The 57671-nt window shown below is 62.9% G+C and carries 46 protein-coding genes, 1 tRNA gene and 1 pseudogene (2 of these 48 cut by a window edge); 21 read left to right on the forward strand and 27 right to left on the reverse strand.

Going from position 1 to position 57671, the window contains the following annotated elements:
• The 4 genes from CQ14_RS24230 to CQ14_RS24245 all read right to left on the reverse strand — a co-directional run.
• On the reverse strand, window positions 1–1038 hold the 5' portion of the coding sequence (locus CQ14_RS24230; RefSeq protein WP_057860357.1) for a CaiB/BaiF CoA transferase family protein. Its footprint begins 69 nt before the window's first position; the window shows 1038 of its 1107 coding nt (coding positions 1–1038); it begins with the start codon at window positions 1036–1038; the stop codon falls past the left edge of the window.
• A 141-nt stretch (window positions 1039–1179) separates the two neighbouring features.
• Window positions 1180–1980: an FAD binding domain-containing protein gene (locus CQ14_RS24235; protein WP_057860358.1), complete on the reverse strand. Its 801-nt coding sequence runs from the start codon at window positions 1978–1980 to the stop codon at window positions 1180–1182.
• 15 nt (window positions 1981–1995) lie between these two features.
• Entirely contained in the window at window positions 1996–4335 is a 2340-nt protein-coding gene (locus CQ14_RS24240; protein ID WP_057860359.1) for a xanthine dehydrogenase family protein molybdopterin-binding subunit, read from the reverse strand.
• An 85-nt stretch (window positions 4336–4420) separates the two neighbouring features.
• Window positions 4421–4906 carry a (2Fe-2S)-binding protein gene (locus tag CQ14_RS24245; RefSeq protein ID WP_057860360.1) on the reverse strand — a complete coding sequence of 162 codons (486 nt, stop codon included), beginning with the start codon at window positions 4904–4906 and terminating at the stop codon, window positions 4421–4423.
• Between the two features lie 514 nt (window positions 4907–5420).
• On the opposite strand from CQ14_RS24245, the gene CQ14_RS24250 reads away from it, so the two are divergent.
• On the forward strand, window positions 5421–7391 hold the full coding sequence (locus tag CQ14_RS24250) for a methyl-accepting chemotaxis protein (protein ID WP_057860361.1): 1971 nt from the start codon (window positions 5421–5423) through the stop codon (window positions 7389–7391).
• Window positions 7392–7570: 179 nt separating this feature from the next.
• On the opposite strand, the gene CQ14_RS24255 is transcribed toward CQ14_RS24250, so the two are convergent.
• Window positions 7571–7939 carry a DUF3175 domain-containing protein gene (locus CQ14_RS24255; RefSeq protein WP_057860530.1) on the reverse strand — a complete coding sequence of 123 codons (369 nt, stop codon included), beginning with the start codon at window positions 7937–7939 and terminating at the stop codon, window positions 7571–7573.
• 337 nt (window positions 7940–8276) lie between these two features.
• On the opposite strand from CQ14_RS24255, the gene CQ14_RS24260 reads away from it, so the two are divergent.
• From CQ14_RS24260 to CQ14_RS24270, 3 genes are all read left to right on the forward strand, one after another.
• Complete coding sequence (locus CQ14_RS24260; protein WP_057860531.1) at window positions 8277–9779, forward strand: MFS transporter; 1503 nt, start codon at window positions 8277–8279, stop codon at window positions 9777–9779.
• 6 nt (window positions 9780–9785) lie between these two features.
• Window positions 9786–10622, forward strand: a complete 837-nt coding sequence (otsB, locus tag CQ14_RS24265) for a trehalose-phosphatase (protein WP_057860362.1) — start codon at window positions 9786–9788, stop codon at window positions 10620–10622.
• Between the two features lie 196 nt (window positions 10623–10818).
• A complete protein-coding gene (locus tag CQ14_RS24270; RefSeq protein ID WP_057860363.1) occupies window positions 10819–12279 on the forward strand; it encodes a trehalose-6-phosphate synthase in 1461 nt (486 codons plus the stop codon).
• Between the two features lie 164 nt (window positions 12280–12443).
• On the opposite strand, the gene CQ14_RS24275 is transcribed toward CQ14_RS24270, so the two are convergent.
• Window positions 12444–12788: a hypothetical protein gene (locus CQ14_RS24275; RefSeq protein WP_082650018.1), complete on the reverse strand. Its 345-nt coding sequence runs from the start codon at window positions 12786–12788 to the stop codon at window positions 12444–12446.
• Window positions 12789–12987: 199 nt separating this feature from the next.
• Between CQ14_RS24275 and CQ14_RS24280 the strand changes: the two genes are divergently transcribed.
• Together CQ14_RS24280 and CQ14_RS24285 are read left to right on the forward strand one after the other, a co-directional pair.
• Window positions 12988–13077 (forward strand) — tRNA-Ser (locus tag CQ14_RS24280).
• A 327-nt stretch (window positions 13078–13404) separates the two neighbouring features.
• Window positions 13405–14097, forward strand: coding sequence for a DUF805 domain-containing protein (locus CQ14_RS24285; RefSeq protein ID WP_156435359.1), 693 nt, complete (start codon window positions 13405–13407; stop codon window positions 14095–14097).
• Window positions 14098–14166: 69 nt separating this feature from the next.
• Here CQ14_RS24285 and CQ14_RS24290 read toward each other — a convergent pair whose 3' ends face one another.
• The 4 genes from CQ14_RS24290 to CQ14_RS24305 all read right to left on the reverse strand — a co-directional run bounded on the left by CQ14_RS24290 (window position 14167) and on the right by CQ14_RS24305 (window position 17878).
• The gene (locus CQ14_RS24290) at window positions 14167–15267 is read right to left on the reverse strand and encodes a L,D-transpeptidase family protein (protein WP_057860532.1); all 1101 of its coding nucleotides are present in this window, start codon (window positions 15265–15267) and stop codon (window positions 14167–14169) included.
• 43 nt (window positions 15268–15310) lie between these two features.
• The gene (locus CQ14_RS24295; RefSeq protein ID WP_057860366.1) at window positions 15311–15988 is read right to left on the reverse strand and encodes a nitroreductase; all 678 of its coding nucleotides are present in this window, start codon (window positions 15986–15988) and stop codon (window positions 15311–15313) included.
• A gap of 327 nt (window positions 15989–16315) precedes the next feature.
• Window positions 16316–16951 carry a 2-dehydro-3-deoxy-6-phosphogalactonate aldolase gene (locus tag CQ14_RS24300; protein ID WP_057860367.1) on the reverse strand — a complete coding sequence of 212 codons (636 nt, stop codon included), beginning with the start codon at window positions 16949–16951 and terminating at the stop codon, window positions 16316–16318.
• 12 nt (window positions 16952–16963) lie between these two features.
• Window positions 16964–17878: a 2-dehydro-3-deoxygalactonokinase gene (locus tag CQ14_RS24305; protein WP_057860368.1), complete on the reverse strand. Its 915-nt coding sequence runs from the start codon at window positions 17876–17878 to the stop codon at window positions 16964–16966.
• A gap of 292 nt (window positions 17879–18170) precedes the next feature.
• On the opposite strand from CQ14_RS24305, the gene CQ14_RS24310 reads away from it, so the two are divergent.
• Complete coding sequence (locus tag CQ14_RS24310; RefSeq protein WP_199805603.1) at window positions 18171–19163, forward strand: Bug family tripartite tricarboxylate transporter substrate binding protein; 993 nt, start codon at window positions 18171–18173, stop codon at window positions 19161–19163.
• Window positions 19164–19210: 47 nt separating this feature from the next.
• On the opposite strand, the gene CQ14_RS24315 is transcribed toward CQ14_RS24310, so the two are convergent.
• Window positions 19211–21802: a VCBS domain-containing protein gene (locus tag CQ14_RS24315; RefSeq protein ID WP_057860370.1), complete on the reverse strand. Its 2592-nt coding sequence runs from the start codon at window positions 21800–21802 to the stop codon at window positions 19211–19213.
• Window positions 21803–22004: 202 nt separating this feature from the next.
• Window positions 22005–25877 carry a VCBS domain-containing protein gene (locus CQ14_RS24320; protein ID WP_430650212.1) on the reverse strand — a complete coding sequence of 1291 codons (3873 nt, stop codon included), beginning with the start codon at window positions 25875–25877 and terminating at the stop codon, window positions 22005–22007.
• Between the two features lie 380 nt (window positions 25878–26257).
• Here CQ14_RS24320 and CQ14_RS24325 point away from each other — a divergent pair, with 380 nt between their 5' ends.
• Window positions 26258–26914: a FecR family protein gene (locus tag CQ14_RS24325; RefSeq protein WP_057860533.1), complete on the forward strand. Its 657-nt coding sequence runs from the start codon at window positions 26258–26260 to the stop codon at window positions 26912–26914.
• Between the two features lie 112 nt (window positions 26915–27026).
• On the forward strand, window positions 27027–27881 hold the full coding sequence (locus CQ14_RS24330; RefSeq protein ID WP_057860372.1) for a tetratricopeptide repeat protein: 855 nt from the start codon (window positions 27027–27029) through the stop codon (window positions 27879–27881).
• Window positions 27882–27938: 57 nt separating this feature from the next.
• Here CQ14_RS24330 and CQ14_RS24335 read toward each other — a convergent pair whose 3' ends face one another.
• Window positions 27939–28919: a Bug family tripartite tricarboxylate transporter substrate binding protein gene (locus CQ14_RS24335; protein ID WP_057860373.1), complete on the reverse strand. Its 981-nt coding sequence runs from the start codon at window positions 28917–28919 to the stop codon at window positions 27939–27941.
• Between the two features lie 236 nt (window positions 28920–29155).
• On the reverse strand, window positions 29156–30223 hold the full coding sequence (locus tag CQ14_RS24340; RefSeq protein ID WP_156435361.1) for a glycosyltransferase family 87 protein: 1068 nt from the start codon (window positions 30221–30223) through the stop codon (window positions 29156–29158).
• Window positions 30224–30664: 441 nt separating this feature from the next.
• Here CQ14_RS24340 and CQ14_RS46670 point away from each other — a divergent pair, with 441 nt between their 5' ends.
• From CQ14_RS46670 to CQ14_RS46675, 4 genes and pseudogenes are all read left to right on the forward strand, one after another.
• The gene (locus CQ14_RS46670) at window positions 30665–30961 is read left to right on the forward strand and encodes a hypothetical protein (protein ID WP_245320475.1); all 297 of its coding nucleotides are present in this window, start codon (window positions 30665–30667) and stop codon (window positions 30959–30961) included.
• Window positions 30962–31009: 48 nt separating this feature from the next.
• A complete protein-coding gene (locus tag CQ14_RS24345; RefSeq protein ID WP_245320476.1) occupies window positions 31010–31924 on the forward strand; it encodes a S1C family serine protease in 915 nt (304 codons plus the stop codon).
• Window positions 31925–32240: 316 nt separating this feature from the next.
• On the forward strand, window positions 32241–32877 hold a 637-nt coding region (locus tag CQ14_RS24350; protein ID WP_245320477.1), incomplete at its 3' end, for an LpxL/LpxP family acyltransferase.
• A 54-nt stretch (window positions 32878–32931) separates the two neighbouring features.
• Window positions 32932–33175: pseudogene (locus CQ14_RS46675) on the forward strand (LpxL/LpxP family acyltransferase); the annotation flags it as partial.
• Here CQ14_RS46675 and CQ14_RS24355 read toward each other — a convergent pair.
• Both CQ14_RS24355 and CQ14_RS24360 read right to left on the reverse strand, forming a co-directional pair.
• A complete protein-coding gene (locus CQ14_RS24355; RefSeq protein WP_057860374.1) occupies window positions 33155–34765 on the reverse strand; it encodes a B12-binding domain-containing radical SAM protein in 1611 nt (536 codons plus the stop codon). The pseudogene CQ14_RS46675 and the gene CQ14_RS24355 sit on opposite strands and share 21 nt — an antisense overlap.
• 438 nt (window positions 34766–35203) lie before the next feature.
• The gene (locus tag CQ14_RS24360) at window positions 35204–35512 is read right to left on the reverse strand and encodes a hypothetical protein (RefSeq protein ID WP_057860375.1); all 309 of its coding nucleotides are present in this window, start codon (window positions 35510–35512) and stop codon (window positions 35204–35206) included.
• A gap of 257 nt (window positions 35513–35769) precedes the next feature.
• Between CQ14_RS24360 and CQ14_RS24365 the strand changes: the two genes are divergently transcribed.
• Window positions 35770–35967, forward strand: a complete 198-nt coding sequence (locus CQ14_RS24365) for a hypothetical protein (protein WP_057860376.1) — start codon at window positions 35770–35772, stop codon at window positions 35965–35967.
• Window positions 35968–35986: 19 nt separating this feature from the next.
• Window positions 35987–36256, forward strand: coding sequence for a hypothetical protein (locus CQ14_RS24370; RefSeq protein WP_057860377.1), 270 nt, complete (start codon window positions 35987–35989; stop codon window positions 36254–36256).
• Window positions 36257–36400: 144 nt separating this feature from the next.
• Here CQ14_RS24370 and CQ14_RS24375 read toward each other — a convergent pair whose 3' ends face one another.
• Window positions 36401–37015, reverse strand: coding sequence for a hypothetical protein (locus CQ14_RS24375; RefSeq protein ID WP_245320478.1), 615 nt, complete (start codon window positions 37013–37015; stop codon window positions 36401–36403).
• Between the two features lie 28 nt (window positions 37016–37043).
• Entirely contained in the window at window positions 37044–37508 is a 465-nt protein-coding gene (locus tag CQ14_RS24380) for an Lrp/AsnC family transcriptional regulator (RefSeq protein ID WP_057860378.1), read from the reverse strand.
• A gap of 162 nt (window positions 37509–37670) precedes the next feature.
• Between CQ14_RS24380 and CQ14_RS24385 the strand changes: the two genes are divergently transcribed.
• Window positions 37671–38684, forward strand: coding sequence for a 1-aminocyclopropane-1-carboxylate deaminase (locus CQ14_RS24385; protein ID WP_057860379.1), 1014 nt, complete (start codon window positions 37671–37673; stop codon window positions 38682–38684).
• 4 nt (window positions 38685–38688) lie between these two features.
• On the opposite strand, the gene recQ is transcribed toward CQ14_RS24385, so the two are convergent.
• Complete coding sequence (gene recQ / locus CQ14_RS24390; protein WP_057860380.1) at window positions 38689–40545, reverse strand: DNA helicase RecQ; 1857 nt, start codon at window positions 40543–40545, stop codon at window positions 38689–38691.
• Window positions 40546–40773: 228 nt separating this feature from the next.
• On the opposite strand from recQ, the gene CQ14_RS24395 reads away from it, so the two are divergent.
• The 3 genes from CQ14_RS24395 to CQ14_RS24405 are packed head-to-tail and all read left to right on the forward strand — an operon-like array spanning window position 40774 to window position 44860.
• Window positions 40774–42138: a cytochrome c gene (locus tag CQ14_RS24395; RefSeq protein ID WP_057860381.1), complete on the forward strand. Its 1365-nt coding sequence runs from the start codon at window positions 40774–40776 to the stop codon at window positions 42136–42138.
• Entirely contained in the window at window positions 42135–42632 is a 498-nt protein-coding gene (locus CQ14_RS24400) for a (2Fe-2S)-binding protein (protein ID WP_057860382.1), read from the forward strand. The genes CQ14_RS24395 and CQ14_RS24400 overlap by 4 nt, the downstream gene beginning before the upstream one ends.
• Window positions 42629–44860 carry a xanthine dehydrogenase family protein molybdopterin-binding subunit gene (locus CQ14_RS24405; RefSeq protein WP_057860383.1) on the forward strand — a complete coding sequence of 744 codons (2232 nt, stop codon included), beginning with the start codon at window positions 42629–42631 and terminating at the stop codon, window positions 44858–44860. Before CQ14_RS24400 ends, CQ14_RS24405 begins: the two co-directional genes overlap by 4 nt.
• A gap of 6 nt (window positions 44861–44866) precedes the next feature.
• Here the strand turns inward: CQ14_RS24405 and CQ14_RS24410 are convergent, their stop codons facing one another.
• The 3 genes from CQ14_RS24410 to CQ14_RS24420 form a co-directional block, all read right to left on the reverse strand.
• The gene (locus CQ14_RS24410; protein ID WP_057860384.1) at window positions 44867–46243 is read right to left on the reverse strand and encodes a vWA domain-containing protein; all 1377 of its coding nucleotides are present in this window, start codon (window positions 46241–46243) and stop codon (window positions 44867–44869) included.
• A 7-nt stretch (window positions 46244–46250) separates the two neighbouring features.
• Window positions 46251–47198 carry an AAA family ATPase gene (locus CQ14_RS24415; protein ID WP_057860385.1) on the reverse strand — a complete coding sequence of 316 codons (948 nt, stop codon included), beginning with the start codon at window positions 47196–47198 and terminating at the stop codon, window positions 46251–46253.
• Window positions 47199–47307: 109 nt separating this feature from the next.
• Window positions 47308–47943 (reverse strand): HAD-IA family hydrolase, encoded by a 636-nt coding sequence (locus CQ14_RS24420; protein WP_057860386.1) that lies wholly within the window; start codon window positions 47941–47943, stop codon window positions 47308–47310.
• A gap of 106 nt (window positions 47944–48049) precedes the next feature.
• Between CQ14_RS24420 and CQ14_RS24425 the strand changes: the two genes are divergently transcribed.
• Window positions 48050–48811, forward strand: a complete 762-nt coding sequence (locus tag CQ14_RS24425; protein WP_057860387.1) for a S1 family peptidase — start codon at window positions 48050–48052, stop codon at window positions 48809–48811.
• Window positions 48812–48928: 117 nt separating this feature from the next.
• Here CQ14_RS24425 and CQ14_RS24430 read toward each other — a convergent pair whose 3' ends face one another.
• From CQ14_RS24430 to CQ14_RS24440, 3 genes are all read right to left on the reverse strand, one after another.
• The gene (locus CQ14_RS24430; RefSeq protein WP_057860388.1) at window positions 48929–51151 is read right to left on the reverse strand and encodes an acetate--CoA ligase family protein; all 2223 of its coding nucleotides are present in this window, start codon (window positions 51149–51151) and stop codon (window positions 48929–48931) included.
• Between the two features lie 186 nt (window positions 51152–51337).
• Complete coding sequence (locus CQ14_RS24435) at window positions 51338–51916, reverse strand: class GN sortase (RefSeq protein ID WP_057860535.1); 579 nt, start codon at window positions 51914–51916, stop codon at window positions 51338–51340.
• Between the two features lie 251 nt (window positions 51917–52167).
• On the reverse strand, window positions 52168–54378 hold the full coding sequence (locus CQ14_RS24440; protein ID WP_430650213.1) for a marine proteobacterial sortase target protein: 2211 nt from the start codon (window positions 54376–54378) through the stop codon (window positions 52168–52170).
• Window positions 54379–54629: 251 nt separating this feature from the next.
• Here CQ14_RS24440 and CQ14_RS24445 point away from each other — a divergent pair, with 251 nt between their 5' ends.
• Window positions 54630–55394: a helix-turn-helix domain-containing protein gene (locus tag CQ14_RS24445; RefSeq protein ID WP_057860390.1), complete on the forward strand. Its 765-nt coding sequence runs from the start codon at window positions 54630–54632 to the stop codon at window positions 55392–55394.
• On the opposite strand, the gene CQ14_RS24450 is transcribed toward CQ14_RS24445, so the two are convergent.
• Together CQ14_RS24450 and CQ14_RS24455 are read right to left on the reverse strand one after the other, a co-directional pair.
• Complete coding sequence (locus CQ14_RS24450; RefSeq protein ID WP_057860391.1) at window positions 55395–56942, reverse strand: acyl-CoA synthetase; 1548 nt, start codon at window positions 56940–56942, stop codon at window positions 55395–55397.
• Between the two features lie 82 nt (window positions 56943–57024).
• On the reverse strand, window positions 57025–57671 hold the 3' portion of the coding sequence (locus CQ14_RS24455) for an ABC transporter substrate-binding protein (RefSeq protein ID WP_245320488.1). It continues 505 nt past the right edge of the window; 647 of the gene's 1152 nt are visible here — the last part of the coding sequence; the start codon falls outside the window, past its right edge; it ends in the stop codon at window positions 57025–57027.

Below are 57671 nucleotides of genomic sequence, written 5' to 3' on the forward strand. Positions count from 1 at the left end.
CCGCGAGAATCGCGGCGCCGGCGCCGGCTGCGTCACGCCGTGGCGTTCGACAAAGATGTTGCGCGCGGCGTTGTGCGGATGTTTTGGCGCTTCGGCCATGGTCAGGATCGGCGCGAAGCAGATGTCGGTGCCTTCCATGATCTTGCACCAGTCCTCGCGGCTCTTGCTCTTGAACACCTTTGTCAGCTTGTCCTTCAGGCCGGGCCAGGCCTTGCGGTCCATCTGGGCGTCGAAATCGGCGTCGGTGAGGGCGGCATGCTGGCGCAGCAGCGCGTAGAACTGCGGTTCGATCGAGCCGATCGAAATGAAGTTGCCGCAGGAGCATTCATAGATGCCGTAGAAATGCGCGCCGCCGTCGAGAAAATTCTGTTCGCGGCCTTCGACCCAGCGGCCGATCGCGGTCATGTCGAAGAACATCGACATCAGCGAGGCCGCGCCATCGCACATCGCGGCATCCACCACCTGGCCCTTGCCGGATTTCGATGCTTCCAGCAGCGCGGCGAGCACGCCGACCACGAGGTAGAGCGCGCCGCCGCCGAAATCGCCGACCAGGTTGAGCGGCGGCACGGGCTTTTCCTTGGTGCCGATCGCCGCAAGCGCGCCGGTGACCGAGATGTAATTGATGTCATGGCCGGCGGCGTGCGCCAGCGGGCCTTCCTGGCCCCAGCCGGTCATGCGGCCGAACACGAGGCGCGGGTTGCGCGCCATCACCACATCGGGCCCAAGCCCCAGCCGCTCCATCACGCCGGGCCGAAAACCTTCGATCAGCGCGTCGGCATTGGCGAGAAGGTCGAGCACCTGCGCGACCGCGGCTTTGTCCTTCAAATCGAGCTCGACGACCTTGCGGCCGCGGCCCGCCACCGATTTCAAATTCTTCTTCGCGCCGACGCGATCGAGCGTCACGACTTCCGCGCCCATGTCGGCCAGCATCATGCAGGCGAACGGACCCGGGCCGATGCCGGCGAATTCGACGATGCGGAAGCCGGCGAGCGGGCCGGAGGTGCGGGCGGCGGATTGGGCGGATGGTTTGTCGAGCACGGTGCTTCCTCGAATAATCTTTTAATTAGCTGATTAGCTAAATTGTCTCGCCTTCCTGGCCGAGTGGCAAGCAAATCTTGGCCCAAAAGCAGTGCGGCGCGCATCGCTGCGCGCCGCATGCATGGCTCAAGGAGGGATAGATCAGCCGGCTGCTTGCACCGCACGCTGCGCCATCACCTTGATCAGGTTGGCGCGGTAATCGGCTGTGCCGTGGATGTCGTTCAGAAGCCCGTCTGCCGAAATCTTGACGCTGTCGATTGCACCGGCCGACCAGTTCGCCTTCAGCGCCGCCTCGATCGCGCCGACACGCATGACGCCGCTTTGCGATGCACCGGTCGCGGCGACGCGAACGTCGCCTGCCGGAGTCTTGGCAACGAACACGCCGGTCAGCGCGAAACGCGACGCCGGATGGTTGAACTTGGCGTATCCCGCTTTGGCCTGAACCGGGAACGACACCGCGGTGATGATTTCGCCGTCCTCGAGCGCCGTGGAGAACAGGCCCTTGAAGAAATCATCCGCCGATATCGAGCGCTTGTTGGTCTTCACGGTGGCACCGAGCGCCAGCACCGCCGCCGGATAGTCCGCCGCCGGATCGTTGTTGGCGAGCGAGCCGCCGATGGTGCCGCGATGGCGCACGGCCGGATCGCCGATCAGCGAGGCGAGGTAGGCCAGCGCCGGGATTGCCTTTCGCACCGTTTCGCTCGAAGCGACGTCGTAATGGGTCGTCGCCGCCTTGACGACTATTCCGTCACCGGTTGCTTCGACGCCGATCAGTTCCTTGATCTTGCCGAGATCGATGACGTCGGACGGCGAGGCCAAACGCTGCTTCATGACGGGGATCAGCGTATGGCCGCCGGCCAGATACTTCGCATCGGAGCCCTTGGCGAACAGGCTTGCGGCTTCGTCGATCGAGGAGGGGCGGTGATAGGTTGTCTGGTGCATGATGTTTCCTCCTCGTTAGCCGTGGATCGCATGCCAGACGCGATCGGGCGTCGCGGGCATTTCGAGCTTGTTATTGCCGATCGCGTCCGTGATGGCGTTGATCACGGCGGCGGAAGCGCCGATCGCGCCGGCCTCCCCGCAGCCCTTGACGCCGAGCGGATTGCCTGGACACAGCGTTGTCGTGTGCGAGAGCTTGAACGATGGCAGATCGTCCGCACGCGGCATGGTGTAGTCCATGAACGAGGCCGTCAGGAGCTGGCCGGATGCGTCATACACCACGCCCTCCAGCAGCGCCTGGCCGATGCCCTGGGCGAGGCCGCCATGGACCTGGCCTTCGACGATCATGGGATTGATCAGCCGCCCGAAATCGTCCGCCGCCACGAAGTTGACGAAGGAGCTCTTGCCGGTAGCGGCGTCGACTTCCATTTCGCAGATATAGGCGCCGGCCGGGAAGGTGAAGTTGGTCGGGTCGTAGAACGCGCCTTCCTTCAAGCCCGGCTCCATGCCGTCGGGCAGATTATGTGCGGTGTAGGCCGCGAGCGCGACCATCGGCAGCGCCAGCGACTTGTCGGTGCCGGCGACCTTGAACTCGCCGTTCTCGATGACGATGTCGTTTTCCGATGCTTCGAGCTGATGCGCCGCAATCTTCTTGGCCTTGGCCTCGACCTTCTCCATCGCCTTCAGGATCGCGGTGAGGCCGACGGCCGCCGACCGCGAACCATAGGTGCCCATGCCGAACTGCACCTTGTCGGTGTCGCCATGGACGATCGAGACCTGGCTGATGGGAACGCCGAGCCGGTCGGCGATGAGCTGGCAGAACGTCGTCTCGTGGCCCTGGCCGTGGCTGTGCGATCCCGTGAGGATTTCGATGGTGCCGACCGGGTTGACGCGCACTTCCGCTGACTCCCACAGACCCACGCCGGCGCCCAGGCTGCCAACAGCCTTTGACGGCGCGATGCCGCAGGCTTCGATGTAGCAGGAGACGCCGATGCCGCGCAGCTTGCCTTCGGATTTCGCTTTTGCCTTGCGGGCTGCGAAGCCGGCATAGTCGATCGCCTTCATCGCCGCATCCAGCGAAGCGCCGAAATCGCCGATGTCATAGGCCATGATGACGGGCGTCTGGTGCGGGAATTGCGTGATGAAGTTCTTGCGGCGCAACTCCGCCGGATCGACCTTCAATTGCCGCGCCGCGGTTTCCATCAGCCGTTCCACGACGAAGCTTGCCTCGGGCCGGCCCGCGCCGCGATAGGCGTCGACAGGCACGGTGTTGGTGTAGACGCTGATCACTTCGGCGAAGATGTTCGGGATGTTGTATTGGCCCGACAGCAGCGTCGCATAGAGATAGGTCGGCACCGACGAAGAGAACAACGACATGTATCCGCCGAGATTGGCGTAGGTTTTGACGCGCAATCCGGTGACCTTGTTGTCCTTGTCGAACGCCATCTCCGCCTTGGTGAGGTGGTCGCGGCCGTGGGCGTCGGTCAGGAATGCCTCGGTGCGGTCGCCGGTCCACTTCACCGGACGCCCGACCTTCTTGGAGGCCCACAGCGCCACCATTTCCTCGGGGTAAATGAAGATTTTTGAGCCGAAGCCGCCGCCGACGTCGGGGGCGACCACGCGCAGCTTGTGCTCCTGCGCGATGTTGTAGAACGCCGACAGCACGAGGCGGGCGACATGCGGGTTCTGCGAGGTCGTGTAGAGCGTAAAATGCTCTTCCGGCTCGTTATATTCCGCGATCGCCGCGCGCGGCTCCATCGCATTCGGCACCAGGCGGTTGTTGGTGATGTCGAGCGAGACGACATTGGCCGCCGATTTGAAGGCCGCATCGGTTGCGCCTTCATCGCCGATGACCCAGTCGTAGATCACGTTGCCCGGCGCTTCCGGGTGCAATTGCGGCGCGCCCGGTTTGATCGCGGCGCGGATATCAGGAACGGCGGGTAATTCCTCGTAATTGACCACCACGGCTTCCGCCGCATCGCGGGCCTGGTTCTTGGTCTCGGCGATCACGACGGCGACGGCCTGGCCGACAAAGCGCACGGTCTCCGGCGCCATCGCCGGCCACGCGCCCATCTTCATGCCGGTGCCGTCCTTCGACGTAATGGCCCAGCCGCAGATCAAATTGCCGATCTTGTCGTCGACGATCTGCTGGCCGGTCAGCACGCCGATCACGCCCGGCATGTCCTTCGCCGCCGACGTATCGACGCTTTTGATCTTCGCATGCGCATGCGGGCTGCGGATGAAGTGTGCGTGGGTCATGCCCACCAGCTTGATGTCGTCGACGTAACGTCCCTTGCCGGTAATGAAACGGCGGTCTTCCTTGCGCACGACGCTTGCGCCAATGCCTTCAACGCCCATGTTCTGTCCTCCCAACCGGAGTTATTTGTTTTCCGCCATTTCCATCGAAACGCGGTCTTGAATTCGAAAATTGCTGGCCGGCGGCTTATTCAGCCGCCTGCGCGACCTTCATGCGCCCGGCCGCATCGAGCACCGCCTTGACGATGTTGTGGTAGCCGGTGCAGCGGCAGATGTTGCCTTCCAGCTCGTGTCGGACGGTCGCCTCGTCGAGGTTGCCGCTGTGGCGGTGCACAATATCGATCGCCGACATGATCATGCCCGGGGTGCAGTAACCGCACTGCAGGCCGTGATTGTCGCGGAACGCCGCCTGCATCGGGTGCAGTTCGTCGCCCTTGGCGATGCCCTCGATGGTGGTGACGCTGGAGCCGGCGGCCTGGCCCGCCAGCACGGTGCACGATTTGACCGCCCGGCCGTCAATATGGACGACGCAGGCGCCGCACTGGCTGGTATCGCAGCCGACATGGGTGCCGGTCAGGTTCAGATGGTCGCGGAGGAGATGGACGAGGAGCGTCCGGTCCTCGACGTCGGCCGACACGGCTTTGCCGTTCACGGTCAATTTGACTATAGACACGCGTGGTACCTCCCGATGTTTTATAATTATTCCAATTAGAAACAGCGGCGAGGGAACTTGCAACTAGGATTTTGATGGGCGGTGTCATTGTGATGACATTCGTCGCGCGTGCACGTGCGGCGACGCTGGCGAATCTTTTCTTACCCTCCCCTGGAGGGGGAGGGTCGACGCCAAGCGGCGGGGTGGGGTGACGGTCTCTCCACATCCAACAGTGCCCGAGATCACCCCACCCCGTTTCGAATTTCGCTTCGCTCATGCGAACCGACCCCCGAGCGAACTTCGCTCGTCCGGACCCCTCCAGGGGAGGGTAAGGCACAAGCCCCGCCCCCACCCGTTGCAACTTTTGCCCGGATTTACCCACCCTTATCCATTCTGCCTTAACTTTGCGCACCGGATCGGGGGCGGGGGCCTCCGATGCCTGTTTTTCAGAACGAAAACGGGGGGTGACGTGCGATTTCCGAAACGTAGCGGCTCGTCTCTTAGGATCCCAACCCTGCGGTTCCGCGCCAAGATCATGCTCGGCTTTGCCGTCGTGCTGGCGATTTCGGCGGCCAGCATGGGGTTTGCCTATCTCGGATTCGAACGTGTTTCTGCCGGCGTGGAGTCCTACCGGCGCAGCGTGCAGGAGGCAGACCTGTCGCGCGACATCGACCGCGAACTGATCTCCTATCGCTCGCTTGCGCGTTATTTCGTGGCGACAGGCAAGGAAGAGGATGGCAAGGCGGCGCTGGCAGCCGAGGCCGGCCTGAAGGATGCGATCATCGCCTCGATGAAGGGGACCACCAACCCGACCCGGCTCGAACAGGTCGCCAAGCTCGAACGCGAGTTCCGCACCTTCACCAAGATTTTCGCCGACATCCTCAAGGTCAAGGACGAGAGCGCGCGCGTCGCGCAAAACCAACTGACGCGCAATGGCCAGTCACTCTATTACAAGCTCGATGATCTCCCCAGCAACGCCGATGAATCCGAGCTTCAGGCGGCCACCTTCAGCGCGAAAAAGGTAGCCGATGAGTTTCAGGCCGTGGTGGGGCTCGCCAATACGTTTGTCATCAACTCGGACAAGACGGTCGCCTCCAGTGCACTCGCGCGCCTGAAGTTTCTCGGCAATTCGTTGAAGGCGATCCCCGCGAACAACGACAAGATTCGCCAGGGCGTCCAGGAGATCTCGGCTCTGCTGGAAGAATACCAGAAGGCGCTCGCCAAGCTGGTCGACAATGCCAAGGAGATCGACGAGCTGACCCAGGAGATGGCTGACTCGGCCGCCGCCATCAACAAGGGCTCGCTGGCGATGAAGTCGGACCTGTTGGCCGATCAGAAGCGGCTCGAGGCCGAGTCGAACGCGACCATTGACGAGACCGAGCGGTTGATCCTGATCCTCGCCGCCGGCGGCTTCCTGCTCGGCTGCGTCTGGGCGTTCCTGCTCGGCACCGGCATTTCCCGGCCGATGATTGCGATGTGCAAGGCGATGCGCGAGCTTGCCGCCGGCAATTTCGAAGTCGTGCTGCCCGGTCTCGGCCGGAAGGACGAACTCGGCGAGATGGCGAGCGCGGTCGAGGAGTTCAAGGTGCAGGCGGTCGCCCGCGCCGAGCGCGACGCCGCCACCCAGGAAGCGCAGAACAAGGCGGCGAGCGCCGCGCGCCGCGCCGAGCTCATCCGCTTCGCCGACGAATTCGAAGCCGCGGTCGGCGCCATCGTCTCCAACGTGTCGTCCTCGGCCGTGCAGCTCGAATCCGCCGCCGGCAAGTTGACGCGGACGGCGGAAACCACCCAGAGCCTGTCGAGCCAGGTTGCGAGCACATCGGAAGAGGCTTCCAGCAACATGCAGTCGGTGGCGTCAGCGACCGAGGAGTTGTCGGCCTCCGTCGACGAGATCGGGCGTCGCGTCAAGGAATCCAGCCAGATTGCGGAAGCAGCCGTCCGTCAGGCCGAGCAGACCGACGGACGGATCGGAAAGCTGTCGCGCGCCGCGCAGGAGATCGGCGACGTCGTCAAGCTGATCACGGCGATCGCCGAGCAGACCAACCTGCTGGCGCTGAACGCCACCATCGAGGCGGCCCGCGCCGGGGATGCCGGCCGCGGCTTCGCCGTGGTCGCCTCCGAAGTCAAATCGCTCGCCAGCCAGACCGCGAAGGCGACCGACGAGATTTCCAATCACATCACCGGCATGCAGGGCGCGACGCAGGAATCGGTCGCCGCGATCAAGGAGATCGGCGGCACAATCGGCCGCATCTCCGACATCGCCGCGACGATTGCGAGCGCCGTCGAGCAGCAAAGCTCGGCGACGCAGGAAATCGCGCGCAGCGTCCAGAACGTGGCGCAAGGCACGCAGGAGGCGGCCACCAACGTCATGCACGTCAACCGCGGCGCGACCGAAACCGGCTCGGCCTCCGAGGAAGTGCTGAACTCGGCGCGAACGTTGTCGAGTGAAAGCACGCGGCTGCGCGAAGAGCTCGATCGCTTCATGGAAAATATCAGGGCGGCGTGAGCGACGGTCCTGTCTATCGTTCCGGCAAGGCGCATCCCATCCAAGGCTGTCATCGTCCGGCTTGACCGGACGATCCAGTATTCCAGAGCCGGCTGTGGTTAACTGAGAAGCCGCGGCGTACTGGATACCCCGCTTTCGCGGGGTATGACGATTGGGATGTTATGGCAAGAAGCCCGCCCTTACTCCCTCCCGAACTGATGCTTCAATTCCACCTTCGCGCGCTCGAGCCGCGCGCGCTGCGTTTTCGGCAACGTCTTGCCGGCGCGGTTGATGTAGAAGGTCAGCATCGACAGCGCCGAACGATAGGCGCCGCTCTTCCGGCGTGTACTATGCTCGGCCGAACGCTTGAGCGATGCCGCGATCTTCTTCGCGCTGGTCTGTTTGAACACGCCGCGCTTCAGGTCAAGCGCGTCGCTTTCCTGTGTCACGCGCTGCGACCATCGCTTTGGCGACGATTTTTTCGGCGATGATTTTTTCGCGCCTGTCGTGCGGCTGTGCTTTCGGGCCGCGGTCTTTTGTGGGCGCGAGGTTTTCCGACGTTCGGCCATGATCGGATCCATTGTTGTTTTGCCGAAGAACGGTCGGTCGGTGGTTCTGTTCCTTTCATTCGCAGCCGTCATTGCGAGCGTAGCGAAGCAATCCATCCACCCACGCGCCGAGACATGGATTGCTTCGCTTCGCTCGCAATGACGGCTGAAAGGCCGCAGCAAGTATTTTGCACGCCCAACACACCATGACAGCTATGCATTTTCGCGGCGCGAAAATCGTCGGAACCCCTGCCAACCGAGGGCGTTATCTCGGTGGCGGGCAGCATGTTTGCCGCAATTGAGCGAGAAAACCTTGGGGCTGGGGCGTTCCGGGGTGTTTTTTCATTGGTCCAATCTGATGGGTCCGACAGCAATACGACACGGTGCGGCTGTGTGTGAGAGTGTCACCATCTCCGCACCGGCGGTGCAGGACAATGACCGCGTCGTCGAGACCAGTATACCTGCGCGACTCGATTGCTTGCAGTGGGGCGGTTTCCATACCCGCGTCGTGGCCGCGCTTGGCATCACCTGGATTCTGGACGGGCTGGAAGTCACGCTGGCCGGCGCTCTGTCGGGCGCGCTGAAGGAAAGCCCGACGTTGCAATTCTCGAACTTCGATGTCGGCCTTGCCAACAGCGCCTATCTCGCCGGCGCCGTGCTCGGCGCACTCGGCTTCGGCTGGCTGACGGACCGGATCGGGCGCAAGAAACTGTTCTTCATCACGCTCGCGCTCTATCTCACCGCCACCGCCGCCACCGCGCTGTCGTGGAACGTCGCAAGTTACGCGCTGTTTCGCTTCCTGACCGGCGCGGGCATCGGCGGCGAATATACCGCGATCAACTCGACCATCCAGGAACTGGTGCCGGCGCGCTATCGCGGCTGGACCGATCTCGTGATCAACGGCAGCTTCTGGATCGGTGCCGCGATCGGCGCGGTGGCTGCCATCGTGCTGCTCGATCCCAAACTGCTCGCGCCCGATCTCGGCTGGCGGCTGGCATATTTCATCGGCGCAGCCCTTGGCCTGATTGTGTTCGTGATGCGGATGTGGATTCCGGAAAGCCCGCGCTGGCTGATGATCCACGGCCGTCCCGAGGAGGCGCACGCGATCGTCGACGACATCGAGAAAGCGTCGACGCGGCATCCGGATCATCCGGCCGATGAAATATTCCCCAAGATCAGGCTGAAGATGCGCAGCCACACGCCGTTGCGAGAGGTGGCGCATACGCTGCTCACGACCTATCGGCAGCGCTCGATGGTCGGTCTGGTGCTGATGGCCTCGCAGGCGTTCTTCTATAACGCGATCTTCTTCACTTTCGCGCTGGTGCTGACCGACTTCTTCGGCATCCCGGCCAACCATGTCGGCTGGTACATCCTGCCCTTTGCTGCAGGCAATTTCCTCGGGCCGCTGCTGCTCGGTCGCCTGTTCGATACGCTCGGCCGGCGCGCGATGATCGTGACGACCTACGGCGTTTCGGGAATCTTGCTTGCGCTGTCGGGCTATCTGTTCTCGATCGGCGTTCTGACTGCGCAGACCCAGACCATCGCCTGGATGGTGATCTTCTTCTTTGCCTCGCCGGCGGCGAGCGCGGCCTATCTCACCGTCAGCGAGACGTTTCCGCTGGAGGTGCGCGCGCTGGCGATTGCGCTGTTCTATGCGATCGGAACGGGCATCGGCGGCGTGGCAGGGCCTGCGCTTTTCGGCGCGCTGATCGATACCGGATCGCGCAACAGTGTCTTCGCCGGCTACCTGTTCGGGTCGGCCTTGATGATCGTGGCCGCGCTCGTTGCGTGGCGATATGCCGTGGCGGCCGAGCGCAAGTCGCTCGAATCTGTCGCACGGCCGCTCGCTTTTGTGGAGTAGGATGAGATGAACGAGGATCTGCTGGAAATGCCGTTGGAAGAAGATATCGTCCGCGAAGACGAAGCTGCGCCGGAAACCGTGCCGGTGCCGCGCTCGCTGGTGCCGCATCTGAGCGAGACTGCCGTTCTGCTCGACATCGACGGCACGCTGCTCGATCTGATGCCGACGCCGCGCGAAGTCTGGGTGCCGCCGGGGCTGGTGAAGACGCTGAACCGCCTGCTGGTGCGAACCAATGGCGCGCTCGCGCTGGTCAGCGGACGCTCGCTCAACGACATCGATCTGATTTTCGCGCCGGATCAGTTTCCGGCTGTCGGCGGCCATGGCGCCGAGATGCGGATCGAGGCCGACAGCGAGTCGGTGGACGCCCATGCGCCGCCGCTAGACAAGGAATTGAAGCGCCGGCTGGCCGCTATCGCAAAACTTAGCCCGGGAATATTGCTGGAAGACAAGGGCTATTCGCTGGCACTGCATTACCGCCTCGCGCCGCACGCCGAGAAGGCGATCTATGCCGCGGTTTCGCTGATCAGGGCGGATCTGCCCAACGCGCCGATCGAGGTGCTGCCCGGCAAATGCGTTTGCGAGATCAAGCATTCCGGCTTCACCAAGGCGAGCGGCGTGCGCGAATTGATGACGCGCGAGCCGTTCAAGGGCCGCCGTCCGTTCTTCATCGGCGACGATGTCACCGACGAAACGGTATTTGCGATCATGCCTGATCTCGATGGCCTTGCCTTCTCGGTCGGTCGTCGCGCCAAGGGCGTTGCGGGACACTTCGATGCGCCGAGCGACGTGCGTGAGTTCCTCGCGCACTTGCTTGACGATGAAAGGGACGCAGCGCTGCCATAATGTTTTTCGTCTCGTCGGCTTTCGAACATAGATTCTCGCGCTTCACGCCGAGGTTCACGACAAAATTTATTTTTCGTGAGTTCCGGTGAGTTCCTGCACGTCGCAGCCCGAATTTGGTTTCAATTCGTTGAAAGGGTGATCAGGAACCATATTGATGAACGGTTGTTAACCGCGGCGTACCAACGGGAGGGGACCTTTGAACCTCGTCGTCGTTTCTAACCGCGTTTCGCGCGGAAAACCCAACGAACCCATGACGGGGGGACTCGCCGCGGCGTTGTTGCCGATCGTTGAGAAGTCGGGTGCCATCTGGGTTGGTTCCTCGGGGCGGGTCCGCGACGGGAACCAGAAGGAACCCTTTGCCGAAGTCGAGGCGCTGGGCGCCGGCGCGCTGGCGATGCTGGATCTGCCGGCTGCGCATTACGGCGGCTATTACGAAGGCTTTGCCAACTCCGCGTTATGGCCGGCGCTGCATTCGCGCGCCGATCTGATTCGCGCCTCGCAGGAGGACTATCTCAGCTATCGCGAAGTGAACGCCTTCATGGCGCGTGCGCTGCTGCGATTCCGCAAAACCGATTCCGCGTTCTGGGTGCAGGATTACCATTTCCTGGCGCTCGGCGCCGAACTGCGCGATCTCGGCGTCACCGAGCCGATCGGCTTCTTCCTCCACACGCCGTGGCCGGCGCGTTCGGTGATATCAGGCGTGCCGCATCATCGCGAACTGATCGAGGCGATGCTGGCCTATGATCTGATCGGTTTCCAGACCGAGGAAGATTGCGAGAACTTCGTGTCCTACGCGCAGTCCGATCTCGGCCTCGTCGTGCATGACGGCGTGATCATCTCGCGCTACGGAAGGACGCGCGCCGCGGTATTTCCGATCGGCATCGATCCGAAGCAGTTCGCCCAGTTGGCGATGAAGGCATCGACCCATCCGGATGTCTCGCGGCTGCGGCGCAGCCTGAACGGCGAGAAGCTCGCGATCGGCGTCGACCGTCTCGACTATTCCAAGGGCCTGATCAACCGCATCAAGGCGTTCGACCGGATGTGGACGCTGCATCCGCAGCTTTCGCGCACCGTCTCGCTGCTGCAGATCGCGACGCCTTCGCGCGGCGCAATCGAGGCCTATGGCAATCTGCAGAGCGAGGTCGCCAGGCTCGTCACCGACGTCAACGGCCAGCATGGCGAGGTCGACTGGACGCCGATCCGATATCTCAACAAGGGCTACGGCCAGGCCGTGCTTGCGGGCCTCTATCGCACTGCGCAGGTCGGCGTGGTGACGCCGCTGCAGGACGGCATGAACCTCGTCGCCAAGGAATATGTCGCCGCGCAAAACCCGGTCGACCCCGGCGTGCTCGTGCTGTCGAAATTCGCCGGCGCCGCCAACGAACTCGACACGGCATTGCTGGTCAATCCGCACGACATCGACAGCATGGCGCGCACCATTGCCATCGCGTTGTCGATGCCGCTCACCGAACGGCGGATGCGCTGGGAAGCGATGATGGCGAAGCTGCGCGGCCATACGATCCAGCAATGGTTCGCCGACTTCACCGACGCGCTGCACGACTGCCAGCTCGACAAGAGCGAGTTGGCGCCTGTGATGACGGAGCCAGCGCTATGGCCGCTTCGCTCCGCCACCAATGGCAACGCGCGGTATCATTAGTGCGGCTGCAGTTTACTCCTGCGCTATGTTCCTCATCCTGAGGAGCCGCGTAGCGGCGTCTCGAAGGATGCAGGCCCGTGGCCTCATGGTTCGAGACGCGCTACGCGCTCCTCACCATGAGGGTTCCAAGTCAGTGTGCTCGGCAAAACCTAGGCCGGCCCGGCCTAATAACAATACGACACGCCATCCAGCACCGGGCAACGCGCCTTGCTCGGCGCGCTCGGATTCTCCATCGGTACGTAGCCGCCCTTGCCGTTGCCGGCGAACACGCCGGGGCCGATCACGACGGACGACTTGTTGCCGATGATGACGCTCGGATGCGGCGAGGCCAGCCTCGATTTCGAGCCGTCGGCCCACACGATGGAGTCGCCCGCAAAGATGCCGCGTCGGCCGTCGTCACAGGTCACGTCTACGCCCTGCTTGGTGCAGGCCTGCGCCAGCGCCGGGCCGGCCGCGGCGGCCGCGAAAGTTGCGACCAGAGCCGAGAGCAGGAGCGTCCGTGCGATCATTATGCGTCCTCCATCAATTCCGCTGCCACTTATCGTCGTCGATCGTGGCCGGATTCCGGTTCAAGGCCCGGCAAAGCGCCTGACATCCGATGCCGGACGTCTAGAATTTCCAAACAAATTCAATGAATTGGGGAAATTTTAGCCGTGGTGGCCGGCGTCCCTTGCAAAATCAGTGCTGCCCCTTCAAGAGAGGGCCTCCGGAGAGATGGCCGAGTGGCTTAAGGCGCACGCTTGGAAAGCGTGTGTGCGGGAAACCGTACCGTGGGTTCGAATCCCACTCTCTCCGCCATCTGTGCAGTGTCCAGCCCGGAGACATAGGTAACGGGTCGTACCTAAGACATGGGTGACAACCTCGTGCCGAGCGGGTTGCAGGGTTTCTGCTCCATGTCGAAGTATCCCAAATCGTAGTGCATGAAGCTGACGCGTCGGGACGGCGGCGGCGAGAATGAGATATCCCGCAAACATCCGCCAACTCGGCTGTCTACCGAACCCGTCCTCCGCATGCGCGAAAGCCGGCTACCGGATCTGACCTCACCCGGCTTGTTGACCCACCATATCGGGTCCCGTACAGGTTGCATTGGGGACATTGTGGCCAAATAGTCTTGGACCGGGGCAGATGATAAAGTTGCCTGAGAGAGTTGACCGACGCCTGTTCTGGACATGGGCCATCCCATTGGTGATCGCGCATTTGGTGTTGTCCGGCGCCGCAATGGCAGGCGTCAACGGAATGGGCGCGGTCGATACGCTTATTATCATTATGCTTGCCGCGTTGGTGGCGTACCGGTTTCGTGACATCGGTTGGCGAGGCTGGATCGGCGGATCGTTCGTGATCGCGACCATGCTGGTCGCTCCGCTCGCGGTCGCCGCGCATGCGATCGCAAACAATCTCCGGCCCGCCCAATTCATGGAAGTGATGAACGAGGTCGGCCTAGTCACCGGCGTTGCAAATCTCGTGCTGCTGGCGGTCGCTGGTTACGTGCAGAGCAGCAGGCTGGAGGCGCCAATCCCTGCCGACCCGTTCGTCGAAGCCTTGCAACCACTGGCCGAAGGGAGTTCGCCACGAGTTGCGGCGAACGAGCCTCGCGTGCCAAATGTCTTTGCAGTGAGTGCCGCAATCATCGTGCTGGTGGTGGTGGGGATTTCCATCACTTTTTTGATTCCGCGTCCCTTTGCGACCAGATCAACTCCATCTGCTCCGTCACAGGCCAGCATTCAGGGTCTGCAGACCCAGAGCAATGGCTTGACCAAGGACACCAACGATTTCCTGCGGCAGCTTTCGCAGCATCCTCCTCGGCCGGCAAGGCAATAGCTCCGAAGTGGTTACGGTGACCGTCGTGATGTGCTGATGATCCCAGCTGACGTAGGACAAGTATTTAGTCTAGCACCGTCCCGACGGGAAACTCGCACGGGCCGCATCACACACAACCGTTTTGGAGAACGGGGTGCCAAACCATTTGCTCGTCAACGAGCCGTCCTTGTCGATCCAGGGGACCGGCGGCAGTTGCGGCAGATACGACGCATACGGCATTACTTTCGCAAGCGTCACTCGGCCCGGAAACTGGGCGAGGAACGCCTTGTTCATTCCGCCGTCCAGGCCGCTGTAGATCGGGGCGGCCGGCGCATTGTCTTCAAGCAATCGCGCGTATTCGAGGTCGTCGGCGCGCCGCTTCTCCTGCGCCCGCCGCGCGATTTCCGGATTGACGACCAAGGGGGGACATTTTTCGGTAGCGTTGAACACGAGCGGCGACGGCGAATTCGGGGGAGGTTGCGCATCGAATACATAGCGGCGGTTGCACACATCCACTTTGGGTTCGCGTTGCGTCGTCTCGAAATGGTCGTTGCCGACCTTGAGCATTTTCCAGAAGGAGAGGTTGGGACTATTTCGATGCCGCGCCAGATTCGAAGGCGTCAGGCGGAACGGGTAGGCCTGCACCTGGAACGACGGCCGGCCGCTGAGTGAGTCGCGCGCCAGAGAATAGATCTCGCTGATCTGTTCGTCGGTCATGGCATAGCAACCGCTCGACCAGCAGTCGCCGTGGATCATCAGGAAGCTGCCGTTGCGCTTGTTCGCCTTGTCAAAACTGTTGGGGTAGCCGAGGTTGATCGAGAGATAGAAGTTGGAGTTGGGATTCATCAACTCGGGCGTAATCGTATAATACCCTTCGGGAGCCTGCCGGTCGCCCTCGTACAATTTCGGCCCGAGATCGCCCGACCACCGGCAGATCGGATAGGTCTTGAGGATCTGGAAGCGGCCGCTCGTGTCCTGTTTCCAGACTTCGAGCTCCGCCTCTTCCTTGAAAAGACGGATAACGATCGGCGAATATTTCGGCATCTTCTTCTGTTCGAGCAGCGCGAGCAGCTCGGGCGGCAGCTCCTGTGTTGCCTTGGCCGGCAACGGTTTTGTGCTTTGGCCAAGGCACGTGACAGGCGTCAACGCCGCGGCAACAGCGGCCGCCAGCACCAGTGCACGTCGGGCCATCGCGCGGATCACTGCTGCATCTCCAGCCGTTTCGTCCGCGCGCCTACTTCTCGAACCCGACGAACACCGTGGCTTCCTCGACGGACTTCCGCTCCGACACCACCGCATTCGCCGGAAAGGTTTCATCCGGCCAACCCAGCGCGATGCTTTTCATGATGACCTGATCGTCGGCGATCCCTGCGTGCTCGCGTACCACGGGGGATTGCATGATGCCCTGGCTGTTGATGACGGCGCCCAGCCCGCGGGACCAGGCGGCATTGACGAGCGCGGTCGCCACGGCGCCGCAATCGAAGGGCGTATCGTCGCTGCCATCAAGCACGCGGTCATAGGTGATGATCACGCAGACGGGCGCGTCGAATTGACGGAAGCCGCGCAGTACCCAGTCCTGGCGCTTCTCCTTGTTGTCGCGCTCGATTCCCATGGCGGAGAATAATTGCTTGGCGACGCCGACCTGCCTGTCGCGGTGCTTGCCTGCGAAGGGCTGCCCGGTACGGAATTCGCGCGATTGCGGTATGCCCGCCACCATCCGCTCGGTGTTGCCGGCGCGGATCCGATCCAGCGGTTCGCCTGATATGACGTAGAAATTCCAGGGCTGGGTGTTCATCGACGATGGGGCGCGCATCGCCAGACCAATGATTTCCGCAATCAGCGCCTTGGGTACCGGATCGGGTTTGTAACCGCGGATACTCCGGCGACCGAGAATAACGTCATCAAACAGCATCTGTGGGATTTCCCTGACAAGTTCTGAAACAACCGGGATTTTCGCGGTTTCTGCACTCTCGCGCAAGCGACGGCGGCGTGTCCTCAACGGTCTAGCCACGCGGAACATGATCGCATCGATGTCGCGCGCACGCAGTCGTTTAGCGAATTCTGGGATGATCAAATTGTGCCGCTGATTTGCCCGACGTGTCAAATTTTCGGTCCAGGCCGCCGGTTGCGGCGGCCGCCGGCTACTTTGCATGGGGTTGTTTTCGATATTTTTGGTGGGAGCCGCGGCGACTAGGCGCGGCATGCCCGCGACGAGAGCGTGCGACGGCGGGCTGCTCCTCTACCGCTGTTGAATCGCCGCGTCATACGCCTCGATCGTCGCCCTGGCGCGGTCGGCTACTTCCGCCGCCGTCATGCCGGGCTTGTAGAGGCTGCTGCCGAGGCCGAACGCCATGATGCCGGCCCTGACGTAGTCCGCAAAATTCTTGTCGGAGACGCCGCCGACGGCGGCAATCATCAGGTCCGGGGGAAGCACGGCGCGGATGGCGGTAATGCCGGCGGCGCCGAGCACGCTCGCGGGAAAGAATTTCAGGCTCGAGGCGCCGGCCTTGGCGGCGAGCAGCGCCTCGGTCGGGCTGAAGACGCCGGGCATCGTGACCATCCCGCGCGCCCGGGCGCCAGCAATGATTTCGGGATCGACATTGGGGCTCACCAGAAGCCGGCCGCCCGCGTCGTGAAGCCGCGCGACGTCGTCCAGCGCCAACACGGTGCCTGCGCCAACCAGGATTCCGGCAGGGGCTTTCTTGACGGCGATCTCGATCGAGCGGAACGGGTCCGGCGAGTTGAGCGGGATCTCGATTGCCGTCATGCCGCTGTCGATCAGCGCATTGACGATATCGCCCACTTCGTCGGGCTTCACGCCACGCAGGATCGCGACCAGCGGACGCTTCATCGGGGGGAAGGGGACAACGCGCATTCGTGTGATCCTCTAGACATTCCAAATCGATTGCGCGGCCATCGAAAGGCCGCGACGGACCGCATCCTCGGCGCCGATTGTTCTGACGGGAACGGCGACCGTGTCAAACGCCAACTGGTAGAGCATCTGGAGCCTGCCTGACGCCACCAGCGTGATTCCGTTCCTCGGCACCTGTCCGGCGAGCCCGCCCGCCAATTCGAGACCGATCAGGGTGCCCGATATTTTCTCGCGGGCCGAGGATGGCGTGCCGCCGTGGAGGAGCTGGCCCGATCGCACCTGGAACAGCAGATTGGCGGCGTTCGCAGGCGTCTCGAATGCGCTGATGACTGCGGACTTGAAGGCTTCGGCATCTGTCGCGTCGTCGGCGCCGGCCACCGCGTGGGTCAGAATCGTTTCGCGCGATATGACGTCGAACAGCTCTCCCGTCATGAACGTGGCGAAGCGTTCGACGGTCCCTCTCTTGGCGCTGACCCACTTCGAATGGGTGCCCGGCATGCAGACGAGCGCATCCCCCGCAGCGTCCATGCCGAGGGCACCGAGCAATTGTGTTTCCTCGCCCCGCATGACATCGGGCGCCTTGGGATCGCGTTGCGCGATTCCCGGCAGGATGCGGATGTCGCGATGCTGTCCAGGCACCGCGACGGCCTGCTTCAGGATCGATGCGAGCGGTGCCGGCGTATCGACATATCCGGCCTCGACCCATCCCTGCCGGGCGCCGGCCATGCCGCAGATGATAACGGGCAGCCCGTCTGCGGCGCGAACGGCGTCCAGATGCGATTGCAGCACCGCCGGAAAGCCCAGTCTGCCCGCCGCCGTCATGCCCTCCTGGCTGCGCCGTTCCGCGAGGACGTTGCCGGTTCGATCGACGAGCCAGAGCCGAAAACTGCTCGTGCCCCAATCGACCGCGACATATGCAGGCTGGCTCATTTCAGGTTCGTCCCGATGCTATCTGCGCTTCCGGGACATGTTATCACGGCGATCTGCCCGGTGTCGCGATGCTGGATCGACGGCGCCGCGAAGGACCAAATGTCGCTTCGCCTGCGCGAATTACACTCGCTTTGCAGTTGATTTGTAGAAATGCAATCAGCATGATCCCGGGTTATGCGGGGTCGCGCTGCTTGCCAGCGCCAGGCTTCGCCAATCAGCGCGCATCGCAAAGAATGCGCCATAACAACAAACAAGAACCATAACAATAAACAAGACTTGGGAGGATATGATTGTGATCAACCGATTTGGTAACAGCGCGCTTATTGGCCTTGGCCTCTTGATTGCCGCGCTCACGCCGCAGGCTCACGCCCAATCGACCGCGAAGACGGTGACGCTGGTGGTGCCGTTTGCGGCCGGCGGCGGCACGGATACGGTCGCCCGCCTGATTGGCGAGCGGATGTCGAAGACGCTCGGCCAGACCGTCATCGTCGAGAACGTGGTCGGCGGCGGCAGCACGCTGGCGAACGATCGCGTGGCCCGATCGGCGCCCGACGGCTCCACGATCCTGATCAATCACGTCGCGCTGCTCGCTGCGCCCAGCCTGTTCACCAATTTGCGATACGATACCAAGACCGCGTTCGAGGCGGTCGGCCTCGTCAACAACGCGCCGATGGTTTTGATCGGCCGGAAGTCGATCCCCGGCGAAGGCCCGAAGGACCATGTGGCCTGGATCAAGGCGCAACGCGACAAGGCGAACTTCGCGCATGGCGGCCTCGGGACCAACAGTCACCTCTGCGCCGTGATGATGGGTAACGTGCTCGGCTTCAAGCCGACGGTCGTGGCCTATCGCGGATCCGCGCCGGCAATCGCCGATCTGCTGGCGGGGCAGATCGATCTGCTGTGGGATCAGGTAACCAATGCCTTGCCGCAGATTCAGGCCGGAACGCTGCATGGCATCGCCATCACGTCGCCGCAACGGCTCGAACAGTTGAAGGACGTGCCGACTACCGCCGAGCTCGGTATGCCCGAGGTCAGTTACTCGATGTGGCATGGGCTCTACGTGGCAAAGGGTACGCCGAAGGAGACCATCAATGCGCTGAATTCGGCGCTCCGTGCCGCACTGTCGGAGCCGGACCTTGTGGAGAAGCTCAAGCAGCTCGGGACCCTGCCATTCCCGGCCAACGAGTTGACGCCCGAGGCGCATGCGCGCCTGTTCGCCGACGACTTGCCGCGCGTGGCGAAGCTCATTGAAAGCTCGGGGATCAAGGCGAGCGAAGCGAAGTAAGACGCCTTTCGATGCGGAATGGTTGCGCCGAAACCGGCGCAGCTCCATCACATGATCAGATCGTGCGGTGCATGGGCGACGGCGGCGTTACCCGGCTGGTTCCAAACGAAACTTTCGGACCATTGTGCAGACAACTCGACCGTTTGCGCTGCTGCTGAAATCGTCGGCGGCCCGCTGGTTTCCGCAGCGTTTTCGGGCGAGCTGATCGGTGCCGGGCTGTCCTCTGCAGGGTCGATGACATTCGCCGCGCTGACGTCGGACATCTTGTCCTTGAAGTGGAACGTGTCGTTGGCGCCGTTGATGGTGATTGTCACCACCTGTGCGGTGCCGTCGATGGTGGTCACCTTAAAGGTGTCGGTCAGCGTGTCGCAGTCGTTGAGCGCCTGCACTTCGCAATTGGCGTTGTCGAGCTTGTAGGTCCAGACGCCGTCCGCCGTCATCGTGAAGCAGCCGTAGCCGCCATCGCTCGCCTTTGGCGAGCACACGGCGGTGAAGGTGTTGGGCGTGTTGTCGACGTCGGTGTCGGTGAGCGTGCCTTTCGCGATCGGCGTACCGTCGATGCAAGCGCCGGCTTCGGTTACCGAGCCGGTCGTAGCGCCGCAAATGACGGCAGCGTCGTTGGCGCCGTTGATGGTGATCTTCACCACCTGCGGGGTCCCGTCGATGGTGGTCACCGTAAAGCAGTCGGTCAGCGTGTCGCAGTCGTTGAGTGCCTGCACTTTGCAGTTGGTGTTGTCGAGCGTGTAGGTCCAGACGCCATCCGTCGTCATGGTGAATGTGCCATAGCCGCCATCGCTTGCCTTTGGCGTATCGATCGCCGTAAAGGTGTTGGGTGCGTTGTCGACGTCAGTATCGGTGAGCGTGCCTGTTGCGGTTGGCTTACAAGATATCGAATTGGCCACGCCGCCGGCCTCGATGACCGAGCCGTGCTTGGTTCCGCAAATGATGGCGGCGTCGTTGGTGCCGTTGATGGTCACCGTCACGAGCTGCACGGTGCCGTCCAGTGAGGTCACGTTGAACGTGTCGGTCAGCTCGTCTCCGACATTGAGGGCCTGTACTTTGCAGTTGCTGTCGTCGAGCGTGTAGGTCCACACGCCGTCGGTCGTTATGGTGAAAGCGCCATAGCCGCCATCGCTGGCCGTCGGGCATTTGACCGCCGTAAAACCGGGCGCGTTGTCGACGTCGGTAGCGGTGAGCGTGCCGGTCGCCGTCGGCGGGTGGCACTTGGTGCCGCCGTCCTCGGTCACGAAGCCGGTTGTAGCGCCGGATATGACGGCTGCGTCGTTGCTGCCCTTGATGATGAGTGTCACCACCTGTGCGGTGCCGTCGATGGTGGTTACCGTGAAGGAGTCGGTCAGAGTGTCACCGATATTGAGCGCCTGCACCGCGCTGTTGGAATCATCTACCGTGTAGGTCCAGACGCCGTCCGTCGTCATCGTGAAGGTGCCGAAACCGCCTGCGCTCGTGGCCGGAGTGTCAACCGCCGTGAAAGTATTGGGCGCGTCATCGACGTCGGCGCTGGTGAGCGTCCCGCTGGCGCTCCGCGCACCGCTGGCGCTCAGCGCGCCGAGCGTGGTGTTGGCGACGACGCCGGCCTCGATCGCCGTGCCATTGGTGGCGCCGGAGATGATGGCATGGTCGTTGACGCCATCGATGGCGATCGTAAATGGTTGACGGGCCGAGAGCGTGCCGTCGGATACGGTGATCGTGAAATCCGTGGTGGTCGGCGCAGTCAGCGCATTGATCGCGTCATTGTCCGGAACGAACGTGTAGTCGCCGGTTGTGCTATCGACGTAAAGCGTGCCGTAGGGACCAGCCTTTGACACATTGTAGGTTACGCCATCGATCACGGTGCTGCCGGCGGTTCCTCCGTTGATGCCGAAGGTCAGTGTCGCGCTGTTGGGGCTGCTGGCTACGAAAGTGCCGCTTGTTGCGGTGAAGAGGTCAAAGATGGAGGTGTCGATTTCGGTCGGCCCGGTCACCGCATTCAGCGTCGGCGGCGTGGGCGGTGGCGGCGGTATTTTGCCGACAATCATCTCCGTGTCCGAGGCGCGGATCACCGCGGGCAAAGCGGGCAAATCCCGCTCTGGGGGAGCTCCATCAGTCTCGATGAAATTGATCGGTTGCACGGGGAGGTGCTCGAGCGAGGGAGGCGTGCTCGATCCCGTCGACCCCCCTAGTCCCCGCTCGTAGGTGGCGAGCGCATCCTGTTGGGCCGCCTGCAATTCGGTCATTCGCGCAGCCGAGTTGGTGCTCTGGGTGACGCTGACCGAGGACCCCTGCGAACGAAGAGTGATGGTCTGGCCGGGATCCTCGACGAGCAAGTGCCGCGGGATCGCCTCCTTGGTGATGAGCTCGAACGCGCCGTGCTCGAGGTGCCGGTATGTGATGCTGTCGTCGTCGAGGAATGTGACATTCGGGTCGGCGGCCTGGACCTTCGTCGTCACCGAGAAGGTCAGGGCCGTGAGCCACAGCATGCCGAACCTGCCGGCATCGGCCCGGCTTTTTTGATCGTCAACCACCACCTGAGCGGCAGTTCCGTTCGCACGCCCGAGCGGGCCGCGGCCGGCCGTCGCCTTGAGGTTCCCGATGACGCGAGAAACCAGAGCCGCCGGCTTGCGTTCGTTGCCAGTGAGCATTGGTTGATCCCCTCAGCCACTCGCTTGGTGTGCATTTCTTCTTGTTCAGGCTTCACGCGCACGTATCCCGGCGCGCCCGGCGCCGAGACCTCCTGTTCCAAAGTAGACCAATCCATGTGCGCCAGCTTTAGGCCCAAAAGGAGTAATCCTTTTGGGCTGCTCGGCATGCCCGAGGTGGCAGCGCTGTAATCAGCGCTGCCCCTCACACGATCAGTTCGTGCGCCGCATGGGCAGCGGCGTGCCCCATGTGGCCCCAGGCGTGGCCGAAATTTGTGTGGTCCGTTGGCGGGGACAGTTCAATTGGTTGGGCCATCTCCGAAGCCGCCGGTAGATCGTTGGGGTCCGCCGCTCCTGCGGGATGACCGATCGACACTGCGATGTGGCCCACCTCCGTGTCCTCGACGACGGCAGGAGCTCCGGCGGCAGACATCTTTTCCTTGAAGTGGAATGAGCCTCCAAGCCCATGCATATGGGCTGCCGCTGGGGCAGGAGTAGCAGCGGTTGTCGTTGGTTCGAACTCAGCGGCTTCATGCTTGGACGCCGTTCCGTGCTTGTTCGGTTCGTCTGAAGCCGAATGGTGACTGTTTGAGTTCGCATGGCTTGCATGGCCGTTAGGATCGTCATCAATCGCGACGTCATTGGTCACTGGCGGCTTGGTACCGTGGCCTTGTCCCTGATTTTCGTTGTTCCACGCAATGTTGGCGTGCGTTGCGGAATGCGACGGCGCCTCAGTGCGCGAGTGTAGGGGGCGGCCATCGTCGATCTGTTGCGACGTGGCTATATCGTCGTTCATCGCGGCGACATTCGTGCCGTAGAGGGCGGTGTCGAGCATGGACTGCTGATTCAACGCGAAGTTCTGCTCCGTCGTCATCGTGGTGTGGACAGCTTTCGCATCGATTGCTGCTCCGCTTGCCGGCGCAACTGACCCGTCATCGGTTAATTCGGTCGGCTGTGTCGCGATTTGGTCGAAGCTGAAACTGGCAAACTTGGAATAATCGGTTGAATCGTTGTGATTTCGAGCGGCCTCGTAGCTGCCGTCCACGCCGGTCGTTTGCGGCGTCCAGTTCCCATTGGCGACGAGCGTGCCGTCATTGAGAGGCGAGTCGGGCAGTATTCCGGCGGTGGTGGCGACAGCCGCCTCTTCTTCCACCGTAGCGGTAGCGGTCAGCTCAGGACTGATCAGTTCCTCGGCTGCCACGACAGGTGCGGCCGCCGATTGCGTGATGAAATCCGAGGGCTGAACGGTCGCGATCCCCTGCAGATGGATTTCCACCAGGCTGGAATCGCCAATGCTCAAGGTTTGATCCGTCGGATTGACGTATACGATTGTTTCGTTGCTTGCGCTGTCATAGCGCCACGCGACAGTGTGCGCCGGCACGGACGTGCTGGTGGACGTCAGCGCCAGGAACGCAAGCGCACCCAATGCCGTCAAATCGATCTTATCGGCTCCCGATCTGAAATCGGAAATGATGTCGAACTGTGTCCTGTTGGAGTCTACCGCGGACAGATAAACGAAGGTGTCGTCTCCATTGCTGCCGGTGAGAAAGTCCGCTCCAAATCCGCCGATGATGGTGTCATTTCCATTGTTGGCATTGATGGTATCGCTTCCCGAGCCGCCGTAGATCGTGTCACCCCCGTCATTGCCCTTGACCGTGTCATTGCCGGAGCCTGCGTAGATGGTGTCCGCTTTACCGGTGCCGTTGAGGGTGTCATCACCGGCGCCCCCATAGATGATTTGTCCCTCGTCGCCGCCTCCTGCGATGGAGTCATGTCCAGGAGTCCCATGGACGATGTTCGGCGGTTCGAAGCTTACGGCCGTCCCGAGGGCCAGATTGTCGAAATCGTTGGGGTCCGCGTCGCTGGCGCCGCGGATGGCGATCGTCACCACTCGTGCGGTGCCGTCTATGGAGGTCACCGTGAAGGTGTCGGTCAGCGTGTCGCCGACATCGAGCGCCTGCACCACGCTGTTGGTGTCGTCGAGCGTGTAGGTCCACACGCCGGCCGCCGTCATCGTGAAGGTGCCGTAGCGGCCGTCGCTCGCCGCCGGCGCACTAACTGCCGTGAACGTGTTGGGCACATTGTCGACGTCGGTGTCGGTGAGCGTGCCGGTCGCTTTCGGCACGCCGGGCGTGGCGCCAGCCTCGATCACGGAGCCGGTCGCGGTGCCGGAAATGATGGCGGCGTCGTTGGTGCCGGTAATCGTGATCGTCACTACCTGCGCGGTGCCGTCCACGGTGGTTACCGTGAAAGTGTCGGTGAGCGTGCCGCCGACATTAAGCGCCTGCACCGCGCTGTTGGCGTTGTCGACGGTGTACATCCACACGCCGGCTGCGGTCATCGTGAAGCTGCCGTAGCCACCCGCGCTCGCCTTTTGCGAGCTGATCGCGGTGAAGCTGTTGGGCGCATTGTCGGGGTCAGTGTCGGTAAGCGTGCCGGTCGCAATCGGCATACCCGGTGTGGCATTAGCCACGCCGCCGGCCTCGATCACCGAGCCGGTCGCGGTGCCGGAAATGACGGCCGCATCGTTGGTGCCGGTAATGGTGATCGTCACCACCTGCGCGGTGCCGTCTATGGTGGTTATCGTGAAAGTGTCGGTCAGCGTGTTTCCGACATTGAGTGCCTGTACCGCGCTGTTGGCGTTGCTGAGCGTGTAGGTCCACACGCCGGCCGCCGTCATCGTGAAGGTGCCGTAGCCGCCATCGCTCGCTGCCGGCGCGCTAACTGCCGTGAACGTGTCGGACGCATTGTCGACGTCGGTGTTGGAAAGCGTGCCCGTCGCAGTCGGGGTACCCGCTGTAGCATTGGCGACGCCGCCGGCTTCGAGCACTGAACCGGTAGTCGTGCCGGAAATGATGGCCGCGTCGCCGGCGCCGTGGATGGTGATCGTCACCACTTGCGGCGTGCCGTCGATCGTCGTCACCGTGAAAGTGTCGGTCAGCGTGTCGCCGGCATTGAGCGCCTGCACCGCGCTGCTGGCGTTGTTGAGCGTGTAGGCCCACACGCCGGCCGCCGTCATTGTGAAAGTGCCGTAGCCTCCCGCGCTCGCCTTTGGCGAGGTAACCGCCGTGAAAGTATTGGGCGGATTGTCGACGTCGGTATCGGTGAGTATGCCGGTCGCGGTCGGTGAGCCGGGCATGGCATTGGCGACGCCGCCGGCTTCGATAACTGCGCCGGATATCGCGCCGGAAATGATGGCCGCATCGTTGGCGCCGTTGATGGCGATCGTGAAGGTTTGGCTGGCCGACAGCGTGCCGTCGGATACCGTGATGACGAAGTTCGTGGTCGTGGGCGCGGTCAGCGCGTTGATGGCGTCACTATTCGGAACGAACGTATAGGCGCCGGTCGTGCTGTTGACGTAGAGCGTGCCGTAGGGACCGGCTCTCGATACATCGTACGTCACCCCATCGAGCACGGTGCTGCCGGTGCTTCCTCCGCTGATGCCGAAAGTCAGCGTGGCGTTGCTGTTGGAGCTGCTCGCAACGAAGGTGCCGCTGGTTGCCGTGAAGACGTCGAAGACCACGGTGTCGATTTCGGTTGGCCCGGCCGCGGCGTTCAGTGTCGGCGGCAGCGGCGGTATCTTTCCGAGAATGTCCTCGGGGGGAGGAGTGAAGAGCAGCGGGGGCATTGTGAGCGAATTTTGCGCCGGGATGGCTTCCTCAATCTGAATGAAATTGATCGGTTTCGCCTGCAGGGGGGCGAGGAAGGGAGGCGTGCTTGATCCGGTTGCCCCCGGTCCTTTCTCGGCAGTGGCGAGCGCTTCCCGCTGAGCCGCCTGCAACTCCGCCATTCGCGCAGCAGAGTTCATGACTGCGTTCACGTTGACCGAGGACCCTTGCCGGTGCAGGACGATGGTCTGCCCGGGATCCTCAACGAGGAAGTGCCGCGGGATCGCCTCCTTGGTGACAAGCTCGAACGCGCCATGCTCGAGGTCCTTGTATGTGATGCGGTCGTCGTCCAGGAATGTGACGTCCGGGTCGGCGGCCTGGACCTTGTTCGTCATCGAGAAGGTCAGCGCTGTCAGCCACAGCATGCCGAACCTGCCGGCATCGGCCCGGCTTTGGGGATCGTCAACCATCGCCTGAGCGGCAGTGCCGTTCGCACGCCCGAGCGGGTTCCGCCTGGCCGCCGCCTTGATGTTGCTGATAACACGGGGAACTAGGGCCGCCGCCGGTTTTCGTTCGTTGCCAGTGAGCATGGTTGACCCCCTCTGCCACTCGCCTTGGTGCGCATTCCTCCTGTTCCGCCTCTGCGCGCACCATGATATCCCGGCGCTTCCGGCCAACGGCCGACCGCCGAGACCTCCGGTTCCAAAATAGACCAATCCATGTGCATCAGGTTCAGGCCCAAAAGAGGTAATCCTTTTGAGCAAATGCCGGATGGTGCGCTGCCCCGAACCGGGGTTTAATGTCGCCCTGGCTGGCGCTGTTCGAAGATCTCTCAACAAGAGGGGCGATCATGTACACGCATGCGATTACCGCATTGGTGGCAGGTTTGGCTCTGGCAGCGGCGGGGCTGTCGCCCGGTCCGGCTCAAGCGCAACGCGGTTCGGCAACGCCCGCCGTTCAGGATGTTGCATCAAAACCCATTGGAAGAATTGTCGTCGCCACAGGTTCGGTCACCGTTGAACGTGCGGGTGCGGTGGTCGTTCAGGCCAGCACCGCAGGCCAGGCCGGTCAGGCAAAAGTTGGCGATCTCGTCTATCAGGGCGATGCGGTTGCGACCGGCGCCGACGGTCGGGTCGGTATCAACTTCACCGACGGCACCTCGTTCAATCTGGCGAACAACGCGCACATGGTCTTGAACGAGTTCGTTTACGACCCAAACGGGACGTCCAATTCCAGCCTGATCAATCTGACCAAGGGAACCTTCACCATCATCGCCGGCAAAATCGCGAAGACCGGGGATATGAAGGTCGACACCCCGGTCGCGACCATGGGCGTTCGCGGCACCACGCCACGCGTCGAAATCTCGGACGATGGGACAGTCAGATTTTCAACGCTCATCGAAGAGGGCAAGAGCAAGCCTGCGGGAAAGCCGGCGGCACCTGCAGCACAGCAACCCGAACGAAGGGCTTTTCCAAAATCGAACCTGAACATCTGTCGGGGGTGCTAGGGCCGTTGTGGGAGGCGAGCCGATCGCGCCACTCGCAACCTGAGACGTCCGGGCGTGGGGAGTTGAAGTCAACGGCGGCTTATTACCCAGCGCAGAATCGGAAGGCTCCGGTATGAAGTTTTGTGCGAGCGGCGGCGCCGCAACCCTTCTTGGTTTGCTGCTGTTCGGGACGCTGGCTGCGGCGCAGAGCCCCAAGAAGGATGACTATCTCGCGAACATCGAGCTGTGTAACGGTACCGGCCGGATGCCGCTCGCAGCGCGGATCAATGGTTGCACGGCGCTCATCGAGTCCGGTCAAGGCAAGGCGGCCCTTGCTATTGCCTACAACAATCGGGGCAACGCCCATGCCGCAAACGGAGACTTTGACCAGGCGATCCCTGATTTCGACCAATCGATCAAGCTCGATCCAACTTCCGCCAAGGCTTTCAACAACCGCGGCGCGGCCTACCTGAAGAAGGCCGAGTACGACCTCGCTATCAAATCTTTCGATCAGGCGATCAAGCTCAATCCGAACTACGGCAGGGCATTCGCCAACCGTGCCGGAGTCTACCTGAAAAAGCACGAGTACGATCGCGCGGCGCGGGACTACGACGAGGCGATCCGCCTCGAGCCCAATCTGGAAGCCGCGTGGAGCGGACGCTGCTGGACCCGGGCCATCCTCGGCTCGTTGCAGGCAGCGCTCGAGGACTGCAACAAGGTGCTGCAGTCGTTGCCGAACGACGCCGCCACCCATGACTCGCGTGGACTGATCCACCTGAAGATGGGGCGAGCCGATGCGGCAATAAATGATTTCAGTTCCGCGCTGCGGCTCGATCCGAAGCTGGCGAGTGCGCTCTATGGGCGCGGGCTCGCCAGGCTAAAGAGCGGTGACAAGACCGGCGGCGATGCCGATATCTCCGCGGCAAGGACGATGCAGGCCGGGATCGATGGCGACTTCACGCGCTATGGCGTGCGCGACGGCAATTGATCAGCGAGCGTGGCGCGGCCACTCGTGGTGAAACGGTACTGCGCCCAAGCTGCCAGCTTAATCCAGCTTCACGTTCGCCTCGGTCACGACCTTGCGCCAGCGCTCGACTTCCGCGGACACCATCTTCGCGAACGCAGGACCCGTGACATCGGGGACGTCGGAGCCGTTGCGCTCCCAGGCTTCCTTGATCGCTGATGTCTGCATCGCCTTCTGCAACTCTGCGGCCATCTGCTGAACGATCGCCGGCGGCGTGTTCTTCGGCGCGAACAGGCCGTACCAGGTCGACACTTCATAGCCGGCCAGACCCGCTTCCGCGGCGGTCGGAAGATCGGGGAATGCCGGTACGCGTTTCGGCGCCGCGACGGCCAACGCCCGCAACTGTCCGGCCCTGACCGGGGCTGCCGACGAACCGAGCCCGTCGAACACGACCGGCACGTGGCCGGCGATGAGATCCTGCATCGCAGGGCCGGCCCCGCGATAGGGGACATGCTGGATGTTGGTCTTGGTCAGGATCTTGAACAGCTCACCCGCGAGATGGTGCGTGGTGCCGGCTCCGGCGGAGCCGTAGTTCAGCTTGCCGGGATTGGCCTTGGCATAGGCGATGAACTCGGCCAGCGTCTTGGCGGCGACCTTGTCCGGGTTGACGACGACCACCTGCGGCGGCCGCGCAATCAGCGCCACCGCGATAAAATCCTTCTCGATATTGTAATCGAGGTTGGGATAGAGCGAGGGGGCAATGGCGTGATGCGCCGCGCCCATGAAGAAGGTGTAGCCATCAGGCGCGGCCTTCGCCGCAGCGGACGCACCGACGGTGCCGCCGGCGCCGGCGCGGTTCTCGATCAGCACGCGCTTGCCCAGTTGGGCATCGAGCTGGGCGGCAAGCGGGCGGGCAAAGGCGTCGGTGCCGCCGCCGGCCGCGAACGGCACGACGAAGGTGATCGGCTTCTCCGGCCATGATTGGGCCTGCGCCTGGCCGGCCACGGCGGATATGACCGCCAGAAGTGTAAACAGGGCGGACCGGACAACTCTTGGCTTCACGGCATTTTCCTCCGGTTATTTGCAAATTGGCGTCCGCTGTCGGCGGCGCGATTGATTTTTTGCCTTGCTGGTTCCGGCGTTCGCCCGGAATGGACAGGGCAACGGGGCCCCTACCGTATGCAAGATGCCAAGCCTGATCCATCAAAATGATCGGCCGGAAAGAGGGCGGCACCGGGGCGTTTGGTCGCTGCCGACGGCCATTTCCACGCCATCGTTCCAGAGAGGGCTGCGCAAAGCTATCCGGCAGGAGCCGACGCTTTTACGCTCTCCGCGGGGCCTGCGGGACGAAGCAGAAGCACGATCAGCAGCACGGGGAAAAGCGGGGCGATCCTGGCGACGGGAAACACCAGCGGCGGGCTCAGCATCGGCAGCAGCCAGATCATGAACGCCAAGGTCCAGCACCACAGCGGCAGAGGAGCGGCCCGCGCCATCAACCAGAACGCTGCCGCGATCACCAATAGCGTCCCGTCATAGGGACCGGAATGCGGCGCGGCGAGGACGGTGGCGGCCAGAAACACCGCAATCTTTTCCCGTATCCCCAACCTCGATCGGAACGCGATGACGACGGATATGGCTGCCCCCAACGTCGCGAGCAGTTGGACCCACGATGCCAGCCGCTGTGGCGCGCCGAGCAGAACCGCGCAGGTATAGACGCTGTGGCCCCACATGCGGCCGTACTCGATCCACTTCTCGTTCGGGCTGGCGAGATTTTCGATAATGAGGGGCAGCCAGCGCAGCCACAGATCCCATCCGAAAATCAGTCCGCTTGCGATCATCATGGCGAGCGCAGACAGGCCCGAGGCCAAAAGCGCGCGCCATTGCGCGGCCGCGACGAGTGCGATCGGGACCAGGATGCAGAATTGAGGTTTGAACGTCAGCAGTCCCAGCACCAATCCGGCGAGATAAGGCCGCCGTTCCAAAAGGCCGAACCCGCCGACGATCAGGGCTGCGACCAGAAAGACGGCCTGACCGTCGATCGCATTGATGGCTGACGCCGGACAAATCAGTACGGCTGCAAGCAGGGCGCCTGACGGCAGGCTGTTTGCAGTGGACGCACGCAGCGCGATTGCCAGCGCGGCGGCGGTCACGATCTGAAACGCCACATAGGATCCGAAGAAACCCAACGGCGCGAACGGCAGCAGGATCAGGAGAAAGCTCGGCGGATAGGCCCATGGCCGGAATTCCAGCGGCGCGGAGAGCCAGCCTGCAAACGCGGTGTTGATGTAGTCAGTGAAGCGATCGCCATCGAAGATCAGCGGCGCGTTGCCGTCGAGCACCGAGCGGATCGCACCGTAGAACACCATCCAGTCGGTGCCGAGGGNTATTGTAGTCCAGCCCGATCTTGCCCGGATAGGGAATGGTCGTGACGAGAATNCAGCCAAATGTAAAACGACATCGCGAGCGCAGGGATCAGCACGACCGCAGGCGGGCGCAAACCTGCCCCGTGCTCGAAGTGGCCTCCGCCGTGTGCCAAGTCCATGCGTTGTCCTGCCAAGCGATGAGCCGCCATGCGACCGGCGGACGCGAATCGGTCTCGATCTTACGACGATCGGGACGATGGGCAGATTATCCGGCAAAGAACTTAACGAAGTGAGCTTCAGGCCGCAGCTGCCGCACCGCGTGTGATCGACGGCGAGCTAATTTCCTACCTACTGCGGAAGAATTTTCGGCGGCCGTGCCGGTCCAAAATAGACTCCAGTTGCAAAGATAAATATGCTCACCCTGGGAATGTGGGGAAAATGCTTATGAAATGCCGTGCTGCTGCGATTGCAGTTTTGTTGTTTACGATTTTTGCCGGTTCGAATGTGCAGGCGCGGGGGCCCTACGGTTCGATCAGCGTCGGCAACTGGAAGGGTGGGGCCTACACCAACGACCAGACCGGATCGTTCTCGCACTGTGCGGCAGGCGCATCATATGCCAGCGGCATCTTTTTTCTGGTGATGATCGATCATACCGGCGGCTGGAGCCTTGGCTTCATGCATGAGGAATGGCGGCTCACGACCGGGCAGGCCTTTCCGCTGACCCTGACATTCGATGGCTAGCAACCGTTCAACGTTCATGGCGTCCCGATCGCCGACAAGCTGGTTCGCATGCCGATGCCGAGCAACTCCTCGCTGATCAGCCAGTTCCGGCGGGCAAAGGCCATGACGGCCTATACGCAGGGGCAGCTCTTCCAGTTCAACCTCGACCAGACCGGACAGCTATTGCCGGTCCTGGTGAACTGCGTCGCCAGGATCAAGCAGTCGGGATTGGCCAGTGCCGGCGATTTCTCGGTCCTGCCCGTGGCCAAGCCGGTCGCCGCAGCGGCGGCGCCGGATGCTGCGCCGGGCAAGCCCGACAGGCTGCTCGACCAGACCGGCACCGGATTTCTGGTGAGCACGAACGGACACCTCGTCACCAACGCGCATGTCGTGCAGGGGTGCGTCGGCGACATTCAGGGCAATTTGTCCGGCGAGGCGCCCGCCAAACTGCGGCTGGTGTCGAGCGACGAGACCAACGATCTTGCACTGCTGCAGGTGACGGGCTCGTTCAAGGACGTCGCCAGGATCCGCGACAAGGCGATCCAGTCCGGCGACAGCGTGGTGGCGATCGGCTATCCCTTTCACGGACTGCTGACGTCCGATTTCACGGTGACGACGGGGATCGTCAGTTCGCTCAGCGGCATTTTGAACGATACGCGCTTTCTGCAGATCAGCGCGGCCGTTCAGCCCGGCAATAGCGGGGGGCCGCTATTGGCATCCAGCGGCGATGTGGTCGGCGTCGTCGCGGCCAAGCTGAATGCATTCAGGTTCGCGAGGGCTACTGGCAACATTCCCGAGAACATCAACTTCGCCATCAAGACCGGCGCTCTGCGCGACTTTCTCGATAACAGCGTGGTGCCGTATCAGATCTCCGACGCCAAGGCCGAATTGAAGACGGCCGACATCGCGCGCAATGCGCGGGCGTTTACGTTCCTGATTTCCTGCAAGGCCAAGGCGAAGGAGAGAGAGACGGCAAAGAATTAGGGGGGCGCATTAGCACGCAGCCAAATTCGGATTGATGCGAGTTTGACGAATGCCAGATCGTTGGCTGCGAGCTGGCGGAGCCGCTAATGCTCTGAAATTTTGCTTCCGCTTTCGGCAGCGTAGCGGGCATGGCCGGGCTTGCTTGTCGCCCGACTCCGTCGCGCATGACCCAGAACGGACATTTGCTCCAAACAAAGCTCGATCCGGGGGGCGCCGCGCGGCTCGTTTGGTGTGTTTTTGATGGGGTGGTATAACGACGTGCGCTGAGGCGCCTGGAAAGCCGACAAATGTCAGGCAAGATTGCCATTGGTTTCTGATGCAACGTCTGCCGCTGCACACCAGGGCCCGACTCCGCGACGTGACCAAGCCCCTAGGACAGGCCGCGATAGGTGCGTTGACGATCGGAATACTGCGTACCGCCCGCTATTTCGATCCGCTCAGGACTGCCAACCTGTTCGGCCGGATCGCCCGCTCAATCGGGCCCATGATGCGAGAGCAAAAGATCGGTCGCGCCAATCTGACCGCCGCATTTCCGGAGAAATCGCCTAGTGAGATCGAGGCCATTCTCGCAGGCGTCTGGGATAATCTCGGTCGTGTCGGCGCCGAATTCGCGCATCTTGATCACATCTGGGAATACGATCCCGAACGGCCCGGGGATAGCCGGATCGAAATCGACAACCGCTCATACGAATTGTTTACGCAGCTGCGGCTCGACGGCAAACCCGCGCTGATCTTTGCAGGCCATCTCGCCAACTGGGAACTTCCCGCGGTAGCTGCCGTCGCGCACGGGATGGACGCCGCGATCCTCTATCGCCGGCCCAACATCGCATCGGCCGACCGCATCATACAGGATATGCGCGCCGTAAAGATGGGCACGCTGATTCCGGCCGGCCGTGATGCACCCCTAAGATTGGCAGAGGCGCTGAAAAATGGTCAGCATGTCGGGATGCTGGNTCGACCAGTATCTGACAGGCGGCGTCGAGGTTACTTTCTTTGGCCGCAAGACNCAGGGCCAATCCGATGCTGGCTCGGCTGCTACGGCAGATCGAGTGCCCGGTTCATGGCGTACGCATCATCCGCCTGCCCGGAAACCGCTTTCGTGCCGAACTGTCTGAAGAAGTGAAGCCGGTCCGCGACGCCGCCGGGCAAATCGACATCCTGGGGACGATGCAAGCGGTCACATCGGTGATTGAGGGGTGGATCCGCGAGTATCCAGATCAATGGCTGTGGCTACATCGTCGCTGGCGGTAGCGCCTGCTCTGTGGCCCTCACCGGAGGCATAGCGTCCAGTTCGTCAATGCGGCGGTCAATCTCACCGATCACGCGGTTCGAAAACGGCCTGAGGTGCATATACAGCGCCATCAACATCACGATGTAACGCAGCGCGCCCGGGTTGGTCTTGGCGACCTCGACGAACGTCTTCCAGAACGGCTCGCGAACCTCCGGCACGGCCCGCATGATCTTGTGTACGCTGTCGATGCCGCCAAGTCTCTTGCGTACGTCGCCATCCGGCAACTCGCGGCGCCGGTCCGATCGGTCGAACATAGCCGCGAGCCGTGACAGCCGCCCCGCATATGCCGTTGGGCTGTAGACTTGTGCGAGCACGTCCTTGTAGTCGCTCAGGATGTCACAAAGCGGACGCGTCGTGTCGAAGTTGCAGCCGAGCGTGCATTGGTCACCCGCTTGATCGACGTTCATCAAGTCATGGCCGACGTGCAGCCGACCTTCCTTGGCGAGCCGCCGTGTCAACTGGGTGCCCGGCAGCGCATACAGCAATCCAACCATGCAGACCGGAATGCTTGCCTCCTCGATGAAGTCGACCATTGCCTGGCCCATCGAGACTTTCTCGTTATCAAATCCAACGATGAAGCCCGCGGTGACGAACATGCCGTAGCCATAGATCTTGTGGATGCACTCGGCAATGTTGCGCCGGGTGTTCTGTTTTTTCTTCATGTGCACGAGCGTCTCGGGATCCGGGCTCTCGATGCCGATGAAAATCCCGAAGAAGTTCGCATCCTTCATTGCCTGCAACAGCTCGTTGTCGTCGGCGATGTTGATCGAGGCTTCAGTCGAGAACTCAAACGGATAGTCGTGCTGTTCCAGCCAGTCTTTGAGACGCGGCAGCAGGGTGCGCAGGTTCTTTTTGTTGCCAATGAAATTGTCGTCGACGAAATCGACATGCCCACGATAACCGTGATCATAGAGCGCTTGCAGCTCAGCGAGGATCTGATCGTTGGTCTTGGTGCGCGGCACGCGACCGTACAGCTCTATAATATCGCAGAACTCGCAGGTAAACGGGCAGCCGCGCGAATATTGCACGCCGATGAAGAGGTAATGATCGAAGTTGATCAGATCGTAGCGCGGCATCGGGCTTAGCGTGACGTCCGTCTTGAATTTCTCGGCGACAAACACGCCGCTGCGCTCGCCCCTTTCCCACGCAGCGATGAAGCGCTCGATGACGTGTTCGGCCTCGCCGAGCACCTGGAAGTCCGCGTCCGCGTAAAGATGCGGGCTGGAGGTGGCGTCGGGCCCCCCGACACATACCGGCTTGCCGTGGAGGTGGGCGAGATCGATCAGGTAGATGGCATCAGGCTGCTGGTTGAGCATGCCGCCGATCATTACGAGATCGGCCCAGTTGAGGTCCGCGTCCGTCAAAGTCTCGGTGTTACGGTTGATGAGGCGGATGTCCCAATGTTTCGGCAACATGGCGGCGACGGTGATCAGTCCGAGCGGCGCCGCCGGATATTTCGCGCCGACGAGCTCGCAGGCTTCAACGTAGTTCCAAAACGAGTTCGGAACGAACTTCGGATAGATCATTAAGACGCGGCAGGGAGTGGTCATGCAGCTCCGGCCCGAGCGTTGAGGGCACAATGCCACGCAGCTTGTCGAGGCTCAAGGGCTCGATTCGCTCGTCGATAAAGGTGCTGAGAGTCCGGGGGCGATCGTCAGATGCGGCGATGCTAGAGGGCGGACGCTTCTCGTTCCAACAGGAACCATACGTAGGCGCCGCAAGTGGAACAAGTCCGCGTGTGGCCGCCCCTGGCAGACACGCGATCCTTCCTCGGCCACGTCAACCAGTGGGCCATCGCGTCATTTCGCCGCGATACGGAGTTTGGTCGCTATTGGGGCACAGCGGACATTCGTCCAAACCCGCACTATCGAGTTTGATGAGCACGCGTCCTAGAGCGCCTGAACGGTGCTCGACCCATGACGATCCGCTAGCTCGAAACCTGGGCGGCGGACCCGCCCGAAAGCCGGCGGCCTTCGGCCATTCAACGCTTAGCGCGAACTGCTGCCCCGGCCATGTGCCGTCTGGGCGGTCCAGCTACTCCAGCTCACGCTGGCGAGGCTGCGCTGGTCGGTCGCCAACGGCCGCCGGGTTTGCCGCTCATAGGCAGCGATGATGTGCTGCGACTGCCGGATCTTCTGCTCGAGTTCGGCGATCGTCTTCTGGGTCTTGCCGGTCCTGCTTGCCTGGGCTGACTCGCCCACCATGAACCTCGTGGTCTCGATGTTCCTCAAGGTCTCGCGAAGCTTCTTGAGCTGGGCGCGGTGCCACGCAATGGCGCTGTCACTGTCTACCGGCATGCAAACCCTCCTGATTCGCGGCCGAATCTAACACGCAAGGGGCAAGTTCGGCCAAGGGGGCCCACCGGCGGGTTCCTCGGGAGCCACTGGTTTCGCACGGAACGATTCGGACCTTCCCGATTTCGGCCCGTTTTTGCCATCGAAGCGACCGCGGGCGAGCCTTCAAACAACAAACTTGCATGGCGATCTGTGCTCAGCGCGGTCCCCTCTTATCGTCCTGGCGGCAGAATGCCGGCCTGGCGCAATGGAGCGTGCGAATGAGCGAAGTTGAGTTCGATCGGATCGTCGATGCCGTGCGGAAGGAAATCGCGCTGGCACCAGTGGTGAATTTGCCGACGGGGTTGCGGGCTTTCGAGTGGCGGCCGAAGGCAGCCGACGACAAGCCAGCGTCCCGGCGCCACGCTTCCTTCGAAAGGATTCGCCGCGTTGGCGAGGGGCGGAAGCGATACAGGTGAAGCCGATACAGGAGACCTGATGGAACGATCGGTGTTCGAAGTCGTGAAGGCACCGCTGGGCTGGTCGGTGTTTGCAGATAACGTCAAGATCGGCGGCGTCTACGATTCGCGGGGCGCCGCTCTCGAAGCCGCCGTGCTGGCCGCTTCTGACACCGTCACGGACGGCGGCGGCGTTCAGATCAACGTGCCCGGCGCCGAGGAAGAAAAGCCGAGATGGGCCATCGCGTTTGAGATCGCGGCCTCCATCCTGCCGACGCGGAGTGGACGCGTGCGCAGCGGCTCACGGTAAAGCCGGTGTGAAGGCAATCGCTCGACTTCGACTGATAGCCTGCACCGCTTGAGAGGAATTTCGAACTAGCCTGACGCTGTCTGCGCAGTCGCGAGCCATGCGTGGATCGACACTGGCCGCCGTCGGTTTACCGCCGGCGGCCTTTCATTTCACCTCGTCGAACGGCGACACCGCGGGGCTGCCGACACGCATCCGCTTGATGCGTCGCACCGCCATCGGCGCGCCGTCGGATTGATACTGCAGCTCGTACTTCTTGCCGTTCTTGTCGACCGCGGTGCAGGAGATGGTGGAAAGCTCCAGCGTCACGAAGTTGCCGACCTGTTTGCAGAGGCCGGCGGTCGATTCGACTGAGGGCACCGGCAGGCCATCGGCCTTGGGCCTGTCCTTGGATTTCAGCAGCATCCGGTCGATCGGCAGTTCGTACAGATTGGCCTCCGGCCTGCGCCCGTTGTCGCCGGAGAACGTGATGATGTGGCTATCGTCGCCGGGGTCGTCGAGCGCCACGGTAAAATTCGCCCTGCCTTCCTCGGTCTGGAAGAAGGCGACGGCCCGGCAGCCAAAATCCCGGCCCGCGACCTTGAGTGTCGCGCACTTGCCGGACATCATCGCAAAGATGACGGTATCGGGCTCTTGCCGGTTCAGTTCGTCCGAGGCGAGGGCCGGCGTCGCAATAAAAATGGTGGCAAGCGCGAAAGCCTGCCGGCAAAGCTTTCTGGTCATGCCCGGTTGATAGAACATGGCGTGCAATGTGACCAGCATCTCGCCCAGTTCCGCGACTGGCTTCCCATCAGAAATCGAGCGGTGCGTTGTCGACCACTTCCTTCATGACGAAGAAGGTCCGGGTCTGGCGGACGCCCGGCAGCGCGATCAACTGCTCGCCGTGGATGCGGTTGAAATCCTCCATGTCGCCGACGCGGATCTTGAGGAAATAGTCGAAATCGCCGGCGACCAGGTGGCAATCGAGCACGAATTTCAGTTGCGCGACCGCCCGCTCGAAGGCGGCAAAGCTTTCTGGCGTGGAGCGGTCGAGCACGACGCCGACCATGACCAGCGCCCCCTTGCCGACCTTGCGCGGCGTCACCATTGCCCTGACCTGGGCGATATAGCCCTCGTCGAACAGGCGCTGGGTGCGGCGGTGGCAGGTTGCGGCGCTGACGCCGGCCATTTCGGCCAGCTCGGCATTGGTCAGCCGGCCGCTATTCTGCAGCAAACGCAATATCTTAAGGTCGATACGGTCCAGCCTGCCGGCCATGGAAGAATCTCTCGGAATTGTACTAGATTGCGGATGAAATAGTAATTGGATTGGATATCGGTGCAATCTTCGTAAAGAATGCTCGATAACTTAGAGAGCACCTTTCCGGCCCTCGATGATAGGGGCCTTTCCCGGAGATCATGACCATCAACGGGGATCACGATGCTGGAGAAATTCGAACGCTATCCGCTCACCTTCGGGCCCACCCATATCGAGAAGCTGGAGCGGCTGTCGCAGCATCTCGGCGGCAAGGTCGAACTCTACGCCAAGCGTGAGGACTGCAATTCCGGCCTCGCCTTCGGCGGCAACAAGCTGCGCAAGCTTGAATACATCATTCCCGATGCGATCGCCTCCAACGCGGACACGCTGGTCTCGATCGGCGGCGTGCAATCCAACCACACCCGCATGGTCGCTGCCGTTGCGGCCAAGATCGGCATGAAGTGTCGCCTCGTGCAGGAAAGCTGGGTGCCGCATGAGGACGCGGTTTACGACCGCGTCGGCAACATCCTGCTCAGCCGCGTCATGGGCGCCGACGTGCGGCTGGTCGACGAAGGCTTTGACATCGGCATCCGCCAGAGCTGGGAAGAGGCGATTGCGGATGTGAAGGCCAAGGGCGGCAAGCCCTATGCGATTCCGGCCGGCGCTTCCGTGCACAAGTATGGTGGCCTCGGCTATGTCGGCTTCGCCGAGGAAGTCCGCGCGCAGGAGAAGGAGCTCGGCTTCGCCTTCGACTATATCGTGGTCTGCACTGTCACCGGCTCGACCCATGCCGGCATGCTGGTGGGATTTGCCAAGGACGGCCGCGAGCGCAAGGTGATCGGCATCGATGCGTCCTTCACGCCGGCGCAAACCAAGGCCCAGGTGCTCGACATCGCCCGCAACACCGCAAAGCTCGTCGAACTCGGCCGCGACCTCGTCGAGGACGACGTCGTCCTCATCGAGGACTATGCCTATCCGGCCTACGGCGTTCCCTCGGAAGAGACCAAGGAAGCCATCCGGCTCTGCGCGCGGCTCGAAGGCATGATCACCGATCCCGTCTACGAGGGAAAATCCATGCAGGGCATGATCGACCTCGTGAACAAGGGCTATTTCCCGAAGGGATCGAAGGTGCTCTACGCCCATCTCGGCGGTGCGCCCGCCATCAACGGCTACGCCTATACGTTCCGTAACGGGTGATGGTTTACGCGTCGGCTGCTCGCACGAGTGCGAGCAGCTCGTCGCCGTAATGTTCGAGCTTCTTGTCGCCGATGCCGGGGATATTCCGGAGCTCGTTGAGCGTCATTGGCCGCGCGGCGGCGATGCCGTCGATGGTCGAATCGTGCAGCACGACATAGGCCGGCACGCCTCGCTGGCGCGCGATGTCGGCTCGCCAAGCCCGCAACGCGGCCTGCAGGGGAGCATCGGCGGGCTTGGTCTCGGCGCGCGGCACCAGATCGCCGCGCCTTGATTTGGCGCGGCTGGCGCGGACGCGCGTGCCGGGCGCCGCCTCGCGCAGCATGATCTCGGTCTCGCCTTTCAGGACGCCGCGCGCGCTCTCCGTCAGCTTCAGCGCATTGAACGCCTCGCTGTCGGCGCGCAGATGGCCCATTGCGACCAACTGGCGGATCACGGCGCGCCATTGCTTCTCGTTAAGCTCGCGGCCGATGCCGAACACGGACAGCTTGTCGTGGCCGAACTGCGTGACCTTCTCGGTCAGGCGGCCAACCAGCACGTCGATCAGGTGCATGGCGCCGAACCGCTGCCCGGTGCGATAGGCGCAGGACAACAGTTTTTGCGCGGCGACCTTGCCGTCGCGGAGCTGCGGCGGCGACAGGCAGTTGTCGCAATTGCCGCAATTGCTGCCTGTAACTTCCTCGCCGAAATAACCGAGCAGGCGGCTGCGGCGGCAGCCGGCGGTTTCCGCCAGCGCCACCAGTGCATCGAGCTTGCCGATCGAAACGCGCTTGAACGCATCGGATGCGGTGGATTCATCGATCATGCGGCGTTGCTGCACGATGTCGGAAAGGCCATAGGCCATCCAGGCGCTGGAGGCCTTGCCGTCGCGCCCGGCGCGGCCGGTTTCCTGATAATAGGCCTCGATGCTCTTCGGCAGATCGAGATGTGCGACGAAGCGCACGTCCGGCTTGTCGATGCCCATGCCGAACGCGATGGTGGCGACGATCACGACGCCGTCCTCGTTGATGAAGCGATCCTGGTTGCGGGCACGCACGCCGGCGTCGAGGCCCGCGTGATAGGGTAGCGCCGCAATGCCGGCGCTGCTCAGCGCCTGTGCGGTGTCTTCGACCTTGGCGCGCGACAGGCAGTAAACGATGCCGGCATCGCCGGCGTGGCGCTCGCTGATGAAGGCCTTGAGCTGGGCCGGAGCATTCTGCTTCTCGACGATCTCGTAGCGGATATTCGGGCGGTCGAAGCTCGAGATGAAACTCGGCGCATCTGACAGGCCGAGCCGCGTCACGATCTCCTTGCGCGTCATCGCGTCGGCGGTCGCGGTCAGTGCAATGCGCGGCACGTCCGGGAAGCGCTCCGCAATCGCGGACAGGCCGATATATTCGGGACGGAAATCGTGCCCCCATTGCGACACGCAATGCGCCTCGTCTATCGCAAACAGCGCGATGTTGGCTTGTCCGAGCAGGGACAGGCAGCGCGGCGTCAGGAGCCGCTCGGGCGCGACATAAAGCAGGTCGAGATCGCCGGCCAGCAGCCGCCGCTCGACTTCGGAAGCTTCGTCAAACGACAGCGTCGAGTTCAAAACTGCCGCGTTGACGCCGGCCTCCAGCAGTCCCGCGACCTGGTCGCGCATCAGCGCAATCAGCGGCGACACCACGATGCCGCAGCCCTCGCGCAACAGGGATGGCAGTTGATAGCACAGCGACTTGCCGCCGCCGGTCGGCATCAGCACCAGGCAATTGCCGCCGTCGGTCACATGACGGACGATTTCCTCCTGCGCGCCGCGAAAAGCCGGCAGGCCGAACACGGAGTTCAGCACCGACAGCGCATCGGGAACGCTGTCGCGATGAAGGGCGGCGGGAGCAGGCATGGGAATGATGTCGTCCGATCGGGGTTGCGCGCTGGCGCTCTTGAGACAGCAAGCCGAGATTAGCATCGATCATGCCACGTCCAACCCAGATTCGACACTCCCACAAGTGCCACGGCCGTGCGGGCTCGCTGCAGGGCAGACCTGCGGTAATTTATGCTTTCGCGGGTGAACGACGGGGGTGATCTATGTTAAATACAACCCAACAGTAATAAACATAAAGGGAGCGGGATGACGGGACCGTCCCGACTTGTCGCCGGCATCGTTGCCGTCGTGCTGCTTGGCGGCGCGGCAATAGCCTTTGCGATCGTGTGGCGTCCGGCGATTGCGGCGATCGAGCCTCCCGGGCCGCAGGCCTTCGATGCTGCCCTCGTCAAACGAGGTCGCGATCTCGCGGCGATCGGCAATTGCAACAATTGCCATACCGTGCGCGGCGGCAAGAACTTTGCCGGCGGCCTGCCGGTGCCGACCCCGTTCGGCACCATCTTCTCATCGAACATAACGCCGGATGCGGAGACGGGGATCGGGCGATGGTCGGAAGAAGCGTTCCGGCGCGCGATGCGCTCCGGCTTCAATCGCGAGGGCCAGCACCTTTATCCGACGTTTCCCTACGATCATTTCACCAATGTCAGCGACGAGGATGACCGCGCGCTCTACGCCTTCCTGATGACGCGGCAGCCGGTTCGCGCGGCGGCGCGCGAAAACCAGCTTTCCTTCCCGTTCAACCAGCGGTTCGCCATTGCCGGATGGAAATTGCTGTTCCTTCGCCACGACACCTATCAGCCGGACAACCAGCAAAGCGCCGAATGGAACCGCGGTGCCTATCTGGTCGAAGGGCTGGCGCATTGCGGCGCCTGCCATACGCCACGCAATGCGCTGGGTGCCGAGCGCGCCAGCGCGCAGTTTGCCGGCGGCGATGTCGACAACTGGCACGCCTATGCGCTCAACGATCAGTCCCGCGCCGCGGTGCCATGGGATGCCGATGCCCTGTTCGCTTATCTGCGCGATGGCTTTCATCCCGATCATGGCACGGCGCGCGGGCCGATGGCGGAGGTGGTCGGTAATCTCTCCTCGGTGCCGTCAAGCGATGTCCGCGCGATTGCGGTCTACATGGCCGGCGTGTCGAGAACGCCGACGCCGGACCGCAAACGTCAGGGCGAGGCCGCGCTGGAACAAGCCAGATCATCTTCAGGCCCCGCTTCCCAAGCCAACGCGGCCGGCGCATCGATCTACGCCACGGCTTGCGCGTCATGCCATGAGAGCGGACGGCCGTTACCCTTTGGCGGGGTCAATCTGGCTCGTAGCACCGCCATCGCCAGCCCCGATCCGCGCAATCTCGCCAATATCGTGCTATCGGGCGTCCAGGCCGTCGAAGGCGAACGCAGCCCGATCATGCCCGGCTTTGCCAACAGCATGACCGATGCGCAGGTTTCGGCCTTGTTGAGCTATCTGCGCGCGCGGTTCAGCAACCAGCCGCCATGGTCAAGCGTTGAAAAGACGGTTCAGGACGCACGCCGCGCGCAAACCGCATTCCTCGTTAAATCGCCCGCGCCGCATGGCGCGCCCGCCGATCCTCAGCAGCGAGAAAAGCCATGATGACATTGAAGGTCAACGGCCGGGAGCATCAGGTGGACGCCGATCCGGATACGCCGCTGCTCTATGTGTTGCGCGAAGACATCAAGCTCAACGCCGCCAAATTCGGCTGCGGGCTCGGCCAATGCGGCGCATGCACTGTCATCGTCGACGGCAAGGCCGTGCTCTCCTGCGTGACACCGATGGTTCTGCTGGAGGGCAAGCAGGTAACGACGCTCGAGGGCCTCGGCACGGCGTCGGAACCCGCGCCGATCCAGCGCGCCTTCATGGAAGAGCAGGCGGCGCAATGCGGCTACTGCATCGCCGGGATCATGATGCGGGCGCAGGCGCTGTTGCAGAGGAATACCAAGCCGACCGACGAGCAGATCCGCACCGAACTCGATCCCCATTTGTGTCGTTGCGGCACCCACATGCGCATCCTGCGCGCGGTGCATCGTGCCGCAAGGCTGATGGACACTGCAGATGCAACGCCGGCAGCCGAGGGGAGAGCGCGATGACCGCCCCCATGAACATCGATCGCCGTCGCGTGCTGGCAGGTGGTGGCGCGCTGATCGTCAGCTTCTCGCTGTCAGGCGCCTTGGCGCAGCAGCAGGACCCGCCCGCCGCGGCTCCCCCGAGCCCGCCCGGCAGCTTGAAAACAACACCCTATCTCGACGCGTGGATCCGCATCGATGCCGATGGCCATATCGAGGTGTTCACCGGCAAGGCCGAACTCGGCCAGGGCTTCAAGACGGCGTTTCAGCAGATCGCGGCCGAGGAACTCGATGTCGCCTTTGAGTCCCTCAAGGTGACGACGGCGGACACGGGCCTGACCGCGAACGAGGGCTATACGGCCGGCAGCAACTCCATGAAGGACAGCGGCACCGCAATCCAGAATGCGGCGGCGCAGGCGCGCGAATTGCTGGTTGCTGAGGCCGCAAGGCGGCTCGATCTGCCGATCGAGAATCTGCGGACAGCAGACGGCGCGGTGGTCGCACCCGATGGCAAACGCCTGTCGTACGGGGAACTCGTCACGGGCGATATGCTGCATGTCCAGGCGCAGCCGAAGTCGAAACTGAAGGACACCGCGACATTCAAAGTCATTGGCCGGCCCGTGCCGCGCGTCGATATTCCGGCGAAGGTCACCGGCGGTGCGGCCTATGTTCAGGACATGCGGCTGCCCAGGATGGTGCATGCCCGCATCGTGCGGCCGCCGAGCTACGGCGCGCAGCTGACCGAATGCGACACATCAGCTGTCGAGAAGCTGCCCGGCGTCGTCAAGGTGGTGCGCGACGGCAATTTCCTCGCCCTGGTCGCGGAAAAGGAGTTTCAAGCCATCAAGGCGATGAATGCGCTTGGCGCTGCTGCGAAGTGGCAGGAGACAGCACGGCTGCCAAGGCAGGATGACCTGCTTGCGGTGCTGACCAGCCTGCCTTCGCAGAACTCGACGATCTTCGAGCGCAGCAATTCCCCAGCCTCGGGCCGGAAGACCATCGAAGCGACCTATACGCGGCCCTATCAGGCGCACGGATCGATCGGTCCGTCCTGCGCCGTCGCGCAACTGATCGATGGCAAGATGACGGTCTGGACGCATACGCAAGGCGTCTATCCCGATCGCCAGGGCATCGCGGAAATGCTGCGCATGCCACCCGCCAGCGTTCGCCTGATCCATGTCGAAGGCTCCGGCTGCTATGGCCATAATGGCGCCGACGATGCCGCGGCCGACGCCGCGCTGATCGCCCGCGCGTTGCCCGGCCGGCCCGTTCGCGTGCAATGGATGCGCGAGCAGGAACATGCCTGGGAGCCGTTCGGGCCGGCGATGGTGACGAAACTCAAGGCTTCGCTCGACGATGGCGGCAAGATCGCCGACTGGCACTTCGATGTCTGGAGCAACACGCACTCGATGCGGCCGGGCGGCGCCGGATCGATGCTGGCGGCGCAGCACATGGCGCATCCGTTTGCCGTGCCAGCTCCGAGGCCCTTGCCGCTGCCGGAAGGCGGCGGTGATCGCAACGCAATCCCGATCTACACATTTCCCAACGCCAAGGTGGTGCACCATTTCATCCCGACGATGCCGATCCGGATTTCGGCGATGCGCGCGCTCGGCGCCTATCACAACGTGTTTTCGATCGAGAGCTTTATGGACGAACTCGCAGGTCTCGCCGGTGTCGATCCCGTCGAATTCCGATTGAAACATCTCGAGGATCAGCGTGGCCGCGCCGTGATCGAAAAGGCGGCGCAGGCGTTCGGATGGAAGGGCGGCCAGAAGGCGCCGCAGGATCGCGGCTTCGGCTTTGCCTTTGCGCGTTACAAGAACCTGGCGGCCTATTGCGCCATTGCGTCCGAGGTTGAGGTCAATCGCGAGACCGGCCGTCCACATCTTGTCCGCGCGGTGGCGGCGGTCGACAGCGGGCAGGTGGTCAATCCGGACGGGCTGATCAACCAGATCGAAGGCGCCATCGTGCAGTCGATGAGCTGGACCTTGTACGAAAGCGTGACCTTCGACGATTCCAGGATCACCAGCATCGACTGGCAGACCTATCCGATCCTGCGGTTCGACGCGGTGCCGGAAAGCATCGAGGTTCACATCATCGACAGGCCGGGGCAGCCGTTCCTCGGCAGTGGGGAAACCGGACAGGGACCGGCGGCGGCATCGATTGCAAACGCCATTGCCAATGCCACGGGAAAGCGGCTGCGGAATTTGCCGTTGACGCGCAAGCGCATCAAGGAAGCGATCGATGCTTGAAGGCGGCTACTGGTAGCTCGCCACGATGTCGGACACCGCGCGTTCGAGCTGTTTTGCAGTCGCGCATTGGCGGACCACGGTGCAGAAGGTCGAATAGCGCGGCATTTCGGAATCGCCCCAGCCCCAGGCCATGCGGCCCTCCGGATTGAGCCACACCAGCCGCTTCGATCGCTCGGCGATACGGCGAAGGACGTCGGCGCGGGGATCGAGGTTATTGCTGCGGGCATCGCCGAGCACGATCACAGTGGTTTGCGGCGTGATCGCGTTCATCCAGCCATGTTCAAAATCGTCAAGCGAGCTGCCATAGTCGGACGAGCCGAAGCCGACCTTGGACATGATCTCGGACATCGCCTCTTCCGGCGATTTGGATTCCAGGATGTCGCTGACCTCGATCAGGTGACCCGAAAAGGCGAACGAACGGACATCGTCCACGACCTCATGCAGGCTATGGATCAGAAGCAGGAAGAAGTCAGAGACCCGCGCTACCGATCCCGAGACGTCACAGAGCGCGACGATTTTCGGCTTGTCGCGGTGCCGCCGTTTCCAGGCAGTGAGGAACGGCACGCCGCCCCAGGCGGCGTTGCGCCTGATCGTGCGGCGCACGTCGAGATGGCCGCGGCGCTGGCGCTTGCGCGGCTTGGAGTAGCGCTCGCGCAGACGGCGGGCGATCTGGCGGATCAGATGGCGCATCTGCTCGACCTGCCGCGGCTCGATCCGCGATAGCGGCGCGTTGCGTAAAATTTCGTTGCGCAAACTTTCCGCTTCCTCGCGCCCGTATAGCATCAGCGCCTGCGAAACCGTATCGCGGACCGTGCCGCGCAGCCCGTCCAGCGCGTTGGTCAGCCGTTCTGCCAACGCCGGGTTGGTCGCGGTCAGATTGTCGAGATCGTCGCGCAGCCGCTGGAGGCCCATCTGGTCGAGGATGCGGCCCGAGAAGATGCCGCGCTGGGTGAAATAGCGGATGTCGGATAGCGAGGCCGCGCTCGCCGCGTTGGCAATGGCGGCTGAAATCTGGTTGCGGTCTTGCGCCAGCAGCATCTGCGCGAGCTGGCCGAGCCCCTCAGCCTGCTCGTCGCCGCCGCTTGTCTCACCCGGTGAATCGGATGCCGCGTTGGATCCTTGCGTGCCCTGTTCGTCTGCTTTGCCATCCTCGGGCGGCGATTCCGGCTCGGGCTGATCGAAGAACAGGTCAAAGCAATCGCCGAGCGCCTTCTTCTCGTCCTGCGTCTTGGCGAGCGTCAGCAGGAAGGTGTCGCGCAGGATGCTGCGGTCGGTGAATCCGACCTTGGAGACGGCCCGCATCGCATCGATACTTTCGGCCGGCGAGAGCCTGACGCCTGCGCCCCGCGCCGCACGAAAGAAGCGATGCAGGTTCTCCCTCATGCGTCCGTCACCCGAAGACGCCTTGACGCGAAGCCTTGGCGATGAAGGTGGAAACCTGGGGCATCGTCGCCTCGATATCCGCCTCGTATTTCAGGAGGACGTTCAGCGTGTCCTTGACCACCTCGTGGCCGAGCTCGGGCGCCTGCAGCAGCACCAGTACGCGGGCCCAGTCGATGGTCTCGCTGACCGACGGTAGTTTCTTCAGATCCAGCGTGCGGACCTCGTTGATGAAGCCCACCATCTGCCGGCGCAGCGTCTGCGAAATGCCTGATACTCGGCTCTCGACGATCCGCTCTTCCAGCTTCTGCTCGGGAAAACCGATATGCAGGTGCAGGCAGCGGCGCTTCAGCGCGTCGCCGAGGTCGCGTTCGCTGTTCGAGGTCAGGATCACGGTCGGCGGCGAAACCGCGACCACGGTTCCGAGTTCCGGGATCGTCACCTGGAAATCGCTGAGGATTTCCAGAAGCAGCGATTCGAACTCGGCGTCCGACTTGTCGATTTCGTCGACCAGCAGCACGCAGCCGGCCGGCTGCTCCAGCGCCTGCAACAGCGGGCGGGGCTCGACGAATTCCTTGGAAAAGAACACGTCGCCGAAATCGTGCAACTGATTGAGTGCCGCTTCCAGCGTCGGCGCGCCGCCGAGCACTTCGCCGAGCTTGTCCTTCAGGATCTGCGTGTACAGAAGCTGTTTTGCGTATTTCCACTCGTAGAGTGCCTTGGCCTCGTCCAGCCCCTCATAGCATTGCAGGCGGATCATCTTCATGCCGCGCCAGGCGGCGATCGCCTTTGCCAGCTCGGTCTTGCCGACGCCGGCCGGGCCTTCGACCAGGATGGGTTTTTCGATCTGCTGCGCCAGATAGACGGCGGTCGCGATCTGGCGGCTCGCAATATAGCCCTGCGCCGCAAGACCGCTTTCCACTGCCTCGATCGAGGCCGAAGGCCTGGTATCAGCCACGGGTATTCAACTCCGAATTCGATGGATTTCGGAATGTTCTGCCCGCGTTCCAGGCAAAGGACAAGCGCCGTTTGGGCATACGGAGGGCCCAAGTTCCGGTATTTTCCGCCTAGCGCAATGCCAGCCCGGTGGCCGCCTCAAGCTCCCCGATCGCCTGCGCCGCATTGACCACCTTGATCGTGGTCATCCCCATCTCGCGGGCGGGTTTCAGGTTGATGCCGAGGTCATCCAGATAGACGCAGCTTTTGGGATCGACCTGCAGCGTCTCCACCATCATCCGGTAGATGCGCGGATCGGGCTTCCGAAGACCTATTTTGGCGGACTCGATGACATGGTCGAACAGCGCCATCACTTCGGCGACATAGAGCGTGCGGCCGCTCTTGCTGCCGATGGCGTTGGCGGGAAGATTGTTGGTGATGCAGCCGGTCTTGAATTTTGCCTTCACGCGCTTGAGCGCCTCGACCATTTCCGGCCGCAAATCGCCCGAGAGCAGCGGCAGCACGTCCTTGCCGCGAACGGCTGCGCCGAGCGCCAGCGACTCGGCTGCAAACAATTCGTCAAAGGCTTCGATATCGACCTCGGCGCGCTCGAATTTTGCCCAGGCGTTTTCCAGATGGTTGGCGGCATTGGTGCGCCGGATGATGTCGGCGGGCAGCCCGCGCTCGGTCTCGAACCGCGAAAAGGCCTCGAAGGGCGAGGTGGTCAGCACCCCGCCGAAATCCCAGATCACTGCCTCGATCATCATTTCCTGCCTGAAAATATCTTTGCGGAGCGGCTAACACGGAACGCCCTTGAGAACCAGCCCGATCCGGCGCTTGGCGACATGCGTGCCAAAGGCTATTGCTGCGGCGATGAAGATCCCGCCTTACATGATCGCCGGCCTAGCGCTGCTGCTCTCCGTTCCCGCGCATGCCATCGTCGGCGGCGGTGCGCCGTCGACGGGAGGCGTGGCCCGCTCGGTCGTCACCATCGTCGGCTCGCGCGGCAATTTCTGTACCGGCGCGTTGATTGCGCCAAAGCTGGTGCTGACCGCGGCGCATTGCGTGCAGCCAGGCGCGGACTACAAGATCGTCGAATATGGCGCCGACCGTCAGCCGTCGCTGCAGGATGTGAAGAGTGTTGCGATTCATCCCGGCTTCAACATGCAGGCGATGTCGGGACATCGTGCGACGGCGGATGTCGCATTGCTGCAATTGGCCGCATCGCCCAAGGGAAGGACGCCGGCCGTGCTCGGTTTGCCCGATATCCCGATCAATGTCGGCAGCCGTTTCACCATCGCGGGCATCGGCGCGACCGTGCGCGGCGACGGCAAGAGCGGCGGCACCATCCGCGTCGCCAGCCTGGTGGCGACCGGCAAGCCGGGAACATTGCAGATCCGGCTGGTCGATCCCGCAGGCCAGGGCACGCGCGACGGGCTCGGCGCCTGCACCGGCGATTCCGGCGCGCCTGTTTTCGAGGACAAGCAAGGTGGCCCCGTGATCGTTGGCGTCGTGAGCTGGTCGACCGGGCCGAACGGCTCGGCGGGTTGCGGCGGCATGACCGGCGTCACGCCGTTGACGCTGTATCGTGACTGGGTTTTGCAGACCGCGCAGAAGTGGGGCGCCGGGTTGTGAGCTTGCGCGGTGCCGTAGGGTGGGCAAAGGCGCGTTGGCGCCGTGCCCACCATCTTTCCAAGCCGATGCGCTGAATGGTGGGCACGCTTCGCTTTGCCTACCCTACGGCTTTCGTGCCTAATGCCCCGCAGCCTTGTTCGCGGCCGCATTATTCAGCACGATCAGACCGTCGACGGCGACGCCGACCTTGCTGTTGATCAGGAACGGGTTGACGTCGATCGAGGCGATGCGGTTGCCGGCATCGGCCATCAGGTTGGAGAGGCCGACCAGCGCCTTCACGGCGGAAGGCTCATGCAGCGCCGGCTTGCCGCGATAGCCCTTCATCTTCACGCCGGCCTTGGTCTTGGCAATCAACTGCTTCGCCTCGGCTTCATCCAGCGGCGCACCGGCGAGGGCTACGTCCTTCATCAGTTCGATATCGACGCCGCCGGTGCCGAACAGCACCACCGGCCCCATCTCGGCGTCGAGCGAGGCGCCGACCACGAGTTCGAGATCGGCCTTGACCTGCTGCGCGATCAGAATGCCCTCGAGTTTCGGCTTGCTCTTGATCTTCTTCACCCGCGCGGTGATGTCGTTGAACGCCTTCTTCACCTCGGCCGCGCTGTTGAGGTTCAGCACCACGCCGCCGATATCCGATTTGTGCAGGATGTCGGCGCTGACGACTTTCGCCACTACGGGAAAGCCGATCTTCTTGGCGATCTTGACGGCTTCTGCCGAGGTCTGTGCGATCTCTTCCTTGGAGACCGGGATGCCGTAGGCCTTGAGCAGCTTCTTCGAGGCGACCTCGTCGAGGGCCGCGGCGTCGCCCGCCGCCTTGAGCGTCTTCTCCAGCATCGCGCGCGCCGAAGCCTTCGAGCTCGACACGATGTCGGGCACTTCCTTGCGCAGGGAAGAATATTCGATCAGCGATTTGATCGCACCGACAGCGCGGTCGAGGCCCTGCATGACAGCGATGTTCGGCAATGACTTGCGCAGCGCCTTGGTGAACTCGGTAAATCCGATCGACATCGCGCTGATATAGACCACGGGCTTGCTGGCCGCGCCTGCCATCTCGTTGACGAGGCGCAGATTGCGTTCGCGGAGTTCGTGCGGCGCCTTCGGCAGTTCGGCGTCGATGATGACGATATCGGTGTCGGGATCGTCGATCATGATCTTGATCGACTTGATATAGACCGAAGGATCGACCACGGCCGCGAAACCGGCATCGAGCGGATTGCCGACGATGCTGCCGGGTCCCAGCATCTGCGCCAGTTGCGCCGTCGCGTTCGGGCTGAGCGGCGCGAAGTTGAGACCGGCCGAATAGAATGCGTCGATCAGCAGGCCGCGCTTGCCGCCGGACAATGACACCGCGGCAAGGCGGTTGCTCTTCGGCGGCTCGGCATGCACGAAGCATTCGGTGGTCTCGATCAGCTCGTCGAGCCCGCGAACGCGGATCACGCCTTCGCGGGTCGAGATCGCGTCAAAGGTTTCGATCGAGCCGGCGAGCGCGCCGGTATGCGCCATCGCGGCGGCGCGGCCGCCTTCGGAGGCGCCGAGCTTGAGTGCGATGACCGGCTTGCCGGCGGCGCGCGCGGCCTTGCAGGCCTCGCGGAACACTTTTGTGTTCCGGACGCCTTCGAGATAGACCACGATAACGCGGATCGAGGGATCGGCCGCGAAATAGGCCATCAGGTCGGGCGTCTCGAGGCCGGTCTCGTTGCCGGTCGTCACCATGTAGCCGACGCCGACGCCGCGATCTTCCAGTGTCTGGCGGATCGCCATCACGATCGCGCCGGATTGCCCGACGATCGCCACCGGGCCTGCTTCCATGGTGACTATACGGTCGTCGATATTGGTGAACAGCTTTTCGCCGGCACTCAGATTGCCGAGGCAGTTCGGGCCGGTGACGGCAAGGCCGGTCTCTTTCACGGCCTGCTTCAGTTCGACCGCCAGGCGCTGGCTTTCCTCGTCCTGCAGCTCGCTGAAGCCCGAAGTGACGATGGTGGCGGAGCGCGCGCCGGCCGCCGCGGCGTCACGGATTACCTGCACGGCAAAACGCGCCGGCACCAGCACCAATACGTGATCGGGCTTTTCGGGAAGGCTGGCGAAATCCTTGTAGCAGGGGACGCCCCAGATCGTTTCGCGCTTGGCGTTGACCGGAAACAGCCCGCCTTCATACTTGTACTTGATCAGATTGTTCCAGATGCGCTCGGCATAGTTGCCGGGCTTGTCGGTGGCGCCGACCAGTACGATATTGCGCGGGTGCAGCATCGCATGGATGCTCTTGACGGTGTCGCTGGCGTCAGGCGAGGGCGACCATTGTTCGGCTTGATGCGATGCGGTGCTTGCCTGAGCGTCCATGGATATCCCTTAAACTTTGTTGTTTTCTTTGGCCGTCGCGTTCATCGACGAGCGCTGCGCCATGACTTTCTTATGATTGCGCCCTTTTTATTGAGACCGTTTTATTGAGACTTGGCGAGGGTGGCAACACGCGTTGCGCGCGCAGCGCCATTCGCGCGGCGCACGATATCCCGGCTGGCGGAGAATTCAGCGCGGTTGCACTGCCGGCTCGATCATGGTGGCGTGCACGAGATAGCGTTCCGGCCCCGGCGTCAGCGCCTCGAACGGCCAGCAGGTCGACAGCACCAGATGATATCCATCCGCGAGCGGATCGATGCCGGAAGCATCGAAGCGCACGACCGAGGTGCCATCCACCCGGTAGCGGAAGCGCTTGCCGTCGCTTCGCGTGACCTCGATCTCGTCACCGGTGATGACGTTCTTCAGGAACGCGAAATGCGTATCGCGATGCGCCGAGTAGACGGCGATGCCGCGCTCGCCGGCATCGGGCGTCCGTTCGACATGGCCCGGACCGAAGGCGAGCGCCTGGCCGCTGCTGCCGGCGAGCGTGATGGCGCGGGCATGGAGCCGCTTCACTTCGATGCGGGCGACCGGCCATGTGTCGGCCCACGACCACGGTTTTGTCTCGTGTCCAGTGGCGATGGTTTTCTCGAAGGCGCGTTCCAGCAGCACCTGCGCAGCCAGCGCCTTGGCGTGGATATAGGCGCCCTGGCCGAACAGGATCAGGCCGATAATGGCGAGAAGGAGAGGGAGGATAAAGCGGGGCATTAAGGGCACCTCCGTCATTGCGAGCGAAGCGAAGCAATCCATCGGGCTGCGTATGCGGAGAGATGGATTGCTTCCGCCTTCGCTCTTCGAGCTACGGCGGACAAGTCGTCGCTTCGCTCCCTTGCGCAAACGCTTCGCGTTTGTCNCCGTGGGGGAGAAAAAAGGGGGCGCGCGCGGCCTTGGGGGGACGGGTGGGAGCCGCGCGCGCTCTGGAAAGAGAAGGTAGGGGGGCCTCCTCCTTTCAGCCGACGTCAGCACCGTGACATCTGACGTCGATTGAACACCAACAGGATCAGGCTGAAAGTGAGCAGGATCACACCTGCAATCATCTTCAACTCTGCGTTAGTCGCCGTCTTCGGCAGCGTCACCGTGTTGGGCGCCTGGGTGACGACAGGCTGCACCCGCTTCAGCGCGGCGACCTGAACCCGCGCCTCCTCCGTATCGGCGCGCCGCTCCACAGGCGTTGCGGGAATGCGCGGACGCTCGCCGAACACCTTCTCAAAATCCCAGCCCGCGGGCAGGTTGATCGGCAGTTCCGAAACCTTGAGCGGCTCGCCTTGCGGACGGCTCGGCGTCTTGTCGACGGCGACCAGGCTGGTCAGCCGCGTGACAAGCTGATGCTCGAGCGCCAGCGCGAGGATGGCCTTGTCGGCATCTTCCGGGCTCGCCTGCCGTGTGGTGCGGGCCACTTCGGCATCCGCGATCTTGCGGCGCGCCCAGAGTTTTGACAGCCCCTTGCCTTCGGCTGCATTCGCCAGCGGCAGGGTGACGGTCCAGTGGCGATCGCCGATGCGACCCTTGATCTCGACCGTGCCTGCAAGCTTGTCGAGTTTTGCGGCCAGCACCAGCGGCTCGTCGCGGTAGACGTCGGGGATCGCAACCGGCGTGATGTCGACCGTGGCATCGGAGAATTTTGCGGTCAGATTGGTCACCGCGGGATTCTCCAGCTTGGCGAACAGGCCGCGCATGCGCTCCTCGACCTGCTCGACCGCGCCGATATGGGTGAAGGTGCCGCGGCCGAGTTCGGCGGCGCGCGTCATCAGATAGGTGTTCGGCGCCGAGCCGATGCCGACCATGAAGACGCGGGAGCGGCCGCGCAGCGCGCTGATGGTTTCGAACAATTGCTGCTCGTTGCCGATGGCGCCGTCGGTGAGGAATACGACCTGGCGGACGTAACCGGCATCGCCGCTGTTGTCGGACAACGCCGCGCGCATCGCCGGCACCATTTCCGTGCCGCCATTGGCCTGCAACGCGCCGACAAACGAGGTAGCCTGGCCGAGATGCTCCTTGTCCGCCGGCACCGCTGACGGGAATAGCACATCCATGGTGTGATCGAAGCGGATCACGTTGAAACGATCGTTCGGCTGCAGACGGCCGAGCGCGTAAGTGAGGCTCGCCTTGGCCTGGATGATCGAGACGCCGCCCATCGAACCGGAATTATCGATCACGAAGATCACTTCGCGCGGCATTGGCTTCTGCTGCGCCTGCTCGACGGAAGGCGGCGTGACGAAGGCGAGCAGATAATCGGAATTGCCGACATGCTCGCGGAACAGCCCGACCGACGGCGCCTTCTCGGCCGCGGGTTTCCAGGTCAGTTCGAAATCGCGATCCGCCGGCACCGGGCCTTCGGCAAGGCGGATGATGCTCGTGCTGGCGTCAGGCTTTTCGGTCTTGATCGTGTGGTGGTGGCTCCTGACTTCGCCGAGCGGGAAACCGGCCTGCAGCCGCACGGTGATGCGGGTCGGATTGACCGGCGCGTTGGTGGCGGGATCGAGAACTTCGGGCGAGATGCGGTCGCGATCCGGCACGGGATCGGATTTGGCCGAACCCCAGCCGCCATCGGGCTTGAAATCGACGCTCTGCACGACAGGCGCGGGATTGTAGCGCGGCGCGACCACCATCGGCACCCGCAGCGAGAATTCGTCGCCGGATTGTGCGACAGGCTCCTGATATTCGATCTGCACCAGCACGGTTTCGCCGGGGCCGATATTGGCGACGGAGTTCGTGAAGAGATTCGGCCGCTCCTGTTCGGTCAGCGCCGCCTTGTGCCCGCTCTGCTTCGCCTGTTCGTAGATGGCTTTTGCCTGCTGCCGCTCCTTGATGTCGCCGACCACGACGCGGTCGCCGATCACCATCTTCAGCGAATCGACCGCGCCGCCTGCCGGCAGCGGGTAGACATAGATCGCCTCGACCCAGTCCTTCGAAGGGTTGCGGAAGATCTGGGTGACGCGGGCTCGAACGGTGGGACCGGATACGGTGAGATCGACATCGACGCCGAGCCGCGAAGCATCGGCATAGCCCTCGTCGATCTTGAGCAGCAGCGAGCCGGCGCGGGCGTCGCCGGGCTTGAGGAACGCCGACTGCAGGCGCTCCGCCGACCAGACCGGCTCAAAGCTCAAAAACAATGCCGCAAACCCGACCAGGATTACGGCAACGCCCTCCATCACAAAGAACAGCACCATCCTGATCAGGCTGGGCTGTTCGCTGCGTTTGTCGGCCTCAATTTCGTCGCATGTAGTCATGTCGCTTAACTCCCGAACGGCGATTTCGCCGTAACGAGAGGGTGTGGAATTCAGCGATTTGGTGCGAGCGGAATGATCGGCCTTGTTCCGTCGCTGGCCACCGTGCCCCCGCCACGGCCGGGGCGGTTTTGTGCGGGTTTGTGATGGATTGTGCGTCTGGTACAATGGCGGGAGTAGAAGCAGGGATAACGATGTCAGTGCCGGACAAGCAGCTTTCCGCCGAGCAGAGCCGGCAGATTGCCGACACCATTCGCGAAGAGCTCGCCCGTCGCCGCATTTCCCGGCAGTCTCTGGCCGAACTGGCAAAGCTCAGCCTTTCGACGCTGGAAAAGGTGCTCGGCGGCCGCCGTCCGTTCACGCTGGCCACCACTGTCCGCCTCGAACAGGCGCTCGGCGTTTCCTTGCGCAAGACGCCGGAGGCGCCGGCACCTGTCGCTGCCGTCAACGGTGAGGTTGCGCCCGATAGCCTCGGCGCCTATTCGCGCCGCGCGGTAGCGTGGATCGAGGGGATCTATGTCACGGTGCGGCCGTCGTTCGGCGACAAGGACGCGATCTTCGCCTACCGCACCGAGATCACCTGGGATGCCGCGGCGTCGTCGCTGGTGTTTCACGAGAGTGAGCGGCAGGACGCAGCCTTCACCCAGTTCGGCGAAGTCGCGGTGCCGAACCAGTCGAGACACATTTATCTCGTTACCAATCGGCACGGCCAGCATCGCCTGATCACGGTGGCGCATCTGGCGATTTCAGGCGAGATGTACGGGATCATCACGACGCTGCTCGCGGGGCGCGGCTCGTTGCTGACGCCGATCGCGGCGCCCATCGCCTATCTGCCGATCAAGATGGTGGCTAACCCGACCTTTGGCAGGATTTCGTCCGACGATCCCAATTGCGCGCTGTACCGTCAGCATTTGCGGCGAACGACGGATGAATCGTTCGCGCTGTTCGTGCAGGGATAGTTACGACGCCAGCTTGTCGGTCGCTTTCGGCGCGTTGAATTTCTGTCGCAGCGTCGGCTTGTGAATCTTTCCCGTCGCATTGCGCGGGAGCGCGTCGACGAATTCGATCAGCCGCGGGCATTTGAACCGCGCCAGATTGGCCGCGCAATGGGCGTGAATTTCGGCCGGCGTCAGCGTATGGCCCGGCTTCACCGCCACGATCGCCATGCCGACTTCGCCCCACTGCTCGTTGGGTACGCCGATGATCGCAGCCTCGGCAATGGCGGGGAGTTGATGCAGCACGCTCTCGACCTCGGCCGGATAGACGTTCTCGCCGCCGGAAATGTACATGTCCTTCCAGCGATCGACGATGTAATAAAACCCTTCCTCGTCGACGCGGGTAGCGTCGCCGGTGTGCAGCCAGCCGTCGGTGAAGGATGACTGGTTGGCGTCCGGCCGGTTCCAGTAGCCGGGTGTGACATTCGGCCCCTTGACCCAGAGTTCACCGAGCTCGCCGACATCCGCATCGGTGCCGTCGGGGCGCACGATCCGTACTTCCGTATGCAGCACCGGCTTGCCGGAGGAGCCGGCCTTGCGCGCGGCGTCCTCGCGGTCGAGCGCCAGCACCGCCGGCGACGTCTCGGTCATGCCGTAACCTTGTTGCAGGGCGACGCCGCGCTCTTCCCACACTTTCAGGAGCGGCACCGGCATCGGCGCGCCGCCGACGCCGCCGATCACGAGGCGGCTGAAATCGGACGTCGCGAATGAAGGGTGCTGCGCCATGAACTGGTAGATCGACGGCACCCCGAAGAACTGGGTAATGCCCCAGGAGGGATCGCTGATCAGTTGCAGCGCCACACCGGGATCGAACGCGCGCATGATCAGCACGGTGCCACCGGCATGCAGCACGGGATTGGTATAGCAATTAAGTCCGCCGGTATGAAACAGCGGCAGCACGGTGAGCAGCACCGTCGACGGCGAGACATAAGCGGGGCCGCCGAGATTGACACAGTTCCAGAACGTCATCCCATGGGTGATGATCGCGCCCTTGGGCAGGCCCGTGGTGCCTGAGGTGTACATGATGGTTGAGATATCGTCATGCGTGACAGCCTCGAAGCGATCGAGCGGCTTTGATGCCGCAATCGCCGCTTCATAGCTGCCGCCGGGGCCGAGCAGCAGCGCGGACGCAACATTGCAGAGCTTGGCGACGGTTAGCGCGATTTCGGCCAGATCGGTGTCGTGGATCATGACCTTCGGCGAGGAATCGCCGACGATGAACTGTAGTTCGGGCACCGTGAGCCGCGTGTTCAAGGGCAGGAACACCGCGCCGAGGCGGCCGCAGGCGAACTGCACCTCCAGCGTATCGGTGGTATTGAGCGCCAGCACCGCAACGCGGTCGCCGCGCTTGACGCCGAGCGCATCGCGCAGATGCGTGGCGAGACGCGAAATCCGCGCGTCGAACTGCGCATAGGAAAGCCGGCGTTCGCTCGCGAGATCGACGGCCGCGATCTTGTCCGGCGTGCGGCGGCCGAAATGGGCAATCCAGTCGTAATAGCGTACCGAGGGCATGCTTCCTCCCGAAAACCATCCGATCACCGGGCCGGGCGTCCCGGCCGCGTCGGGCTCATTGTTGGCTTTGTCGCGTTGACGGTCAGGATCCGCGCAGCAATTCGCTGATCACGTTGAACTGGTTGTCGCGAAACTCGACCATATAGCCGTCCTTGATCGGACGGTAGTCCGTCGGCGAAGTGTTGAGCGTTACTCCGGGCATCAGCATTGGCAGTGCTACGCCCTTGAGGTTGGCTGCCTGCGCCATGATGTTCTCGCGGCTGAGGTCGCTCTTGCACTGCGTCAACACGACGACCAGCGCCTGTGCCACCATGTAACCATATCCCGCCGCGAGATTGGCAGGATCGATGTTGGGCAGCCGTGCCTTCATGAATTCCCGGTAGGCGACCAGATCGGGGTCGGTGGTATCTGCCGAGTAGGGTTTTAGCGCTCCGACTGACATGATGCCGGTTGCCGCTTCAAGCCCCGCCGGCACCATCACCGTCTCCTTGTTGGCGCAGCCCGAGGAGATGAAGCGCATCGGTCGCCAGCCGGTCTCGTAAGCCTTTCGGACCGCCTGAGCGCAGGCACGCGGCGTCACGCTGTAGATCAGGAAGACGTCGGCCTTGGTGTTGGCCAGCGTGAGAATCTGCGAATCGACCGTGGGGTCGGCGACCTCGAAACTCGCAGCCATGGCGATCACCTTGTCGGCGTCCGCGCCGAGCGCCTGCCTGACGCCGCGCAGATAAT

Origin of the sequence: Bradyrhizobium lablabi (genome assembly GCF_001440475.1) — a bacterium.
Classification (GTDB): domain Bacteria; phylum Pseudomonadota; class Alphaproteobacteria; order Rhizobiales; family Xanthobacteraceae; genus Bradyrhizobium; species Bradyrhizobium lablabi.

What these genes read in the sequence shown, in the direction of transcription:
- CQ14_RS24370 (WP_057860377.1), top strand. Translation starts at nt 35,987, where the DNA reads ATGGAACGATCGGTGTTCGAAGTCGTGAAGGCACCGCTGGGCTGGTCG.
- CQ14_RS24430 (WP_057860388.1), bottom strand. Translation starts at nt 51,151, where the DNA reads ATGGACGCTCAGGCAAGCACCGCATCGCATCAAGCCGAACAATGGTCG.
- CQ14_RS24320 (WP_430650212.1), bottom strand. Translation starts at nt 25,877, where the DNA reads ATGGTTGACGATCCCCAAAGCCGGGCCGATGCCGGCAGGTTCGGCATG.
- CQ14_RS24240 (WP_057860359.1), bottom strand. Translation starts at nt 4,335, where the DNA reads ATGGGCGTTGAAGGCATTGGCGCAAGCGTCGTGCGCAAGGAAGACCGC.
- recQ (WP_057860380.1), bottom strand. Translation starts at nt 40,545, where the DNA reads ATGCCTGCTCCCGCCGCCCTTCATCGCGACAGCGTTCCCGATGCGCTG.
- CQ14_RS24410 (WP_057860384.1), bottom strand. Translation starts at nt 46,243, where the DNA reads ATGAGGGAGAACCTGCATCGCTTCTTTCGTGCGGCGCGGGGCGCAGGC.
- CQ14_RS24375 (WP_245320478.1), bottom strand. Translation starts at nt 37,015, where the DNA reads ATGCTGGTCACATTGCACGCCATGTTCTATCAACCGGGCATGACCAGA.
- CQ14_RS24330 (WP_057860372.1), top strand. Translation starts at nt 27,027, where the DNA reads ATGAAGTTTTGTGCGAGCGGCGGCGCCGCAACCCTTCTTGGTTTGCTG.
- CQ14_RS24355 (WP_057860374.1), bottom strand. Translation starts at nt 34,765, where the DNA reads ATGACCACTCCCTGCCGCGTCTTAATGATCTATCCGAAGTTCGTTCCG.
- CQ14_RS24380 (WP_057860378.1), bottom strand. Translation starts at nt 37,508, where the DNA reads ATGGCCGGCAGGCTGGACCGTATCGACCTTAAGATATTGCGTTTGCTG.
- CQ14_RS24275 (WP_082650018.1), bottom strand. Translation starts at nt 12,788, where the DNA reads ATGATCGCACGGACGCTCCTGCTCTCGGCTCTGGTCGCAACTTTCGCG.
- CQ14_RS24340 (WP_156435361.1), bottom strand. Translation starts at nt 30,223, where the DNA reads ATGGTGTTCTACGGTGCGATCCGCTCGGTGCTCGACGGCAACGCGCCG.
- CQ14_RS24360 (WP_057860375.1), bottom strand. Translation starts at nt 35,512, where the DNA reads ATGCCGGTAGACAGTGACAGCGCCATTGCGTGGCACCGCGCCCAGCTC.
- CQ14_RS24260 (WP_057860531.1), top strand. Translation starts at nt 8,277, where the DNA reads ATGGGTCCGACAGCAATACGACACGGTGCGGCTGTGTGTGAGAGTGTC.
- CQ14_RS24235 (WP_057860358.1), bottom strand. Translation starts at nt 1,980, where the DNA reads ATGCACCAGACAACCTATCACCGCCCCTCCTCGATCGACGAAGCCGCA.
- CQ14_RS24365 (WP_057860376.1), top strand. Translation starts at nt 35,770, where the DNA reads ATGAGCGAAGTTGAGTTCGATCGGATCGTCGATGCCGTGCGGAAGGAA.
- CQ14_RS24250 (WP_057860361.1), top strand. Translation starts at nt 5,421, where the DNA reads ATGCTCGGCTTTGCCGTCGTGCTGGCGATTTCGGCGGCCAGCATGGGG.
- CQ14_RS24325 (WP_057860533.1), top strand. Translation starts at nt 26,258, where the DNA reads ATGTACACGCATGCGATTACCGCATTGGTGGCAGGTTTGGCTCTGGCA.
- CQ14_RS24295 (WP_057860366.1), bottom strand. Translation starts at nt 15,988, where the DNA reads ATGCTGTTTGATGACGTTATTCTCGGTCGCCGGAGTATCCGCGGTTAC.
- CQ14_RS24445 (WP_057860390.1), top strand. Translation starts at nt 54,630, where the DNA reads ATGTCAGTGCCGGACAAGCAGCTTTCCGCCGAGCAGAGCCGGCAGATT.
- CQ14_RS24435 (WP_057860535.1), bottom strand. Translation starts at nt 51,916, where the DNA reads ATGCCCCGCTTTATCCTCCCTCTCCTTCTCGCCATTATCGGCCTGATC.
- CQ14_RS24345 (WP_245320476.1), top strand. Translation starts at nt 31,010, where the DNA reads ATGCCGATGCCGAGCAACTCCTCGCTGATCAGCCAGTTCCGGCGGGCA.
- otsB (WP_057860362.1), top strand. Translation starts at nt 9,786, where the DNA reads ATGAACGAGGATCTGCTGGAAATGCCGTTGGAAGAAGATATCGTCCGC.
- CQ14_RS24400 (WP_057860382.1), top strand. Translation starts at nt 42,135, where the DNA reads ATGATGACATTGAAGGTCAACGGCCGGGAGCATCAGGTGGACGCCGAT.
- CQ14_RS24395 (WP_057860381.1), top strand. Translation starts at nt 40,774, where the DNA reads ATGACGGGACCGTCCCGACTTGTCGCCGGCATCGTTGCCGTCGTGCTG.
- CQ14_RS24305 (WP_057860368.1), bottom strand. Translation starts at nt 17,878, where the DNA reads ATGAGCCAGCCTGCATATGTCGCGGTCGATTGGGGCACGAGCAGTTTT.
- CQ14_RS24255 (WP_057860530.1), bottom strand. Translation starts at nt 7,939, where the DNA reads ATGGCCGAACGTCGGAAAACCTCGCGCCCACAAAAGACCGCGGCCCGA.
- CQ14_RS24290 (WP_057860532.1), bottom strand. Translation starts at nt 15,267, where the DNA reads ATGGCCCGACGTGCACTGGTGCTGGCGGCCGCTGTTGCCGCGGCGTTG.
- CQ14_RS24385 (WP_057860379.1), top strand. Translation starts at nt 37,671, where the DNA reads ATGCTGGAGAAATTCGAACGCTATCCGCTCACCTTCGGGCCCACCCAT.
- CQ14_RS46670 (WP_245320475.1), top strand. Translation starts at nt 30,665, where the DNA reads ATGAAATGCCGTGCTGCTGCGATTGCAGTTTTGTTGTTTACGATTTTT.
- CQ14_RS24315 (WP_057860370.1), bottom strand. Translation starts at nt 21,802, where the DNA reads ATGCTCACTGGCAACGAACGCAAGCCGGCGGCTCTGGTTTCTCGCGTC.
- CQ14_RS24420 (WP_057860386.1), bottom strand. Translation starts at nt 47,943, where the DNA reads ATGATGATCGAGGCAGTGATCTGGGATTTCGGCGGGGTGCTGACCACC.
- CQ14_RS24405 (WP_057860383.1), top strand. Translation starts at nt 42,629, where the DNA reads ATGACCGCCCCCATGAACATCGATCGCCGTCGCGTGCTGGCAGGTGGT.
- CQ14_RS24425 (WP_057860387.1), top strand. Translation starts at nt 48,050, where the DNA reads ATGAAGATCCCGCCTTACATGATCGCCGGCCTAGCGCTGCTGCTCTCC.
- CQ14_RS24450 (WP_057860391.1), bottom strand. Translation starts at nt 56,942, where the DNA reads ATGCCCTCGGTACGCTATTACGACTGGATTGCCCATTTCGGCCGCCGC.
- CQ14_RS24285 (WP_156435359.1), top strand. Translation starts at nt 13,405, where the DNA reads ATGATAAAGTTGCCTGAGAGAGTTGACCGACGCCTGTTCTGGACATGG.
- CQ14_RS24300 (WP_057860367.1), bottom strand. Translation starts at nt 16,951, where the DNA reads ATGCGCGTTGTCCCCTTCCCCCCGATGAAGCGTCCGCTGGTCGCGATC.
- CQ14_RS24440 (WP_430650213.1), bottom strand. Translation starts at nt 54,378, where the DNA reads ATGGTGCTGTTCTTTGTGATGGAGGGCGTTGCCGTAATCCTGGTCGGG.